The sequence below is a fragment of the Mycolicibacterium sp. CBM1 genome, from assembly GCF_054073305.1.
Genome location: NZ_JBSXPP010000001.1, coordinates 337,501 through 394,622 on the forward strand (window position 1 = coordinate 337,501; position 57,122 = coordinate 394,622).

Annotated in this window: 53 protein-coding genes and 2 pseudogenes (2 of these 55 only partly in view); 27 read left to right on the forward strand and 28 right to left on the reverse strand. The window is 69.2% G+C overall.

Annotated elements, in window-relative coordinates; genetic code table 11:
* Positions 1-122 (forward strand): annotated as a pseudogene (locus ACXDF8_RS01630) (JmjC domain-containing protein); its annotated part reaches 82 nt to the left of the window's first position; the annotation flags it as partial.
* A 201-nt stretch (positions 123-323) separates the two neighbouring features.
* On the opposite strand, the gene ACXDF8_RS01635 reads toward ACXDF8_RS01630, so the two are convergent.
* On the reverse strand, positions 324-779 hold the full coding sequence (locus ACXDF8_RS01635) for a PPOX class F420-dependent oxidoreductase (RefSeq protein WP_457221495.1): 456 nt from the start codon (positions 777-779) through the stop codon (positions 324-326).
* Between the two features lie 66 nt (positions 780-845).
* On the opposite strand from ACXDF8_RS01635, the gene ACXDF8_RS01640 reads away from it, so the two are divergent.
* The 5 genes from ACXDF8_RS01640 (at position 846) to ACXDF8_RS01660 (ending at position 7,123) form a co-directional block, all read left to right on the forward strand.
* Positions 846-1,889, forward strand: coding sequence for a zinc-binding dehydrogenase (locus ACXDF8_RS01640; protein WP_457221702.1), 1,044 nt, complete (start codon positions 846-848; stop codon positions 1,887-1,889).
* A gap of 110 nt (positions 1,890-1,999) precedes the next feature.
* Entirely contained in the window at positions 2,000-3,274 is a 1,275-nt protein-coding gene (locus ACXDF8_RS01645; RefSeq protein WP_457221496.1) for a GTP cyclohydrolase II, read from the forward strand.
* Complete coding sequence (locus ACXDF8_RS01650) at positions 3,271-4,518, forward strand: URC4/urg3 family protein (RefSeq protein WP_457221497.1); 1,248 nt, start codon at positions 3,271-3,273, stop codon at positions 4,516-4,518. The genes ACXDF8_RS01645 and ACXDF8_RS01650 overlap by 4 nt, the downstream gene beginning before the upstream one ends.
* Before the next feature lie 9 nt (positions 4,519-4,527).
* The gene (gene upp, locus ACXDF8_RS01655; protein ID WP_457221498.1) at positions 4,528-5,157 is read left to right on the forward strand and encodes a uracil phosphoribosyltransferase; all 630 of its coding nucleotides are present in this window, start codon (positions 4,528-4,530) and stop codon (positions 5,155-5,157) included.
* Between the two features lie 64 nt (positions 5,158-5,221).
* Positions 5,222-7,123, forward strand: coding sequence for an ArnT family glycosyltransferase (locus ACXDF8_RS01660; RefSeq protein ID WP_457221499.1), 1,902 nt, complete (start codon positions 5,222-5,224; stop codon positions 7,121-7,123).
* Here ACXDF8_RS01660 and ACXDF8_RS01665 read toward each other — a convergent pair whose 3' ends face one another.
* A complete protein-coding gene (locus ACXDF8_RS01665; protein WP_457221500.1) occupies positions 7,124-8,221 on the reverse strand; it encodes a fatty acid desaturase family protein in 1,098 nt (365 codons plus the stop codon).
* A 17-nt stretch (positions 8,222-8,238) separates the two neighbouring features.
* Positions 8,239-9,285, reverse strand: coding sequence for a ferredoxin reductase (locus ACXDF8_RS01670; RefSeq protein ID WP_457221501.1), 1,047 nt, complete (start codon positions 9,283-9,285; stop codon positions 8,239-8,241).
* A gap of 70 nt (positions 9,286-9,355) precedes the next feature.
* On the opposite strand from ACXDF8_RS01670, the gene ACXDF8_RS01675 reads away from it, so the two are divergent.
* From ACXDF8_RS01675 to glgX, 4 genes are all read left to right on the forward strand, one after another.
* A complete protein-coding gene (locus ACXDF8_RS01675; RefSeq protein WP_457221502.1) occupies positions 9,356-10,087 on the forward strand; it encodes a TetR family transcriptional regulator in 732 nt (243 codons plus the stop codon).
* A gap of 305 nt (positions 10,088-10,392) precedes the next feature.
* Entirely contained in the window at positions 10,393-10,554 is a 162-nt protein-coding gene (locus tag ACXDF8_RS01680; protein WP_457221503.1) for an HAD family hydrolase, read from the forward strand.
* A 203-nt stretch (positions 10,555-10,757) separates the two neighbouring features.
* On the forward strand, positions 10,758-11,105 hold the full coding sequence (locus tag ACXDF8_RS01685; protein WP_457221504.1) for a dihydrofolate reductase family protein: 348 nt from the start codon (positions 10,758-10,760) through the stop codon (positions 11,103-11,105).
* A gap of 98 nt (positions 11,106-11,203) precedes the next feature.
* On the forward strand, positions 11,204-13,336 hold the full coding sequence (gene glgX, locus ACXDF8_RS01690) for a glycogen debranching protein GlgX (RefSeq protein ID WP_457221505.1): 2,133 nt from the start codon (positions 11,204-11,206) through the stop codon (positions 13,334-13,336).
* A 211-nt stretch (positions 13,337-13,547) separates the two neighbouring features.
* Here the strand turns inward: glgX and ACXDF8_RS01695 are convergent, their stop codons facing one another.
* Genes ACXDF8_RS01695 through ACXDF8_RS01715 form a run of 5 tightly spaced genes read right to left on the reverse strand, consistent with a single transcriptional unit; the run spans position 13,548 to position 17,967 of the window.
* On the reverse strand, positions 13,548-14,153 hold the full coding sequence (locus ACXDF8_RS01695) for a GNAT family N-acetyltransferase (protein WP_457221506.1): 606 nt from the start codon (positions 14,151-14,153) through the stop codon (positions 13,548-13,550).
* 9 nt (positions 14,154-14,162) lie between these two features.
* Complete coding sequence (locus ACXDF8_RS01700; RefSeq protein ID WP_457221507.1) at positions 14,163-15,065, reverse strand: SDR family NAD(P)-dependent oxidoreductase; 903 nt, start codon at positions 15,063-15,065, stop codon at positions 14,163-14,165.
* A complete protein-coding gene (locus tag ACXDF8_RS01705; protein ID WP_457221508.1) occupies positions 15,062-15,868 on the reverse strand; it encodes an enoyl-CoA hydratase/isomerase family protein in 807 nt (268 codons plus the stop codon). The genes ACXDF8_RS01700 and ACXDF8_RS01705 overlap by 4 nt, the downstream gene beginning before the upstream one ends.
* 18 nt (positions 15,869-15,886) lie before the next feature.
* The gene (locus ACXDF8_RS01710; protein ID WP_457221509.1) at positions 15,887-17,125 is read right to left on the reverse strand and encodes an NRAMP family divalent metal transporter; all 1,239 of its coding nucleotides are present in this window, start codon (positions 17,123-17,125) and stop codon (positions 15,887-15,889) included.
* A complete protein-coding gene (locus ACXDF8_RS01715; protein WP_457221510.1) occupies positions 17,122-17,967 on the reverse strand; it encodes a magnesium transporter in 846 nt (281 codons plus the stop codon). Before ACXDF8_RS01715 ends, ACXDF8_RS01710 begins: the two co-directional genes overlap by 4 nt.
* 148 nt (positions 17,968-18,115) lie before the next feature.
* Here ACXDF8_RS01715 and ACXDF8_RS01720 point away from each other — a divergent pair, with 148 nt between their 5' ends.
* Positions 18,116-19,411, forward strand: a complete 1,296-nt coding sequence (locus tag ACXDF8_RS01720) for an acyl-CoA dehydrogenase family protein (protein ID WP_457221511.1) — start codon at positions 18,116-18,118, stop codon at positions 19,409-19,411.
* On the forward strand, positions 19,411-20,061 hold the full coding sequence (locus ACXDF8_RS01725; RefSeq protein WP_457221512.1) for a helix-turn-helix domain-containing protein: 651 nt from the start codon (positions 19,411-19,413) through the stop codon (positions 20,059-20,061). Before ACXDF8_RS01720 ends, ACXDF8_RS01725 begins: the two co-directional genes overlap by 1 nt.
* 29 nt (positions 20,062-20,090) lie before the next feature.
* On the opposite strand, the gene ACXDF8_RS01730 is transcribed toward ACXDF8_RS01725, so the two are convergent.
* The 3 genes from ACXDF8_RS01730 to ACXDF8_RS01740 are packed head-to-tail and all read right to left on the reverse strand — an operon-like array spanning position 20,091 to position 22,423.
* Positions 20,091-20,891 (reverse strand): acyl-CoA thioesterase, encoded by an 801-nt coding sequence (locus ACXDF8_RS01730; RefSeq protein ID WP_457221513.1) that lies wholly within the window; start codon positions 20,889-20,891, stop codon positions 20,091-20,093.
* Positions 20,888-22,102, reverse strand: coding sequence for a CoA transferase (locus tag ACXDF8_RS01735; protein ID WP_457221514.1), 1,215 nt, complete (start codon positions 22,100-22,102; stop codon positions 20,888-20,890). Before ACXDF8_RS01735 ends, ACXDF8_RS01730 begins: the two co-directional genes overlap by 4 nt.
* Positions 22,103-22,126: 24 nt before the next feature.
* Positions 22,127-22,423: a hypothetical protein gene (locus ACXDF8_RS01740; RefSeq protein WP_457221515.1), complete on the reverse strand. Its 297-nt coding sequence runs from the start codon at positions 22,421-22,423 to the stop codon at positions 22,127-22,129.
* 211 nt (positions 22,424-22,634) lie between these two features.
* On the opposite strand from ACXDF8_RS01740, the gene ACXDF8_RS01745 reads away from it, so the two are divergent.
* The 4 genes from ACXDF8_RS01745 to ACXDF8_RS01760 are packed head-to-tail and all read left to right on the forward strand — an operon-like array spanning position 22,635 to position 25,234.
* Positions 22,635-23,135, forward strand: a complete 501-nt coding sequence (locus tag ACXDF8_RS01745; protein WP_457221516.1) for a metallophosphoesterase family protein — start codon at positions 22,635-22,637, stop codon at positions 23,133-23,135.
* Between the two features lie 26 nt (positions 23,136-23,161).
* A complete protein-coding gene (locus ACXDF8_RS01750) occupies positions 23,162-23,614 on the forward strand; it encodes a MarR family winged helix-turn-helix transcriptional regulator (RefSeq protein WP_457221517.1) in 453 nt (150 codons plus the stop codon).
* Positions 23,611-24,420, forward strand: coding sequence for an ATP-binding cassette domain-containing protein (locus ACXDF8_RS01755; RefSeq protein ID WP_457221518.1), 810 nt, complete (start codon positions 23,611-23,613; stop codon positions 24,418-24,420). The genes ACXDF8_RS01750 and ACXDF8_RS01755 overlap by 4 nt, the downstream gene beginning before the upstream one ends.
* A complete protein-coding gene (locus ACXDF8_RS01760; RefSeq protein ID WP_457221519.1) occupies positions 24,410-25,234 on the forward strand; it encodes an ABC transporter permease in 825 nt (274 codons plus the stop codon). The genes ACXDF8_RS01755 and ACXDF8_RS01760 overlap by 11 nt, the downstream gene beginning before the upstream one ends.
* Positions 25,235-25,250: 16 nt before the next feature.
* Here the strand turns inward: ACXDF8_RS01760 and recD are convergent, their stop codons facing one another.
* From recD to ACXDF8_RS01785, 5 genes are read right to left on the reverse strand one after another with little or no spacing between them, the layout of a single operon-like run.
* Complete coding sequence (recD, locus tag ACXDF8_RS01765; RefSeq protein ID WP_457221520.1) at positions 25,251-27,029, reverse strand: exodeoxyribonuclease V subunit alpha; 1,779 nt, start codon at positions 27,027-27,029, stop codon at positions 25,251-25,253.
* Positions 27,026-30,334: an exodeoxyribonuclease V subunit beta gene (gene recB, locus ACXDF8_RS01770; RefSeq protein ID WP_457221521.1), complete on the reverse strand. Its 3,309-nt coding sequence runs from the start codon at positions 30,332-30,334 to the stop codon at positions 27,026-27,028. The genes recD and recB overlap by 4 nt, the downstream gene beginning before the upstream one ends.
* Complete coding sequence (recC, locus tag ACXDF8_RS01775; RefSeq protein WP_457221522.1) at positions 30,334-33,603, reverse strand: exodeoxyribonuclease V subunit gamma; 3,270 nt, start codon at positions 33,601-33,603, stop codon at positions 30,334-30,336. Before recC ends, recB begins: the two co-directional genes overlap by 1 nt.
* A 45-nt stretch (positions 33,604-33,648) precedes the next feature.
* Complete coding sequence (locus ACXDF8_RS01780; protein WP_457221523.1) at positions 33,649-34,857, reverse strand: sensor histidine kinase; 1,209 nt, start codon at positions 34,855-34,857, stop codon at positions 33,649-33,651.
* Positions 34,854-35,534 carry a response regulator transcription factor gene (locus tag ACXDF8_RS01785; RefSeq protein WP_457221524.1) on the reverse strand — a complete coding sequence of 227 codons (681 nt, stop codon included), beginning with the start codon at positions 35,532-35,534 and terminating at the stop codon, positions 34,854-34,856. Before ACXDF8_RS01785 ends, ACXDF8_RS01780 begins: the two co-directional genes overlap by 4 nt.
* An 87-nt stretch (positions 35,535-35,621) precedes the next feature.
* On the opposite strand from ACXDF8_RS01785, the gene ACXDF8_RS01790 reads away from it, so the two are divergent.
* Positions 35,622-36,542 (forward strand): FAD:protein FMN transferase, encoded by a 921-nt coding sequence (locus ACXDF8_RS01790; protein WP_457221525.1) that lies wholly within the window; start codon positions 35,622-35,624, stop codon positions 36,540-36,542.
* Positions 36,527-36,754 (forward strand): ferredoxin, encoded by a 228-nt coding sequence (locus ACXDF8_RS01795; RefSeq protein ID WP_457221526.1) that lies wholly within the window; start codon positions 36,527-36,529, stop codon positions 36,752-36,754. Before ACXDF8_RS01790 ends, ACXDF8_RS01795 begins: the two co-directional genes overlap by 16 nt.
* 46 nt (positions 36,755-36,800) lie before the next feature.
* Here the strand turns inward: ACXDF8_RS01795 and ACXDF8_RS01800 are convergent, their stop codons facing one another.
* The 7 genes from ACXDF8_RS01800 to ACXDF8_RS01830 all read right to left on the reverse strand — a co-directional run bounded on the left by ACXDF8_RS01800 (position 36,801) and on the right by ACXDF8_RS01830 (position 43,704).
* A complete protein-coding gene (locus tag ACXDF8_RS01800; RefSeq protein WP_457221527.1) occupies positions 36,801-38,138 on the reverse strand; it encodes a maltokinase N-terminal cap-like domain-containing protein in 1,338 nt (445 codons plus the stop codon).
* Between the two features lie 138 nt (positions 38,139-38,276).
* On the reverse strand, positions 38,277-39,251 hold the full coding sequence (locus ACXDF8_RS01805; RefSeq protein WP_457221528.1) for an NADPH:quinone oxidoreductase family protein: 975 nt from the start codon (positions 39,249-39,251) through the stop codon (positions 38,277-38,279).
* Positions 39,252-39,311: 60 nt separating this feature from the next.
* Complete coding sequence (locus ACXDF8_RS01810) at positions 39,312-39,785, reverse strand: GreA/GreB family elongation factor (protein WP_457221529.1); 474 nt, start codon at positions 39,783-39,785, stop codon at positions 39,312-39,314.
* Positions 39,786-39,852: 67 nt separating this feature from the next.
* Complete coding sequence (locus ACXDF8_RS01815; protein WP_457221530.1) at positions 39,853-40,899, reverse strand: ABC transporter ATP-binding protein; 1,047 nt, start codon at positions 40,897-40,899, stop codon at positions 39,853-39,855.
* Complete coding sequence (locus ACXDF8_RS01820) at positions 40,896-41,633, reverse strand: ABC transporter permease (RefSeq protein WP_457221703.1); 738 nt, start codon at positions 41,631-41,633, stop codon at positions 40,896-40,898. The genes ACXDF8_RS01815 and ACXDF8_RS01820 overlap by 4 nt, the downstream gene beginning before the upstream one ends.
* 71 nt (positions 41,634-41,704) lie before the next feature.
* Positions 41,705-42,550 (reverse strand): ABC transporter permease, encoded by an 846-nt coding sequence (locus tag ACXDF8_RS01825; RefSeq protein ID WP_457221704.1) that lies wholly within the window; start codon positions 42,548-42,550, stop codon positions 41,705-41,707.
* Positions 42,551-42,570: 20 nt separating this feature from the next.
* Entirely contained in the window at positions 42,571-43,704 is a 1,134-nt protein-coding gene (locus ACXDF8_RS01830) for an ABC transporter substrate-binding protein (RefSeq protein WP_457221531.1), read from the reverse strand.
* Positions 43,705-43,853: 149 nt separating this feature from the next.
* Here ACXDF8_RS01830 and ACXDF8_RS01835 point away from each other — a divergent pair, with 149 nt between their 5' ends.
* Positions 43,854-44,669, forward strand: a complete 816-nt coding sequence (locus ACXDF8_RS01835; protein ID WP_457221532.1) for a HugZ family pyridoxamine 5'-phosphate oxidase — start codon at positions 43,854-43,856, stop codon at positions 44,667-44,669.
* A 58-nt stretch (positions 44,670-44,727) separates the two neighbouring features.
* Here the strand turns inward: ACXDF8_RS01835 and ACXDF8_RS01840 are convergent, their stop codons facing one another.
* Positions 44,728-45,738 (reverse strand): VWA domain-containing protein, encoded by a 1,011-nt coding sequence (locus tag ACXDF8_RS01840; protein WP_457221533.1) that lies wholly within the window; start codon positions 45,736-45,738, stop codon positions 44,728-44,730.
* A gap of 197 nt (positions 45,739-45,935) precedes the next feature.
* On the opposite strand from ACXDF8_RS01840, the gene ACXDF8_RS01845 reads away from it, so the two are divergent.
* From ACXDF8_RS01845 to ACXDF8_RS01860, 4 genes are all read left to right on the forward strand, one after another.
* Positions 45,936-46,931, forward strand: a complete 996-nt coding sequence (locus ACXDF8_RS01845; RefSeq protein WP_457221534.1) for a VWA domain-containing protein — start codon at positions 45,936-45,938, stop codon at positions 46,929-46,931.
* Positions 46,932-47,007: 76 nt separating this feature from the next.
* A complete protein-coding gene (locus ACXDF8_RS01850) occupies positions 47,008-47,232 on the forward strand; it encodes a hypothetical protein (protein ID WP_457221535.1) in 225 nt (74 codons plus the stop codon).
* Positions 47,233-47,332: 100 nt separating this feature from the next.
* Positions 47,333-48,136 carry an SGNH/GDSL hydrolase family protein gene (locus ACXDF8_RS01855; RefSeq protein ID WP_457221536.1) on the forward strand — a complete coding sequence of 268 codons (804 nt, stop codon included), beginning with the start codon at positions 47,333-47,335 and terminating at the stop codon, positions 48,134-48,136.
* A 194-nt stretch (positions 48,137-48,330) separates the two neighbouring features.
* Positions 48,331-49,572, forward strand: a complete 1,242-nt coding sequence (locus tag ACXDF8_RS01860) for an MCE family protein (RefSeq protein WP_457221537.1) — start codon at positions 48,331-48,333, stop codon at positions 49,570-49,572.
* A 2-nt stretch (positions 49,573-49,574) separates the two neighbouring features.
* On the opposite strand, the gene ACXDF8_RS01865 is transcribed toward ACXDF8_RS01860, so the two are convergent.
* Complete coding sequence (locus ACXDF8_RS01865) at positions 49,575-50,489, reverse strand: LLM class F420-dependent oxidoreductase (RefSeq protein WP_457221538.1); 915 nt, start codon at positions 50,487-50,489, stop codon at positions 49,575-49,577.
* Positions 50,479-51,201 carry a TetR/AcrR family transcriptional regulator gene (locus tag ACXDF8_RS01870; RefSeq protein WP_457221539.1) on the reverse strand — a complete coding sequence of 241 codons (723 nt, stop codon included), beginning with the start codon at positions 51,199-51,201 and terminating at the stop codon, positions 50,479-50,481. Before ACXDF8_RS01870 ends, ACXDF8_RS01865 begins: the two co-directional genes overlap by 11 nt.
* A 101-nt stretch (positions 51,202-51,302) precedes the next feature.
* Between ACXDF8_RS01870 and ACXDF8_RS01875 the strand changes: the two genes are divergently transcribed.
* Positions 51,303-52,865, forward strand: coding sequence for an MFS transporter (locus ACXDF8_RS01875; RefSeq protein WP_457221540.1), 1,563 nt, complete (start codon positions 51,303-51,305; stop codon positions 52,863-52,865).
* Positions 52,866-52,933: 68 nt separating this feature from the next.
* Complete coding sequence (locus tag ACXDF8_RS01880; protein ID WP_457221541.1) at positions 52,934-54,598, forward strand: acyl-CoA synthetase; 1,665 nt, start codon at positions 52,934-52,936, stop codon at positions 54,596-54,598.
* Here ACXDF8_RS01880 and ACXDF8_RS01885 read toward each other — a convergent pair.
* The gene (locus ACXDF8_RS01885; protein WP_457221705.1) at positions 54,595-55,416 is read right to left on the reverse strand and encodes a mycofactocin-coupled SDR family oxidoreductase; all 822 of its coding nucleotides are present in this window, start codon (positions 55,414-55,416) and stop codon (positions 54,595-54,597) included. The genes ACXDF8_RS01880 and ACXDF8_RS01885 overlap by 4 nt on opposite strands.
* A 159-nt stretch (positions 55,417-55,575) precedes the next feature.
* On the opposite strand from ACXDF8_RS01885, the pseudogene ACXDF8_RS01890 reads away from it, so the two are divergent.
* Both ACXDF8_RS01890 and ACXDF8_RS01895 read left to right on the forward strand, forming a co-directional pair.
* Positions 55,576-55,773, forward strand: a pseudogene (locus ACXDF8_RS01890) (oxidoreductase); the annotation flags it as partial.
* A complete protein-coding gene (locus ACXDF8_RS01895; protein ID WP_457221542.1) occupies positions 55,770-56,447 on the forward strand; it encodes a YoaK family protein in 678 nt (225 codons plus the stop codon). The pseudogene ACXDF8_RS01890 and the gene ACXDF8_RS01895, both read left to right, overlap by 4 nt.
* On the opposite strand, the gene ACXDF8_RS01900 is transcribed toward ACXDF8_RS01895, so the two are convergent.
* Positions 56,448-57,122 carry the 3' portion of an SDR family NAD(P)-dependent oxidoreductase gene (locus ACXDF8_RS01900; RefSeq protein ID WP_457221543.1) on the reverse strand. 132 nt of this gene lie beyond the right edge of the window, so only the last 675 of its 807 coding nucleotides appear in the window; its start codon lies off the right edge, out of view; it ends in the stop codon at positions 56,448-56,450.

Genomic DNA, 57,122 nt, shown 5'->3' on the forward strand with positions numbered 1-57,122 from the left:
CCGAACGGGCGGCCGACGAACCGGTTCTCGACATCGTGCTCGATCCCGGCGACGCGCTCTATCTGCCCCGCGACTGGGTCCACGCCGCACAGGCGCAGGACACCACGTCGATCCACCTGACGATCGGGGTCTTGCCGAACCCGAACTGCTGCGGGCCCCCCGATCCGCGCCGATCCGACCGCGCTGGTCGGCTGCCACCTCGACGGCCGCGTCGTCCTCACCGGCGAGCGGGGACCGGTGGAGGTCGTCCTCGGCGAGGAGCTGTCCGAGCCGCTCCTGTCGCAGTGGCGGGCCACGGTCACCGGCCCGGTGCGGGGGCTCGATCAGGACGGTGGGAAGCCACCCGTTGCCACCGGACCCCACGTCGCCGGAGTGACCCGAATCAGGCTCTTGCCCTGGCGGACCATCGCCTCGCGGTACTCCACCCAGTCCGGGTGCTCGCCGGCCACCGCACGGAAGTACTCGACCAGCGGCTCAACGGAATCCGGCAGGTCGATCACCTCCGCCGGACCGTCGATCTGCACGTAGGGGCCGTCGAAGTCGTCGGAGAGCACCACCACGCTGGCCCGCCCGGTGCGCCGGATGTTGACCGACTTGGCCCGGCGCGGGTAGCTGGCGATCACCAGCCGGCCCGCCTCGTCGACACCGCCGGTGACCGGCGAGCTCTGCAGCGAGCCGTCGGCGCGGAAGGTGGTCAGCACCATCCGGTGCCGCGGTCGCACGAAGTCCAACAGTTCACTGAGACCCACAGCGTCGGCTTTGGCGATCCTGGGCGACATGGCGCCACTCTAACCACACCGGGTCGGGTCGGGCGTAAGTTGGTCGCTGACGTCGAGGAGGATGACATGGTCGCGACGATGCGCGCCGAGCGGTTCTACGCTGACACCAAAACCGTTGCACTGGAGGATGTTCCGGTCCCAGAGCCGGGACCCGGCGAGGTCCTGGTCAAGGTGGCTTTCTGCGGTATCTGCCATTCGGATCTCAGCCTGATCAATGGCACGTTCCCCGCGCAGCGGCCGGTGGTGACACAAGGTCACGAAGCCTCGGGCACGATCGCCAAGCTCGGACCCGGCGTGACGGGCTGGTCCGAGGGTGACCGGGTGGTCGTCGCCGCGGGGCGCCCCTGCGAGAAGTGCGCCAACTGCCGGCGCGGTGATCTGGCCAATTGCCTGGCGATCCGGCTGATGGCGTTCGCCTACGACGGCGCCTGGGCCGAATACACCGTCGCCCAAGCCGCCGGCCTGACCCGCATTCCCGACAACGTCCCGCTGGAGCAGGCCGCAATTCTGGCCGACGCGGTCTCCACGCCCTACGGCGCAGTGGTGCGCACCGGCAAGGTCGGCGTCGGCGAATCGGTCGGGGTGTGGGGCGTCGGCGGTGTCGGCACCCACATCGTGCAGCTGGCCCGGCTGGTCGGCGCTGTTCCGGTGATCGCCGTCGACATCAACCCGGTGGTGCGCGACCGCGCCCTCGAACTCGGCGCCGACCATGCCTTCGACTCCCGCGACCCGGAGCTGAAGGACAAGATCGCCGCGGTCACCGGCGGGCGCAAGCTCGACGTGGCCTTCGACGCGGTCGGGCTCAAGGTCACCTTCGAGCAGGCGCTCGACAACCTGACGGTGGGGGGCCGCCTGGTCGGGGTCGGCATGAGCGCCGAATCCCCCACCGTAGGCCCGACCTCGATGTTCGGCCTCACCCATCGGCAGGTGCTGGGGCACCTGGGTTATCAGAACGTCGACATCGAAACCCTCGCCACGTTGGTCTCCCTCGGGCGCCTGGACCTGTCCCGCTCGATCAGCCAGATCATCGCGCTCGAGGACATCGCCGAGGGCATCCGAATGCTCGAGCACGCCGAGGGCAACCCGATCAGGATTCTGGTCAAGCCCTGAGCGGTCGTGTCCGCCGGACAGCGCGCACCGCGCGTGGTGACTAAGCTGGCGCCTTTCCGGTGGCCGACGTCCAGCCGGCCGACGGTGATCTCCTGCCCCGAGGAGCGAACATGTCCGCCGACGCGCCCACGCCCGCCGCGCCCCAGGGGTCGGCCGGCCATATCCGGCTGACCTCGCACCACGGCGCCGACGACGCCCCGCCGATCCGCTGGGGTGCGCCGAGCGCCGCCGAACGCGGGCCGCTGATCGGGACCACCACCACCCGCAGCCACCGCAACGTCGTCGGCACCCACAGCGGCTCGTACAGCGTGTACCGGGCGCTGGCGGTCGCCGCCGGGGCGCTGTCCCGCGAGCACCGCGCGGACCTGACCAACACCGCCCCCACCCACACCATCGGTCCGTACCCGCAGTGGGGACAGCCGGAGGCGATCGTCAGTCTCGACCCATGGGGCGCCATGGTGGCCGAGGTCTTCGCCGACCACCTGGCTGCCGGCCACGACATCCGGCCGACCATCGCGGTCACCCAGGCGCACGTGATCCTGCCCGAGATCGCCGACGCCATCGACAAGGGCCGGCTGCGGCCAGACGGGCGGGTGCTGCTGCCCGGCGGCGCCGCGCTGGTCACCAAGGCCGCGATCGAGCCGGTCTGGTACCTGCCGGGGGTCGCGCAGCGATTCGGCTGCAGCGAAGCACATCTGCGCCGGGTGATGTTCGAGGAGACCGGCGGCATGTATCCGGAGCTGGTCACCCGCTCGGACCTGGAGGTGTTCCTCCCTCCGATCGGCGGGCAGACCCTCTACATCTTCGGTGACGCACGGGATCTGGCCGATCCGTCCGTGGAACTGACCGCCCGCGTCCACGACGAGTGCAACGGCTCGGACGTGTTCGGTTCCGACATCTGTACGTGCCGGCCGTATCTGACGCATGCGATCGAGGAGTGCATCCTCGGCGCGCAGCGCGGCGGGGTGGGCCTGGTCTCCTACTCCCGCAAGGAGGGCCGCGCGCTCGGCGAGGTGACCAAGTTCCTGGTCTACAACGCCCGCAAGCGCCAGGAAGGTGGGGACACCGCCGAGGCGTACTTCGCCCGCACCGAATGCGTTGCCGGCGTCCAGGACATGCGCTTCCAGGAATTGATGCCCGACGTTTTGCACTGGCTCGGGATCCGCAAGATCCACCGCCTGGTGTCGATGAGCAACATGAAGTACGACGCGATCGTCGGTTCCGGGATCGAGGTCGGCGAACGGGTCAACATCCCCGACGAGCTGATCCCGGCCGACGCCCGCGTGGAGATCGACGCCAAGATGGCCGCCGGCTACTTCACCCCCGGCCCGGTGCCCGACGCCGAGGAGCTGAAAAAGCCCAAGGGCCGGGGACTGCACGGGTGAGTTCGGCCACCGAGGTCGACCTCGACACCCCCGCCGGGGCGGCGGCTGCGCTGCGCACCACCGCGGCGATTCGCGGGCGCGCCGGGCAGCTGACCGCACGGGCCCGCGCTGGCGAGTCGCGCTGGTTCGTCGTCGACGACGCGGCGATGACCGCCGCCGCGACCGAGGTCGCCGCCGTCACCCGGGCCAACTACCCCGACCTACGGATCCCGTTCCACAGCCGCTGGCGCCACTTCGAGGCCGGCGGTGTAGCCCGCAAGACGGACCTCGACCGGCTGGTCGAACCGCTCGACGCCGCCGAGCGGGCTCGCGCGATGGTCGACCTGACGGTGGTCAGCGTGTTGCTCGACGCCGGCGCCGGAGCGGCCTGGTCCTACCTCGAGCCGGCCACCGGGATACGCTTCGCCCGGTCGGAAGGCCTGGGGGTGGCCAGCTTTCACGCCTTCACCGCCGGGCTGTTCTCCGCCGATCCCGCCGACCCGTTGCGGGTCGATGCGGCCGGTTTGACCGCGCTGACCCCCGCCCGACTCGCCGAGGCGTTTCAGGCCGACGCCGCCAATCCGCTGGTGGGCATCGAGGGCCGGGTGGCGCTCTTGCACCGACTGGGCCGGGTACTGGCCGGCACGCCGACGGTTTTCGGCGCGGACGGCAGGCCCGGTCGTCTCTTCGACGTCCTGTGCGGGCCGTCGCCGGGCACCGTCTCCGCCCATGACATCCTCGCCCTGATCCTGACCTCGCTGGGCGCAATCTGGCCCAGCGGCAGCATGATCGGCGACCATTCGCTCGGTGACTGTTGGCACCACGACGCAGTAGCGGGCCAGGGCCTGACCAACGGCTGGATGCCGTTTCACAAATTGTCGCAATGGCTCACCTACTCCTTGCTGGAGCCGTTCGGGTGGTCCGGGGTCACGGTCACCGGCCTCGACGACCTAACCGGACTGCCCGAATACCGCAACGGCGGGCTGTTCCTCGACTCCGGCGTCCTGCGCCTGCGCGATGCCGACGCATCTCGCGAAAAGTGGCTTCCCGCGGCTGACTTGGTGGTGGAGTGGCGCGCACTGACCGTGACGCTGCTCGACGAACTCGCCCCGCTTGTGCGCTCGGCACTAGGCGTGGACGCCGAGCGGATGCCGCTGGCATGTGTGCTCGAAGGCGGCAGCTGGGCCGCCGGACGCACGTTAGCGGGGCGATTGCGGGACGGTTCACCGCCGCTGACGGTGGTCAGCGACGGCACGGTGTTCTAGGGAGCAGGCATGCAGAACGTTCATCTGGTCGACCACCCGCTGGTGCAGCACAAACTCACACTGATGCGCCGGCAAGAGACTTCCACCAACACCTTTCGCCGCCTGGCTAACGAGATCTCCACCCTGATGGCCTATGAGGTGTTGCGCGACACCCCGACGCACGAGATCACGGTGCAGACCCCGCTGGAGACCACCACCGGCTCCGTGATCGACGGCAAGAAGTTGGTGTTCGTCTCGATCCTGCGTGCCGGCACCGGCGTCCTCGACGGGATGCTCACCGTCGTACCGGGAGCCCGGATCGGGCACATCGGCCTGTACCGCGACCCGAAAACCATGGTGGCTGTGGAGTATTACTTCAAGATGCCCGGCGACCTGAATGAGCGCGAGGTGGTGGTGGTCGACCCCATGCTGGCCACCGGGAACTCCGCCGTGGCCGCGGTCGACAGGCTCAAGGAGTTCGGCCCGCGCTCGATCAAGTTCGTCTGCTTGCTTACCTGCCCCGAGGGCATCTCCGCGCTGCACCACGCCCACCCCGACGTGCCCGTCTACACCGCCGCGGTGGACCGGGCGCTCGATGACCACGGTTACATCGTGCCCGGTCTCGGCGATGCGGGCGATCGCCTGTTCGGCACCAAGTAGCACCGAGCCGCTCACAGCGGCCACACACCGTCCTTTCAGTCAACGGTCGGCCGGAGATGGATCAATGGCTGCTGTGACAACGACGTATCTGGACCCGGCGCCGCCGGAGTCGGCCGACGCGGGCCCAACGCCGGCGCACCCGTCACGCCGGGACCGGATCGAGTTGATCGTCCTGCTCACCGGCACGGCCGTCATGTACCTGTGGAACATCACCGTCAACGGAATGGGCAACCAGTTCTATGCCGGAGCCGCGCAGGCCGGCTCGAAGAACTGGGAGGCGCTGTTGTTCGGCTCCCTGGATTCGGCGAACTTCATCACCGTCGACAAGCCCCCGGTGTCGCAGTGGATCATGAGCCTGTCCGGTCAGTTGTTCGGCTTCAGCAGTGCCAGCATGCTCGTGCCCGAGGCACTGATGGCGGTGGCCACCGTCTGGCTGCTCTACGCCGCGGTGGCACGCCTGTGTGACCCACGAGCAGGCCTGCTCGCGGGCGCGGCGATGGCGGTCACCCCGGTGGCCGCGCTGATGTTCCGGTTCAACAACCCCGACGCCGCGATGGTGCTGCTGATGACCGCGGCGGCGTACTGCACCGTGCGCGCGGTCGAGCGGGCCGGCGGGAGGTGGCTCGCATGGGCCGGGGTGGCCCTCGGCTTCGCGTTCCTGGCCAAGATGCTGGAGGGCCTGATGATCGGCCCCGCGATCGCGCTGGCCTACCTGGTGGCTGCCCCCACGACACTGCGGCGCCGGGTGCTGCACCTGCTTGGCGCGTTCGGTGCGTTCCTGGTCGCGGCCGGCTGGTTCGTGGTGTTGACGCTGCTGTGGCCGGCCTCCTCACGGCCCTACATCGCCGGGTCCACCGACAACAACTTCATGAACCTGGTTCTGGGCTACAACGGTTTCGCGCGGGTGCTCGGCCGCAATCACATGAGTTTCGGCTCGCACGACCCACTGGGTACCTCGGTCGGTGAGCAGCTCCGCCCCGCGCATCTAGGCGGGTTCGGCGGTCAGCAGGAAGGGCTGTCGCGGCTGTTCGCCGGCGAGTTCGGCTTCGAGATCGGCTGGCTGGTTCCCACGGCGCTGTTGGCTCTGGTGCTCGTCGTCGTCTCCAGAGGCCGGGCACCGCGCACCGATCGGGTCCGCGCCGGGGCGGTGCTGTTCGGTGGGTGGCTGCTGATCGACGGCGTGGTGCTCAGCTACATGAAAGGCATGGTGCACCCGTACTACTGCCTGTCACTGGCACCGGCGGTGGCCGCGACGGTCGCGATCGGCGCGCACGAGATGTGGACACGTAGGCAGACCAGGTTCGGCCGCGCCGGCCTGACGGCGCTGGTACTGGTCACCGGCTGCTGGAGTTGGTGGGTGCTGGGTCGCAACGGCGGCTGGCTACCCGCGTTGCGCTGGACGGTCCTGGCCGCCACCGCGCTGGCCGCGGCGGCGCTCTGGGCGCCATGGCGGCACCGGGTTGCCGCGCTGGTAGCGGTGTTGGGTGCGACTGCGGTGCTGGCCGGCCCGACGGCGTACGCGGTGGCCACCATCGGGACCGCACACCGCGGCGGTGGCCCGACCGTCGGCCCGGCGCGTCCCGACAGCGCGCTGGGCGCCAAGGCATTCGGTGCGGAAGCCGCCAACCCCGCACTGGCCGGGCTGTTGCGGACCACCCACACCACGTGGTCGGCGGCGACGGTCGGATCGTCGACGGCGGCGTCGCTCGAATTATCCAGCGGGACAGCGGTCATGGCGATCGGCGGATTCACCGGCCGTGACCCGGTACCCACGCTGGATCAGTTCAAGGCCGACGTGGCCGCCGGAGAGGTGGGCTACTACGTCGTCGAAACAGACTGGCGCGGTGAGCCCGGCGGCTGGCCGTTCGGCGGCAACCACACCGACATCACCGACTGGGTCACCGCCACATTCCCGGTGACCCAGGTCGGCAACACCGACGTCTACGACCTGTCCCGGCCCAAGTGATCATGCCGCGTGGGCGAGTTCCGTTGTGTCCTGGCGGGTTCGGGTGGGTAGCGCCAGCTTGACGATCTTGCGCACCACGCTGGCGAACTGCTTGGGCAGCGGGCCGGCGTTGTAGGGCACACCGTAGCGCTCGCACACCTCTCGCACCTGGGGGGCGATCTCGGCGTAGCGACGCGCGGGCAGGTCGGGGAACAGGTGGTGTTCGATCTGGTGGGACAGGTTCCCCGACAGGATGTGGAACAGCTTGCCGCCGGTGAGGTTCGCCGAGCCGAGCACCTGGCGGAAGTACCACTGGCCGCGGGATTCGTCGCGGGTTTCCTCGATGCTGAACTCCTGTGTGCCGTCCGGGAAGTGCCCGCAGAAGATGATGGCGTAGGACCACACGTTGCGGATCAGGTTGGCCGTCATGTTGCCGGTGAAGACGAACGGCGCGAACGGGCCGGCCAGCAACGGGAAGGCGAGGTAGTCCTTGGCGACCTGCCGACGCGTCTTGCGCCAGATCCCGCCTAGCACGTCGCGCTTGTCGGCCAGGGAGATCTCTCCCGCGCGGATGCGGTCGGTCTCCAGCTCGTGCAGGGCAACGCCGTACTGGAACAGCACCATGAGCAGGAAGGCGTACACCGGGTTGCCCAGGTAGTACGGCCGCCACCGCTGATCGGGGCTCATCCGCAGGATCCCGTAGCCGATGTCGCGGTCCATCCCGACGATGTTGGTGTAGGTGTGGTGCGAGAAGTTGTGCGAATGCCGCCACTGGTCGGCGGGGCAGGCGGTGTCCCACTCGAAGGTGCGGCCGCACAGCGCCGGGTCGCCGGTCCACTCGTACTGCCCGTGCATGACGTTGTGGCCGATCTCCATATTGTCCAGGATCTTGGAGACGGCCAGCAGCGCGGTGCCGGCCAGCCAGGCCGGCGGGAGGATCCCGGCCATGAGCAGCGCCCGGCCCGAGACCTCCATGGCGCGTTGCGCTTTGATGACACGGCGGATGTAGTCCACGTCGGTCTGGCCGAGTTCGGCGATCACCCGGTCGCGGATCGCGTCGAGTTCGCGGCCGAACGCGTCGGCCTGGTCTTTGGTGAGGGTCACATGCTGAGAGGTCATGGCTTGCCCTTTCTGGTTCACAGCGCGATCTCGACGTCGCCGACGGGGACTGACACGCAGATCTGCACGTCCTCCTCGTCGGCGGTCGAGACCGCTCCGGTGGTCAGGTTGCGCACGGCGCCGCGGTGTTTGCGCAGCGTGCAGGTGTGGCAGATGCCCATTCGGCAGCCGCTTTTCGGGGTGAGCCCCGCTTCCTCAGCCTGCTCGAGCAGCGGGCGTCCGTCATCGGTGGCGTTGATTCCGCTGTCCCGGAACGTGATCCGCCCAGCCGACGGGCTGTCGGGAACAACGAACAGGGTGGGGACGAAGCTCTCGGAGTTGACGTCGCCGTAGTGTTCGCGGACGGCGTCGACCAGTGCGGGCGGTCCGCACACGAAGACGGCGTCCGGCTCGGCCATCGCGGTTTGGCGGTGACCGGCGTCGAAGTGGCCAGTGAGCTGGCCGCCGGGGCCTCGGGTGAATCCGTGCAGCACGCGCACCGGCATGGCGGCGAGCTCGCCGCGATAGCAGGCTTCGTCGGCGCTGCGTGCGTAGTGGACGAAGACCGCCTCGCCGTCATAACCGCGGGCGGTCAGCGTCCGCAGCATCGACATCACCGGGGTGATGCCGCTGCCACCAGAAACGAACAGGATGCGCCGGGGCGGCTGTTCGGGAAGCACGAACTCACCGGCCGGCTCGGACAGTCCCACCACCATGCCGGGGCGGGCGTTGCGGTAGAGGTGCTCGGAGACCAGGCCGCCGTCGTGGCGCCCGATGGTCAACTCGATCAGCGGGGAGCCCTCGGCGTTGGCCGGTGAATAGCACCGGGTGTGCCGGCGACCGTCGATCTCGACGGTCAGGTTGACGTGCTGGCCGGCCCGGTGGCCGACAACGGCGGCGTTGGGCTCGAGCAGCAAGGTGACACTGCGCGGCGTGCGACGCTGCACGGCGACCACCTTGGCGCGCGCATCAGTGGTCCAGGTGGGGTCCACCAGCTCGGTGTAGCGGTCCACACCATGTGGCCCGGTGAGCAGATCGACCAGCGGTGAATGGAGCACCCTCTTGGTCAGTATTTCAGTGAACATATGTACACTCTTGGCTGTGAAAGTGCACGTCGTCAAGGAATCCGACCAGTCTGTGGTAGGGTTCACAACAGTGAACAGTCGTACGCCGAGCTCACGACGTGAGCGATCTGGTAAGTCGCGCTCACGAGAGGCGCCATCGCGGGAAGAGCGCAAAGAAGCTACCCGCAGGGCGATCATCGCCGCGGCGCTCAAGTTGCTCGACGAACGCAGTTTCAGCGGCCTGAGCCTGCGTGAGGTGACCCGCGAGGCGGGCATCGTTCCCGCGGCGTTCTATCGGCACTTCGAGTCGATGGACGCACTCGGGCTGGTGCTCATCGACGAGTCGTTCCGTTCGTTGCGGGACATGCTGCGAACCGCCCGCGCGGGCAAGCTCGACCCGACCCGGGTCATCGAGTCCACGGTGGAGATCCTGATCGCCGGTGTCAGCGAGCAGCGCGAGCACTGGCGGTTCATCGGCCGGGAGCGCTCCAGCGGGGTAACGGTGTTGCGGTACGCGATCCGCACCGAGATCCGGCTGATCACCTCCGAGCTGGCCACCGACCTGGCGCGATTCCCCGGCCTGAACGCCTGGAGCACAGAGGACCTCAACATCCTGGCGAGCCTGTTCGTGAACTCGATGATCATCATCGCGGAGGCGATCGAGGACGCGCACGATGCGGCCGCACTGGAGGAGATCCGGCGCACCGCGGTCAAGCAGCTGCGGATGATCACCGTCGGAGTCGACGACTGGCAGCCGGCTCCCGAGGGCGAGGCGGGTGCGCCGGATACCGGCGCCGACGGCGGGACCGAGCCCGAGTCCTGAGGGTCGCACCCGTCCGACCGATAGAAAAGTTGCCCGCCGTCGAGCGACAACGCGCCGTCCCCACCCACCGTCGCTCGAAGGGGGGCACACATCACCACACCACTCGGCGCAAACTCCCACAGCCCGTCGGCATAGTCAACACGAAATAACCAGTACGGCAACTATTTTCCGGTAGCTTGCGGGGTTGGACGCCGTCACACCGTCCACACTTCCAACACAGTCGGGCATGACGAACGAGACCGAAAGTCGGCGGCCTGCCGTGCTGTTCGACATCGACAGCACCCTGGTCGACGAGCTTTCCAACGGTGCCGACGACGATACGCAGAAGCGTCGACGGCGTTGTCACGGCGATCACCTCCTCCGAAGAAATCGAGCAGGCCAAGCCCCGGCCCGACATCGTCCTGGTCGCCCTGGACAAGGCCGGCGTGAGCGCGCAGCAAGCCGTCTTCGTCGGCGACACCGTCTGAGACGTCGAAGCAGCCGCGCGTGCCGGTGTGCCCTGCATCGGGGTGCTGTCCGGTGGTGTTTCCCGCGGCGAACTCGAGGGTGCCGGGGCCGCAGCTGTTTTCGACGATTCGCAGGACCTGTGCGATCACCTCGATGATTCGCCGGTCGCCGCTCTGACCTGAGCCGGAGTTTCACCGGCGGCGGCTTCGGGTAAGGACTGCCCATGACACGACCGGTGCAGCAGCTGCAAAGGGCGCCCGCACCGGAGGAATTAGTCGACCTCTACCGCGACCCGCCCGACCAGAACCTGCTGCTCGCCCTGCGCGGCTTCGCCGACGGCGTGCTGGTGGGTGCGGGCACCGTTCGCACCGAAGGCGACGGCCCAGTGCGGCTCACCGGCGACCAGGTCGCCGAACGGCGACAGCGCTGGGGCAGCGACACCGCACCTCCGATCGCGGTGGTCACCCTCACCGGGCTGCGGGCCGGTGGCATGCGGCGCATCCTGTTCGAAGCCGAGATGAAACAGCGCCGGCGCACCCCCGGCCGGCCGGGCCACGAAGCCGCGCCGTAAACCCAATTGTCACCCCCGTCACATCGTCGTCACGGGTGATTGGTGAGGCACCCTTATGGGGTACTCCGTGCAGCCAATCCGCGACCGAGGGAGACCACGTGACCGACGCAGCCGCCACCGAGGTATGGCCAGGCAAGGCCTATCCGCTCGGCGCCTCCTACGACGGATTCGGCACCAACTTTGCGCTGTTCTCCGAGGTCGCCGACCGCGTCGAGCTCTGTCTGTTCACCGAAGACGGCACCGAGACCCGCGTCGTGCTGCCCGAGGTCGACGGCTTCGTCTGGCACTGCTACCTGCCCGGGGTCGGACCCGGCCAACGGTACGGATATCGCGTGTACGGCCCGCACGACCCGGCGCAGGGCCACCGGTGCAATCCCAACAAGCTGCTGCTGGACCCGTACGCCAAGGCCATCGACGGCCAGTTCGACTGGGACCAGTCCCTCTTCGGCTACAACTTCGGCGACCCCGACAGCCGCAACGACGACGACTCGGCGGCCCACATGCCCAAGTCCGTCGTCATCAACCCGTACTTCGACTGGGGCATGGACCGCCCGCCGCAGCGCGAGTACGCCGACAGCATCATCTATGAGGCACATGTCAAGGGCTTGACGCAGACTCACCCCGACATCCCGGACGCCGTCCGCGGGACCTATTCAGCCATCTCGCATCCCGCGATCATCGAGCACCTCAAGCAGATCGGCGCCACCGCCATCGAGCTGATGCCGGTTCACCATTTCGCCAACGACTCGACCCTGATCGACAAGGGACTGTCCAACTATTGGGGCTACAACACCATCGGCTTCTTCGCCCCCGACAGCAAATACTCGGCCAGCAGCTCACCGGGCGGCCAGGTGCAGGAGTTCAAGGCGATGGTGCGCGCGCTGCACGAGGCCGGCATCGAGGTGATTCTCGACGTCGTCTACAACCACACCGCCGAGGGCAACCACATGGGCCCGACGCTGTCCTTCCGCGGGATCGACAACGCCGCGTACTACCGGTTGGTCGACGACGACAAGCAGTACTACATGGACTACACCGGCACCGGCAACAGCCTCAACGTCGGTCACCCGCACTCGTTGCAGCTCATCATGGATTCGTTGCGGTACTGGGTCACCGAGATGCACGTCGACGGCTTCCGGTTCGACCTGGCCGCCACCCTGGCCCGTGAGTTCTACGACGTCGACCGGCTGAGCGCGTTCTTCGAACTCGTGCAACAGGATCCGACGGTAAGCCAGGTCAAGCTAATCGCCGAGCCGTGGGACGTCGGCCCAGGCGGCTACCAGGTGGGCAACTTTCCGCCGCAGTGGACGGAATGGAACGGCAAGTTCCGCGACACCGTCCGCGACTTCTGGCGTGGCGAGGACGCCAGCCTCGGCGAGTTCGCCTCCCGGCTTACCGGGTCGGCCGACCTCTACGAGCACACCGCGCGCCGCCCGGTCGCCTCCATCAACTTCGTCACCGCGCACGACGGGTTCACGTTGCGAGACCTGGTGTCCTACAACGAGAAACACAACGAAGCCAACGGCGAGGACAACAACGACGGCGAGAGCTACAACAGTTCGTGGAACTGCGGAGTCGAGGGCCCCACCGACGACCCCGAGATCAACGCGTTGCGCGCACGCCAGCAACGCAATCTGATTGCCACCACGATCCTGTCCCAGGGTGTGCCGATGATCTGCCACGGTGACGAACTCGGTCGCACCCAGGGCGGCAACAACAACGGCTATTGCCAGGACAACGAGATCACCTGGATCGACTGGGGCGCCCCCAACACCGAGATGCTGGAGTTCACCGCCAAGGTCTCCGGGCTGCGCGCCAGTCATCCGGTGTTCCGTCGCCGCCGGTTCTTCAACGGCCTTCCGGTGCGCCGCCGCGGCAGCGAGGGCCTACCGGACATCTCCTGGTTCCGTCCCGACGGTTCGGAGATGAACGACGAGGACTGGGATTCCGGCTTCGGCAAGTCGGTGGCCGTCTATCTCAACGGGCAGGGCATCCCCGACCTCGATACGCGCGGTCAGCGGGTCACCGACGACTCGTTCGTGCTGTGCTTCAACGCCCATCACGAAGCCATCGAGTTCACCCTGCCGCCTCAGGAGTTCGGCAAGGCGTGGCAGCCGGTCATCGACACCGCGGCCGGACCGGGCGAGGTCGACGAAACGGCCGTGATCAAGGCCGCGACGCCGCTACGGGTCGAGTCGCGGTCGATGGTGGTGCTGCAGGTCTCGCAGTAGGCGGGCCGGGGCAGCGACCCAGGAAGGACCATGGCCGATCCCCTCCCCTCCGGGGGACCCGCCATGGTCCAAGCCTGGTGCCAAACAAGCTTGGGGCGATTATTGCCATCGGGAATTGGCGGTACGCAGTTTTCGCAAATTTGAATACAAGTTGGTTTTTGGTGCTCGCAACGCGTACACCTGCGACTCGCGGGTTGCACGAGCGGAGCGCTCAGCGCGGCGAACGCCACATCGGCCACAGCGACGGCCCGCCGTCGGGCAGCGCGATCTCGCCGGTGACCACGAATCCGAACCGTTCGTAATAGGGCACGTTGTCGGGGTTGCTCGACTCGAGGTAGGCCGGGGCGTACTCGGTGTCGCATCGGTCGAGCCGAGAGCGCATCAGCGCGTGGCCCAGTCCGCTTCCACGCACGGTCGGGTCGCTGCCGATGACGCCCAGGTACCAGTGCGGTTCCTCGGGATGGTTTTCCTTCATCAGCTCGGTCAGTACGCGACCGGCGGCAAGCCGACCGCGGAACGCGCGGATGACAGCGGGCAGCATGGCGAGCTGCTCTCGGGAGGACTGCTGTCGGCGGCCGGGCGGATCCCACAACGCTGCGGCGCCGACTCCGTCGTCGGACAGCGCCACTTCCAGACCGCGAGCGGCCAGGTAGTGGTGGCGGGCCAACGCACCGAACAGACCGGGCAGTGCGGCCGTGCGGCGCTCGGCGTCGGGCTGCACCCACGCCATCACCGGATCGTCGTGGAAAGCCCTCCCGAGAACCCGCGCCAGAGCGGGGATGTCCGACCTGCGGGCGGGACGGACGTCGATGGACACCACTGCAGATTAGTCATTCAAATTAAGGTCAACCTGTTGCTGCGACCAGTCCCACAGCCGGCGGGCCTGTTCGGAGTCGACGGCCCAGGCCGCATAGCCACCCTCGACGCCCTCGGCGAACGGATCGGCGATGCGGCAGTCCTCGAGATAGCGTCCGCCGCGCCCGTCGAGCTCGGGGCTGACGGCCGCCCACACCGTGGTCGCCGCACCGTGCTCGACGTCGGTCACGTCGAGGTTGGCCAGCCGCCCGCTGAAGTCGTCGCGGGTCATGTGCCGGGCCAGTTCGGTGACCACCACACCGGGATGCACCGCGAACGACTGCACGCCGCGCGGTCCCCAGCGCCGTTGCGCCTCGACGGTGAACAGCACGTTGGCGGTCTTGCTCTGGCCGTAGGCCTGCCACTTGTCGTAGGCCGACTCCCCACCGTCGTTCGAGTTGTCATAATTCGGGTCGTCCCAGCGGATGCCGCTGTAGAGGTGTCCGCGGCTGCTGAGGTTGACGATGCGGGTGCCCGCGCCGAACGTTTCGACGAGGCCGGTGGTGAACGCGAAGTGGCCGAGGTGATTGGTGCCGAGTTGCAGTTCGTAGCCCTGCGCGGTGCGTGACAGCGGCGGCGCCATCACGCCGGCGTTGTTGATCAGGATGTCGACGCGTTCCAGGCGTTCGACGAGCTCGGCGGCCGCGGCGCGCGCCGAGCGCAGGTCGGCGAGGTCGAGCGCGACGGTGTCGCACTCGATGGCCGCACGGGTCTTGTCGACGTCACGCACGGCGGCCACGATCCGCGCGCCGGCGGACTGCAGTGCCCGCGCGGTTTGCAGGCCCAGTCCCGAGGAGGCCCCGGTGATGACCGCCGTGTGGCCGGTAAGGTCGACGCCGTCGAGGATCTCGGCGGTGGTCGGGGTTCCGGTCATGCGGGGTCTCCCGTCTGGCTTGCGGTGGCGCGCCACACCGGCGGCCGGTTGTCCCGCCAGGCGGCCGGCCCCTCGACCGCGTCCGGGCCGCCCATGAGGTTCAGGTGCACCGTAGTCTCGGCGGCGGCCACGGCGTCGGCGTCGGTCTCACTCCCCGCACCGGCCCACAGCAGCCGCTTGCTGTAGGCCACCGACGCGGGGTTGGCGTACACGGCGACCTCGCGGGCCAGGTCGAGGGCGGCGGGCAGCACCTCGGCAGTCGGCAGCGCCCGATTGGCCAGGCCCATCGCGGCGGCCTCCGCGCCGGTGAAGGTGCGCCCGGTCAACAGGACGTCGGCGGCGACAGCCAGGCCCGCGCAGCGTTTGAGGGTGTAGTGCACCGCACAGTCGCCGACCATGCCGCGGCGCACCTGCGGGACGGCAAGCTTGGCGTCCTGCGCGACCAACCGCAGGTCACACTGCAGCGCCAGGGTCAACCCGATACCGATTGCGTGGCCGTTGATCGCGGCGATGACCAGCTTGCGCACCCGCCAGGCCGGCGGCTGGATCGGGGATGCGCTGAAGTCGGAGCCTGGGGTGGCGAATGCCGCCGCGTCGGCGGACATGTCGGCACCGGCGCAGAACGCCCGCCCCGCTCCGGTGACGACGACGGCACGGATCGCGTCGTCGGCGTCGCAGCGCCGGTAGGCCTGGCCGAGCCGGTCGGCGGTGTCGGCGCAGAACGCGTTGAGTCGGTCCGGTCCGTCCAGGGTGATCACGGCGACACCGCCCTCCCGCACGTCGAGGCGAACGCTCGTCGTCACCCGGTGTCCTCTCTCCACTCAGCCCAGCGCGGTGGTGATGCCCAGCGTGAGCACGCACACCACCACCACGGCGATGGTCACGCCGTAGCCGATCAGCGCTTTGGCACCAATCCTGAACCGGCCCATCAGGTCGCGGTCGCGGCCCAGGCCGATCATCGCCAGCAGCAGCGGCACCAGCAGCACCGCGTTGAGCACCTGGGTGCCGATCAGAATGGTCACCAGCGGTGCGTGCGGGATCAGGACGATCACCGCGCCGACGCCGGTGACAATGCCGTAGGTCAGGTAGAAGGTGCGCGCCTCACGGTAGGGGTCGTCGACCGCGGCCTCGACACCGGCGTATTCGCACACCGAGTACGCGGTGGACAGCGGCAGGATCGACGCGGCCAGGAAGGCGGCCCCGATCAGGCCGACACCGAAGAGCTTGGCGGCAGCCGGTCCGGCCAGGGGTTCCAGCGCGACCGCCGCGTCGGCGGCGTCGGTGATGGTGTGCCCGTCGCGGTGCAGCGTCGCGGCGCAGGCCACGACGACGAAGAACCCGATGACCCCGGTCAGGACAGCTCCGGTGATGACGTCCACCCGTTCGAGCACCAGGTCCTCGGTGCGCAGCTTCTTGTCGACGGCGTAGGACTGCATGAACGACAGGCCCCACGGCGCCAGTGTGGTGCCCAGGGTGGCGGTCACGATCGCGATTGCCTGCCCGGTCATCGGCATGGTCGGCACCACGGTGCCGCGCAGCGCCGCCCCCCAGTCCGGGCCGGCCAGGAAGCCCGAGATGACGTAGGCGAGGAACACCGTCGACAACAGCAGGAGCAGACGCTCGACGCGGTGGAAACTGCCCCGCAGCACCAGTAGGGACACCGCCACCGCGGCAGCCGGCACGCTGACATAGCGACTGATGCCAAACAGCTCGAATCCTGCTGCGATGCCAGCGAATTCGGCGCACGTGGTGCCGATGTTGGCGACCACGAGCGCGGCCAGCACGGCGCCGCCCACGCCGACGCCGTAGCGCTGCCGCACCAATCCGATCAGGCCCTGACCGGTCACCACACCCATTCGGGCGGCCAGGCTGTGGAAGACGATCAGGGCGACGGTGGACAACAGCAGCACCCACAGCAACTGATAGCCGTGGTCGGCGCCGAGCACCGAGTAGGTGGTGATGCCCGCGGGGTCGTCGTCGGACAGACCCGCCAGCAACCCGGGGCCGACGACAGCCAGCAGGGCGCCGACCCTCGTCGCGCTGCGACCGGGCGAGGTCATGCGGTGGGCGCGCCGGCGTGGCGGCGGCGCGGCCAGACCCGCGAACGCAGGAAGTGCCGGCTCGACGCGGACGGATGTGCCAGCCGGTGCCGCCACCGGCCGGCGTGCTCGGCGGGCATGGCGGCGACGATGCGCTCGGCGTCCGCACCGGACATCGCGCGCAGCACGCGCTCACCGACGTCGGGATGAGCTGCCCGAACGGCGTCGGCAGCGACCTCGGGCACGCTGGTGGCCAGGACCTCGGTCGCCGATTCGGTGTCGAGCCGGCTGACCAGCCCGGCGAGCCCGCGGGCGTCGAGGTGGTGCACGGCTGCGCGCGGGCTGGCCAGTTGGACGGCGTGACCGCGTTCGGAGGTCAGGTGCAGATCCGCCCAGGCGATCACGTCCTGGCCGGTGGGGCCGGCCAGTGCGGCGAGCTTCAGTCGCCGCAGCACGCCGCCGAAGCCGACCTCGACGCCGGCCAGTTCGAGGCGACCGGCAGGGGTTCGGGCCAGCACGACGTCGGCGACGCGGGCCAGGCGCTGGCCGACGACGTCGACGACCTGGGTGTCCAGCACGTCGCGCACCAGCAGGATCTCGCGCTCGCCGAGCGCCTGAGCCGGGTCTGTCGGCTCGGCTGGGTCGGTTGGGTCGGCGCGCAGCACCACCTGCCCGGGCCGGAAGTCGCCGACTTGGTCCCACCCGAACAGCAGTGCGCGGCCGCGCCGCGGGCGGACCAGCAGTCGCTCGACCAGATGCGGGGCGGCGTCGCCCAGTCCCGCGGTCAGATCCGCGAGCCGGCCGATCACCCGCCCGTCGGGGCCGAGTACTTGGTATCCGGTGACCCGGCTGAGCAGCAGCACGGTCGAAGCATGCCCGATCCGCCCTGACGTACCGGTGCGACCCGGCAAAATCGCGGGCGCTAAAGCCGGCGTTGATTAATGCAGCTGCACGAAGTTATGATCGTGCCGCCTTAATACTGCCGGGCCCGAGGCCCCAGAGGGAGTGGCCATGTGGGAGTTCGAGACCGACCCCGACTACCAGAAGAAGCTGGACTGGGTCGAAGAGTTCATGCGCGAGCAGCTCGAGCCGCTGGACTTCGCACCACTCGATCCGTATGAAAAGACCAACCCCGACGTGCTGCGCGTCCTGCGCCCGCTCCAGCAGCAGGTCAGGGAGCAGGGCCTGTGGGCGGCACATCTGGGCCCCGAGCTCGGCGGTCAGGGCTACGGTCAGGTCAAGCTGGCACTGCTCAACGAGATCGTTGGCCGGTCCCGTTGGGCGCCATCGGTATTCGGATCGCAGGCACCCGACTCCGGCAATGCCGAGATCCTGGCGATGTTCGGCACCGCCGAACAGAAGCGCCGGTACCTGCAACCGCTGCTCGACGGCGAGATCTCCTCGTGCTATTCGATGACCGAGCCGCAGGGCGGGTCGGATCCAGGCCTGTTCACCACCCGCGCCGAACGCGACGGGGATTCGTGGGTGATCAACGGCGAGAAGTGGTTCTCCTCCAATGCCCGAAACGCCGCATTCTTCATCGTCATGGCGGTCACCAATCCCGAAGCCCGCACCCATCAGAAGATGTCGCTGTTCATCGTGCCGGCCGAAACGCCGGGCATCGACATCATCCGCAACGTCGGGGTCGGCGGGGAATCCGACGACCGCGCCGGGCACGGCTACATCCGTTACCACGACGTGCGGGTGCCCGCCGACCACGTGCTCGGCGGCGAGGGCCAGGCGTTCGCCATTGCCCAGACCCGCCTCGGAGGCGGCCGGGTACACCACGCGATGCGCACGATCGCGCTGGCGCGCAAGGCTTTCGACATGATGTGCGAGCGGGCGGTATCCCGACAGACCCGCCGTGGGCCGTTGGCCGACTACCAGATGACGCAGGAGAAGATCGCCGACAGCTGGATCCAGATCGAGCAGTTCCGCCTGCTGGTGTTACGCACCGCCTGGAAGATCGACAAGTACCACGATTATCAGCTGGTGCGCCGGGACATCGCCGCGGTCAAGGTGGCAATGCCGCAGGTCTTGCACGACGTCGTGCAGCGGGCCATGCATCTGCACGGGGCCCTCGGGGTTTCCGACGAAATGCCCTTCGTGAAGATGATGGTCGCGGCGCAGTCGCTGGCCATCGCCGACGGCCCGACCGAAGTGCACAAGCTGACCGTGGCGCGGCGCACGCTCAAGGAATACGAGCCCGTCGACACCCTCTTCCCGTCCCAGCACATTCCGACCCGGCGCGCGGCCGCCCAGGCCAAGCTGGCCGAGCTTCTCGAACACGAGGTCGCCGAACTCTGATGGCGGCCGGCACCTCGGCCAACCTGGTGGCCACCGCCGAGCGGTTGTTCGCCGAGCGCGGGGTGGACGCGGTCAGCCTGCGCGAGATCGCCCGGGAGGCCGGGGCGCGCAACGTGATGGCGGTGCAGTACCACTTCTCCGACCGCGCCGGGGTGCTGGCTGCGATCGCCGACAAGCACCTGCCGATGGTCGACGCCCGCCGCGATGCGTTGCTGGACGCCGTCGAGGCCGAGGCGGCGCCCTCGATGCGGTCGATGGCCTCGGCGCTGGTCCGGCCGCTGGCGGCCAAGCTCGCCGATGCCGACGGCGGCCCGGCGTTCCTGCGCATCCACTCCGACCTGCTGAATCGCCCGGTGCCCACCTTCGATTTCACCGGGCACTCCGGTAGCCTGCAGCGCTGGCGCCGACTGCTCGAGCCGATGCTTGATCCGGTGGCCGTCACGTTGCATCCGCGGCTGGGGGCACTGGTGTACGCCGCGGTCGAGTTGGGCCGCCGCGCGGCCACCGCGCCACACGCCGACGACCGGTTGTTCATCTCTCACCTCGTCGACACCGTCACCGCGATGCTCGCCGCGCCGCTCTCCGAGGAGACCCGGTCACTGGCGCAGGAGCGGGCTACCCGCCGCTCGCGGCGTCCGTCCCGGGCGTGACGCTCGGCACGTCGCGCCTACCGACGCACCTAGTCCCGCACGACGGTCAGGCCCTCCTGGACCAGCGTCGCGGTCAGCAGGCGATCGCAGTCGTAGAGGTCCAGGGTGACCAGGCCCCGGCCGCGGGCTGCCGCCGGTGAGCGCGATTCCAGCAGGTTCCACTGATCGGCGCGGATCGGGCGGTGAAACCAGATCGACGAGTCGGTGGTGGCGGTGCGGTGGCTGCGATCGGTCATCGAGTGGCCGTGCACCCGCAACACCGGGTCGATGCCGTAGATATCGGTGACATAGATCGCCGCGCAGGCGTGCACCCGCGGATCCTCGTCCAGCGGGGCGGTGACCCGCCACCATAGCCGCCGAACGAATTCGCCTGCGCTGCAGTCATCGTCGGTGCGGATATCGAGCTCGTCGAGCGGCAACGACGGAGCCGGACCGACCGGGCCGTTGGCCGGGAGCTGCTCGGGATCGCCTGCCGCGTCGGCGTGCCGGGTGTGTTCCGGGCCGTCGGCCGCCGCGGCGAACGAGACGGTCGCGGTGATCAGCAGCCTGCCGTCCTGGCGGGCCAGTACCCGTCGGGAGGCCGTGGTGCGTCCGTCGTAGACGGGGTCGACGTCATACTGCACCGGCGCACCGGCGTCCCCGCCACGCAGGAACTGCACGTGCAGGTTGGTCGGCGCCTTGTCGGCGGCCACGGTGTGACAGGCCGCGGCCATGGCCTGCGCGGCGAGGTGACCACCGTAGGCGCGCTTGTCCGGCGGTCCGCTCGCCTCGCCGACGAGCGCGCCGGACGGATCGGGGCGCACGCTCAGCAGCCGGGACAGTTCGCTCATGCCGGATCGGTTCCCGTTGCGGCGGTGCCCGATTCGAGCAGGACGCGAATCTCGTCGGCACTCAACCCAAGTTCGGCGAGCACCGCGGCGGTGTCGTCGCCGAGCGCCGGTGCCGGGCGGGCGCGGGTGTGAGCGCCGTCGACCGACATCGGCAGCCCCGGTGCCAGATACCGTCCGATCCGGGGCTGCTCGAGCGGGCTGAACATCGGATTGGCCGTCACCCGGGGATGTTCGGCGACTTCGGTGAAGTCCAGGTAGCGATCCCACAGCACCGAGGTCGCGGCCAGCGCGGTGCCCACCTCGTCGGCAGTGCGACCGGCGAACCACGGCGCGAACAGGCCGGTCAGCAACTCCCGGTGAGCATAGCGCTGGCCTTCGTCGGAGAAGTCGACACCCAGCGCTTCGGCCACCGCGGCAACGGCTTTCGAGGTTCCGGTGAGTTCGGCGAGGTCCCTGAAGTGCCGGTTGGTCAGGGCCACCACCATGAACGAGGCGCCGTCGCTGCTGGTGAAGTTTTGGCCGTACTGGCCGTAGATCGCGTTGCCCAGCCGGGGCCGCTGGGAACCGGTGATCATGGGTTCGGTGAGGAAGCCGAGATTGCCCGCCGTCGCCAGCGCGACATCGTCGAGCGGCAGGCGGATGCTGCTGCCCAGGCCGGTGGCATCGCGCCGGCGCAACGCCACCAGGATCGCCAGTGCGGCATACAGTCCGCAGCTGACGTCCCACGCGGGCAGCACGTGGTTGACCGGGCCGCTGTGCGACGGCGGGCCGGTGAGCAATGGGAACCCGGTGGCCGCATTGACCGTGTAGTCGACTCCGGTGGCTCCGTCGCCGCGGCCGACCACCTCCAGATGGATCATGTCGGGCCGTTCGGCGCTCAACGTCTCATAGCAGTGCCATTGCCGCCCAGCGACGTTGGTGATGAGCACACCGGCGTCGACGATCAGCCGGCCCACCAGCCGCTGACCGTCGGCGGTACGCATATCGGCGGCCACCGATCGTTTGCCCTTGTTCAGCCCGGCCCAGTAGATGCTGTCGCCCGCATCGGTCAGCGGCCAGCGGCGGTAGTCGGCCGCACCGCCGACGGGATCCACCCGGATCACCTCGGCGCCCAACTCGGCCAACGTCATCCCGGCCAAGGGCACGGCGACGAAGCTAGAGATCTCGACAATGCGCACGCCGGCCAGCGGCAGGCCAGATTGAGCACTCACCCGACGAGTATGGCGGGCGGTGCGTCAAGCCACCGCGACCGGTACTCCCAGGCAGACCAGCATCAGCATCAGCAGGAACCAGCCGGCGCCCTGCCAGATCGGCCACACACCTTCGACCCGCCAGACCCGGTAGGCCTGCACGAGCGCACCCACACCCCCGGCGAACAGGATCACCGGGACCAGGATTCCGGCGATCAGCGAATGCCAGAACACGGCCGCCGCGAAGGCCACCCCGGCCACCGCGACCACGGCGACCACATAGGTCACCGCGGCCCGGAACATCGCCGGGTCGTGCCAGCGCTTCTCGACGTCGTTCGTCATCTCACTCACCTCTCTTCCCAGCGTAGGCGCCGATAGACCTCGGGGGGCACGGTTGCCGGTGGCGGCGGCGGGGTAGTCCCGCGCCATGACCCACCCCACGGATGAGAACAGCGAGGACCTCGGCTCCGACGAGCACGTGGCGTCCTCACGAGCCGGCCAGACCGGCGCCGAGGCCAGGAGCCAGCAAGGTGGTCGGTGAGAGGATCGGGCAATGCGTCTGCTGCTGCTCGCCGACACCCATGTACCGAAGCGGGCACGCGATCTTCCCGAGCAGGTGTGGCGTGCGGTCGAGTCTTGCGACGTCGTCATCCACGCCGGCGACTGGGTGGAACCCGAGCTACTCGACCAGCTGACCGATCGAGCCGAGCGGGTGATCGCGTGTTGGGGCAACAACGACGGCCCGCAGTTGCGGGCGCGGCTGCCCGAGTGCGCCGACGTCACACTGGACGGGCTGAGGTTCACCGTCGTGCACGAGACCGGCGCCGCATCAGGCCGCGAGGCCCGGATGGCGCAGCTCTATCCCCACACCGACGTGCTGGTTTTCGGACACAGCCACATCCCGTGGGACACCACCGCACGCACTGGTCTGCGCCTGCTCAATCCGGGCTCGCCGACCGACCGCCGGCGTCAGCCGTTCTGCACCTACATGACGGCGGTCACCAACGGTGGCGTGCTGGGTGACGTGCGCTTGCACCAGATCGACAAGCATTAGCTCTGCAACAGAGCTAATCTGGGGTGGTGGATACCCGCACCGATCTGATCAGCGAGCTGTTCAGCACCGTCGGCCGGTTTCGTCGCACCGTGCGGCGGGCCGGTGGACGGGCTTTCGGGAGCTCCGGGCTGACCGAGTCGCAGGCCGAACTGCTGCGCCTCGTGGGCCGCCAACCCGGCATCTCGGTCAGCGCCGCCGCAGCCGAACTCGGCCTGGCCGCCAACACAGCATCCACCCTGGTCTCGCGGTTATCCGCCGAGGGGCTGCTGGTGCGCACCCCGGACCCGGACGACCGCCGGGTGGGCCGGCTCGCACTCACCGCGCCCGCCCAGCGGCTGGCCGACGCCTCCCGCGCCGCCCGCCGCGCAGCGCTGGCCGACGCACTCGACCGCCTCGAGGCCGACGACGTCGAGGCGCTCACCGCCGGGCTGCGCGTCCTCGCCCGGATCACCACCACGCTGCAGGAGAACCGCCCATGACCGCCCCCGCCATCGACTGCCGCAATCTGACCCATCGCTACGGCGACTTCACCGCCGTCGACGAGCTGACACTGCAGGTGCAGATCGGTGAAACCCTCGGCTTGCTGGGCCCGAACGGAGCCGGCAAGACCACCGTCGTGCGGCTGCTGACCACGCTGGCGCCGATCCAGCAGGGGCAGGTGCGGATCTTCGGGCTCGACGCTAGCCGCGACACCATGGACATCCGGTACAACCTCGGCTATGTGCCGCAACAACTTTCGATCGAGCCGGCATTGACCGGCCGGCAGAACGTGGAATGGTTCGCCCGGCTCTACGACGTGCCCCGCGCCCAACGCCGGCAGCGGGTGGCGGAGGCGCTGGAGTCGATGCAGCTGCTCGAGGTCGCCGACCGGCTCGCCGGCACCTACTCCGGCGGCATGGTTCGCCGCCTCGAGCTGGCCCAGGCGCTGGTCAACAAGCCCTCGTTGCTGATCCTCGACGAGCCGACGGTCGGGCTGGATCCCATTGCCCGCGATGGGGTCTGGTCGCAGGTGCAGAGCATGCAACGCGCCTTCGGTATGACCGTGCTGCTCACCACCCACTACATGGAGGAGGCCGACGTGCTGTGTGACCGCGTCGCGCTGATGCATCACGGCCGGCTGCAGGCGGTCGGCACCCCAGCCGACCTCAAGACTCAGGTCGGACCCGGCGCGAGCCTGGAGGACGTGTTCCGCCACTATGCGGGATCCGGGCTGGCGGAGGCCGCCGACCATACCGGCCTCGGCGCCGTGCGGGCCGGCCGGAAGGCGGCGCGCGATGCCGGTTGAGTCCACCGCCGTACCCGGGTTGCTGCGGGCGCCACACGGCTGGCGACGCCTGCTGAGCCTGGCCTCCCGGATACAGACCTTTGCCTGGGTCGAGCTGCAGAAGCTACGCCACGACCGCACCGAGCTGGTCACCCGCATGGTGCAGCCGGCCCTGTGGCTGTTGATCTTCGGCACGACGTTCAATCGATTGCACGTGATCGACACCGGCTCGGTGCCCTACCTCGCCTTCCTGGCGCCCGGGATCATCGCGCAGTCGGCGTTGTTCATCTCGATCTTCTACGGCATCCAGATCGTCTGGGATCGCGACGCCGGCATTCTGGCCAAGCTGATGGTGACACCGGCGCCCGCGTCGGCCCTGGTGACCGGCAAGGCGTTTGCCGCCGGGGTGCGCTCGATCGCCCAGGTGGTCGGCGTGCTGGTGCTGGCCTACTTCATGGGCATCCACATGACACACAACCCGTTTCGGATCCTGGCCGCGATGGGTGTGGTGATGCTCGGGTCGGCGTTCTTCGCCTGCCTGTCGATGACGCTGGCCGGGCTGGTCCGCAACCGCGACCGGTTGATGGGCATCGGGCAGGCCATCACGATGCCGTTGTTCTTCGCCTCCAACGCGCTGTATCCGGTTGCCGTGATGCCCGATTGGCTGCGCTGGCTGTCGCGGGTCAATCCGCTGAGCTACGAGGTGGACTCGCTGCGGTTGCTGTTGGTGGGCATTCCGTCGGTGCATCCCTGGCTCGACCTGGGTGTCCTGGTGCTGGCCGCGGTGGCGGGCGTCGCCGCGGCGTCGGTGTTGTTGCCCCGGCTGGTGCGCTAGCTGGGCCACCCGAGCCTCAGTCCTCGCGCAGCCGGCGGCTCAGGCCGCTGGCCCGCACCGCCCGGCGGCCGACCGCGGCGCGCAGCTGCGCAGCCGTCCCCACCACCCGCACCCTGCGCTGGGCCCGGGTGACGGCGGTATAGAGCAGCTCACGGGTAAGCAGCCGCGAATCATCCGGCGGTAGCAGCACGGTGACCTCGGTGGCCTGGCTGCCCTGGCTCTTGTGAATGGTCATGGCGTGCATGGTCTCGACGTCGGCCAGCCGGCTGATCGCGAACTCGGTAGGGCCGCCGGTGCCCGCCATGACCGCGCGCAGCACCCCGTCGCGTAGCACCGCCACCCCGGTGTCGCCGTTGTAGAGCCGCAGCCCGTAGTCGTTGGCGGTCACCAGCACCGGCCGACCGGCGTACCACGACGCCCACTGCGGCACATCGGTCTCCTCCGACAGCCAGCGTTCGACCTGATGGTTCCAATAGGCCACGCCGTGTGTTCCGTGCCGGTGCGCGCACAGCAGCCGGTGTTCGGCCAGGGTGGCCAGCGCGGCGGGCCCGTCGCCGAGCACCGCCGCCTCCCGCAGCCGCAGGGCGTGCGGCACCAGCACTCGGCGCAGAATCCCACTCGGGTCCTCTGTGTCGACCCATTCGATGTGCTCGCCACCGGCGCAGAGCACGTCGAGGGCCCGGTCGGCGTCACCCTTGCGAATGGCCAGTGCCAGTTCGCCGATCGATGCCCCGAACCGGTGGGAGGTGACCAGCTTGGCCACCGGGGCGTTGGCGCGGGCACTGAGCCCGTCGACCAGGTCTGCCAGAACGGCACCGGCTTCCACCGAGGCAAGCTGGTCGGGATCGCCGACGAGCAGCAGCCGCGCATCCGGGCGCACCGCCTCGACCACCCGGGCCATCATGGTCAGCGACACCATGGACGTCTCGTCGACCACGATCACGTCGTGCGGCAGCCGGTTCTCCCGGTGGTGACGAAACCGCGACGACGTGTCGGGCCGCGGGCCGAGCAGCCGGTGCAGGGTGGTTGCGCGCAACCCGGCAAGCCGACCCCGGTCAGCGGGTGCGAGCCCGTCGACCTCGAATTGGACCGCCTCCTGCAGCCGCGCCGCGGCCTTACCGGTGGGCGCGGCCAGCGCTATCCGCAGCGGCGGCCTGCCCTCGAGGTCAGCGTGTTCGGCCAGTAGCGCCAGCAGGCGAGCGATGGTGGTGGTCTTGCCGGTGCCAGGGCCACCGGTCAGCACCGTGAGCCCCTGTGAGAGCGCCACCTCGGCGACTCGGCGCTGTTCTTCGTAACCGGACGGGAAAAGCCGGGTGATGTCGGGCATCCGGCGGTCCGGTCGAAGCGCGGCAAGGGCCAGCACATCCGCGGCGACCTGGCGTTCCTCCCGCCAGTACCGGTCGAAATACAGCAGCCCGGCGTCCAGATGTAGCACCGTCGGCGAGGCCAGCAACGGACTGGCCGCGACCGCGGCCAGCCACTCCCCCGCCGCGGGCCACGGCAGCTCCGGCAGGTCGATGTGGGCCTGCACCGCAGGCAGCTCCACACACACCGATCCGCCGCGCACCGCGCGAACCACGAATGCGACGGCCAGCGCGACCCGTTCGTCGGGCTCCTTGCCCAGGGCGGTGAGCCGCTGGGCGACAAGCACATCGGCGGTCTCGATGACGCCGGCGTCGTTGAAGGCGCGCAGCACCCCGGTAGCACCGGCACTGCGCCGCCAGTCGGCCACATCGGTGATGGCCGTGACGTCGGTGATGTCTGTGCGGGCGGTGCCGCTCGTGTCGGCGGTCATGGCGCCACCTGTCCATCGAGCAGATCCGAGACCGAGGCCACCAGGGCGGTCGGCGGCCGCCAGCTGAACACCCCGGCCGGGTGGCCGTCAGTGACCGGCGTCTGCGGGCCGCACATGCCGCGCACGAACAGGTACAGCACCCCACCCAGGTGCCGGACCGGGTCGTAGCCGGGCACCCGCCAGCGCAGGAACCGATGCAGGACAACGCTGTACAGCAGCGCTTGCAGCGGATAGTCCGAATGCAGCATGGCCTCGGCCATCCTGGCGTGGTCGTAGTCGGCGGCGCCGAGGGCGCGGCCCTGCTCGCCCAGCCAGTTGGTCTTGTAGTCGGCCACCAGGTAGCGGTGCCCGGCCCCGTCGGGCACCCGCAGCACCACGTCGAGGGAGCCGGACAGATATCCCCGCAGCGACTGCCCACCGAGCGCGCCGTCGGTCAGCCGGTCGGCGTAGGAGGCCAGCGGATCGGTGGCGGGCAGGTGCTCGCCGAGGAGGCGGCCCACGTCGGCCAGTCGGGTCTGCGGCGCTGTCCGGCGCGAATCGCCGCCATCGAGCGGGAATTCGAAGTCCATCTCACGCAACCGATCCCGCAACCCGATCTGCCGCAGCGTCAGCCCGCCGGCCAGGGGCCCCAACGGCGTGTCGTGCATCGGAACCAGAGCTTCCGCCAGATCGGTGGCCGCGACGTCGACGGGCCACCACACCGCATGCCGCTCGATCTGGGTGCGCAGTTCGGCAGCCAGGTCGGGCGCCGCCGGGTCGGCCGTCTCCAGCACCGCGTGCACCAACGAGCCGAACGTGGCGCCGGTCGGCAGCTCGCCCAGCGGGGACGGTACGTCGGAACCGGCTGCGGGCGTGGTGACCGCGATGTCCGCGGCCTCGTCGTCGAGCCCGGCCACTTCGGGTTCACTGCTGACGCCGACCGAATCGGCGGCGCGGATCAGGCCCGAGTAGGAGGTGCGCCGCCACGTTGTGTCAATCCCGCGGTGAAAGTGCCTGACACCCAAGTCTTTCCGCACCGCTGGTGCCGTGACGGGAACCGGCGCGGCGATCACCGACTCCTCCAAGACCGGACCGCCAACCGTCTCCCACGCCCGAAGCAGCGCCATCGCCTCGGGGTCGTCGACGCGTTCGGGATCACACCGGTCCGGGACTGTCGTCTCACCCGGGCGCCGGCCACGCAACAGTCGAGACAGGCCGCCGTTGGGTTCGTCCCAGGACGGCGCCCACCACGCCACCACCTGGGACTGGGCGCGGGTCATCGCGACGTAGGTCAGCCGGGTCTCCTCACCGGCGGCCTCCCGCCTGCCGAGGGCCTGCGCGGTGGCCAGTTCGAGGCTCTGCTCACCGCCGACGTGCAGGCAGCGCCGGTCCTGGTCGTGAAAGCGGACCAGATCCTCACTTCGGACATAGCGATTGAACGTGAAGGGAAGGTAGACGATCGGGAACTGCAGGCCCTTACTGACCCACACCGTCATGATCTGGACTGCCGCGGCGTCGCTGTCCAGTCGCCGGTTGCGCTCCGGTGCGCCGCTGCGTTCGTCGCGCTGGGTGCGCAGCCAGTCCCGAAGCGCGGTCAGGCTCAGACGTTCCCGGTGGGCCACATCGTGCAGCAGCTGGGTGACGTGCGCGAGGTCGGTCATGGTGCGCTCACCGCCGGCCCAGGACAGCACCCGCTTGCCCATCCCGGCCAGTTGGGCGGCTTCGAACACGGCCGCGACGCCCGCCTCCCGCGCGTGATCGGCCCACTGCCGCAACGTCTCCGCAACCTCGTCGGTCAGCTCGTCGCCACCGGCGGCGAGATCTTCGGCCGTCTTGCCAAAGAACACCGTGGTCGCCGCGGCACGCACCAGCCCGGGGCGGTGCAGCTGGTCGAATGCCTCCAGCAGGCTCAGCCAGTCGTCGGCGGCCTGCGATCTGAGCACGTCGGTGTCCCCGGTGTAGACCGCGGGGACGCCGGCCCGCGTCAGTGCGTCGAAGCAGGCGCGCGCATCGGCATGGCTTTCGGTGATGACGGCGATCTGGTGGGCCTGCAGCGGCTCACCGGCGAAGGTGGCGCCGCTGCTCAACAGCGCGGCGATGTCGGCGGCCAGATCGGCGGCAATGTGCGAGCGCAACTGGTCCATCTTGATGGTACGAGTGCCGCGCTGGCCGAATGTTTCACGGGAAACGACCCGCAGCCGGAACGGATCGTTGTGCGGTGCGCCGGCAAGGCGGTGACCGGGGTGTCGGGCCTCGACGTCGAGCACCTTGATGTCCGGGTGGCCGAGTTCGGCGCCGCGCAGCACATTCTGCAGACGCTCGACCAGGGCGGCGTCACTGCGCCAGTTGACGGCGAGCGTATGCCGGCGCCCGGCGGTGCGGGCAGCATGCAGGTAGGTGACGATGTCGCCGCCGCGGAACGCGTAGATCGCCTGCTTGGGGTCGCCGATCAGGATCAGGGTCGACTGCCCGCTGAAGGCCCGCTCGATGACCTGCCACTGCACCGGGTCGGTGTCCTGGAACTCGTCGACCATCACTACTGACCATCGGCGGTGCATGCGGGCCGCGGCCGGGGATTCGGCCGCCGGGTCCGGGCCCCGCAGCGCGTCGGCAAGCCGGCTGAGCAGGTCGTCGTAGCTGAGGATGCCGCGCCGGCGCTTGCGCCGTTCGAGTTCGCAGAGCACGTCATTGGCAAACCCGACCCGGACCGCGGGCTGCGAGCCGGCGGGCGCGTCGAGCGGACGAAGTTGGGTGCCCGGGTTGGCGACGACTTCCCTGGCGAGTTTGAGCGCCTCGGCGCGGGTGATCGGGGGGGGCTCGCGCTCCTGCCCGAACTGGCGCAGATACAGGTCGTCGACAATCTCGCTAACCAGGTCGTCGAGGCTTTCGGCCAGCGTGACCCCGCTGTCGGTATCCCCAGCAACGCCAAGCGATTTCAGCACCAGGTTGCAGAACTGATGGGTGGTGGCGATGGTCGCCGCGTCGAAGCCCGCCAGGGCGTCGCGCAGCCGGTGCCGGCGTTCGTCGCGTTCAGCGGCGTCCCCACGGGTCAGCGCGGCGAGCACCCGATTGGATTCGGCCAGGGCCGGTTCGTCGAATGCCCGCAGTGCGTCCTGCAGGGCAGTGCGCACCCGCTCACGCAGCTCCTGGGTGGCCGCCCTGCTGAAGGTGATCAGCAGCATCTGATCCAGGCTGGCCCGTCCTTCGGCAACGTAGCGGGTCACCAGCCCGGCCAGGGTGAAGGTCTTCCCGGTCCCGGCGCTGGCTTCCAGCACCGTGGTCGAGCCGTCGGTGGGAAGCGGTCCGAGCAGATCGAATTCGTCCATCAGGCGCCGTCCTCGGCCGCCAGCACCGGCGACCACAGCCGCATCGCGTACGCACCGAGGCGGGTCGACTCGCCCTCGGCTTCCTCACCGGGCCGAAGTGGAGTCAGCAACGCCTCCAGGCCCGGCTCGCGGCCCCAGACGCGCTCGATGGCGCGGTCGTCGCGCTCGTAGCGCCACTTCGACCACGCCTCGCCACGCGGGTCCTGCCGACTGTGCCGGGCGACCGCCCAGGCGTGGGAGGTCTTGATCGGCAACGGAATCGGCTCTCGTCGGCCGGCATCGTAGATCGCCACGAGCTCGCGCAGGACCGCGACCGGATCTGTCAACGGTGGGCCCAGCGCACGTTCGGCCACCCCTGTACGCCTGCGCTGCCGGCCGATGCACACCCCCGTCCACTGGCCGGGGTGTGCGGCGGCCAGGGCGACCATCGGGATCCAGGCCCGCAGCAGATGCGGGGCGTCCAGCTTGGAGTAGGTCACCTCGACCAGCCGAGACCCGAACACCCCTGACACGGTTCCGGTGAGCCGCCGCCCGTCGGCCAGCTCGACGTCGATATCGTAGGCGCGCGGCGTGCCCGACCGGTACACCGAGGCCGCACGAGCCAATTCGGTTGCCTGCTGGCGGATCTCGCCGGCCTTGCGCCAGCCCAGCCGCCCCGGCGGGAGCGTGCCGCGACGCCATTCCGCCTGACTTGCCCGGTCGGGATCCACACCGGCCAGCATGTCGGTGAGGAGCCGCTGGCCGACGGTCCACTCTTGGAGGCTGTCGATCTCCACCGGCATCGCGTCCTCGACGCCGTCGACCTCCCACGGCAGGGTCAGGTCGAGGGCTGTGAAGAAGCCTTTCACCGGATTGGCGAAGAACTTCAGCAGATCGCTCAGCGTCACATCGATCAAGGGGGGCGGCGGCAGGGGCCGGGCCAGCAGATCGGGTTGCCCGTGGCGCGGTGCGCCGGTGGCCGATGCGGCGGCCAGGACGCCGGCGTCGAAGGTGAAGGGCTGGCCAGCGACACCGAGCGCGCCGGGGACGAGATTACGAATATCGAAGGGCTGCAGGGGGTGTCGGACGAGGATGTGGTCGCGCACCGGTGCGTCGGTGGTGCGGTCGAGGGTATCGAGAAGCTCGGCGAGCGGAACGGCGGGCGGGCGGTGGTGCCCGGAGTACTCGTTGGCCCCGGTGTAGGTGATGACGAGTTTGTCGGTGGCCGCGCAGATCGCGTCGAGCAGCAGCTGGCGGTCTTCGGACCGGATGTCGCGCTCGCCGGTCATCGGGTCGCGGGCCAACGCGTCGTCACCGTCGACCACGCCGATGCGGGGGAACACGGTGTCGTCCAGGCCGACCAGGCACACCACCCGATGCGGCACCGAGCGCATCGGCACCATCGTGCACACCGTGAGTGTGCCGGTGCGGAAGTTGGCCCTGGTCGGCCGGCCGGCCAGGTGCCGTGACAGCAGCGCGGCGATGTCGGGCAGCCGTAGCGCGGTGTCGGCGCGGGTACCGGCGGCGGCCTGCACGTCGCCGAATTCCCGGTGCAGTTGGCTGGTCTGCCAGGCATCGTCACCAGAGGTCACCGTGAGCATCGTGACGGCGTCCCGCAGTGCGTCCAGCCACTGCGCCAATGACCTTACGCCGCTGAGTGATTCGACGACGCACCGCAGACGCTCGACGTACTCGCCGAGGCGTCCCGCCAGCTCCACACTGTTGCTGCCCACGTCGTCGAGCGGCAGCGTGACGTCGAGCCAATCCGCGGAGTCGTCGGACATCGCGACGCCGGCCAGCACCCGGTCGATGCCGAATCGCCACGTGTTCTGGATGAACGGGATGCCGAACGGGGCGCGGTGCTGCTGATCGAAACCCCACCGGATGTTGGACTGCTGCACCCAGCGGGTGATGGTCTCCAGATCGTCGTCGGTGAACGCGAAGCGGGCGCGTACCGGTGGCAGGTGGGCGAAGTCGAGGACCTCGGTGGCGGTGACCCGGCTGCCGGCCAGAACCAGCAGTTTGGCCGCCACCGCCAGCAGCGCGTTGGTCTGGACCAGCGCCCGGTCGGCGAGCCGCACCCGCAATTGGTGGGCGGGATGGGCACCGGGAACGACGTCACCGAGGCCGAAGTCGGCGGCGATCAGCGGCGCATACGTTTCGATGTCGGGGCACATCACCAGGATGTCGCGCGGCTCGAGGGTGTCGTCGTCGGCCAGCAGGCCGAGCAGGACCTCACGCAGGACGTCGACCTGCCTGGCTGGGCCGTGGCAGCTGTGTACCTGAACCGAACGGTCGGTGGCCTGGTGTGAACGGTCCTGCGGGCGCAGCAGGTTCGCCGCGATGTCGGACTGCAGCCAGCCCAGCAGGGTGTCCGACGGTGCTCGGCCGCCGAGATAGTCGTCGGTGGCCACCGTGGCGGGCAGGCTGCGTTGCAGTTCGCGCACGTCGCGCCCGAGGGTGGCCAGCAGCGGATGAGCGGCCAGCCGATGGCTGGTGTCCTGCCGGCGGTGGATCGGGCCGCGCAGCGGCGCGAGGGCGCTCCAGAGTGCGGCACTGGGGTGCGGAAGCCACAGATGCACCTCGTGGTGCTCGGAGAGCGCGTCGAGGAGTTCGATGTCGGTGCTGGGCAGCCGGGTGTGGCCGAACAGGGAGATCCGGGCCGGTAGGTCGGCTCCCGATTGCCGCAGTCGCGCAACGGTTTCCAGATGCCGTTGGTGTGGCGGGTCCAGCCCGATCGTGCTCACCAGGGCACGCCACAGATACGGCTGCCAACGCAGGTCGGTGTCGAGCACGTCGACCTCGGGGGTGTCGAGCCAGCCCGCGAGCAGCGCTGGACGCTGGCGGGTATAGGAGGCGAACAGCCCGGCGAGCCGCCGGGCCACCGCGTAGCGCCGTGCCTGGCGCAGCTCTTTCTCCTCCCCGGTCGCGAAGTGCCCGAGATGTACCGCCAGCGTCCGGCACCACGGCTCGTCGAGGCTGGCGTCGATGACCTCGAGCAGCGGCCAGGCCATGGCGTCCGCCGACCAGGGATCGTCCTGTCCGGTTCCGGCGAGTTCGCTGATCAACGATGCCGGCGAGCGGAACGACACCCCGGCGCACACCCCGGATCGCTCACCATCGCCACCCAGCACGTGGGACAGCCGCTGGCTGAGCCAGCGTTCGACACCGCGGGCGGGAACCACCACGAGTTCCTCGGCGAACGGGTCGGGCTGCGGGACGGCCAGCAGGGCGCCGAGACCGTCGGCGAGCATGTCGGTTCGCTCGGCGCGGTGTACGTGCAGAGACATCGGCATAACCGTAGACCGCGCCGACGACATCACACGACGGGTGGCTCAGGACTGACGCGCGGCAGGAAGACGCATCGTGAAGGTGGCACCGGCCCCCGGGGTCGACGCCACCGCGACGTCGCCACCGTGCGCGTGGGCTATCTCGCGCACCAGCGCCAGGCCGATCCCGTAGGACTCGCGGCCCCGCCGCGTGGTGTGTTCGGCGCCGTGGGAGAACCGGGTGAACAGTGTCGCCATGACACCCGGGTCGATACCCACACCGTCGTCGGCGACCGCCACACTGACCGTCTTCGCGTCGCGCCAGACCTTCAAAAGGACTGTGCCGCCGTCATGTTCGTGCCCGAGTGCGTTATCCACCAGCGCCGTCAGCGCCCTGCGCAGCGCGGCCTGAGAACCCACCACGTAGAACGCATCCCTACCGGGCTCGCACTCGAGATGCAAGGTCACGCCCAGTGAATCCGCGTACCCGGCCATGCTGTCGTGCACGGACTGGGCCACCTCCGCCAGGTCGACCCGATCCGACGGGCGCCTGCCCGCAGTCATGGTTGCCGAAGCCAGGAGATCGTCGACGATGTCAGTCAAGGTCCTGGTCTCTGCCACCAACGCGTGGGCGTCCTCCTGCACGGTCGCGGTGTCGGCCGTACCCGCACGACGGGCCAACATCTGTGCCCTGGTGTGCAGTACGGTCAGCGGCGCGCGCAATTCGTGGGAGGCATCGGCGACGAACCGCCGCTGCAGCGCCAGCGCCTGGGCCAGCGGGCGGGCCGATCGGCGGGTGAACAGCACGACCACTGCGATCGAGGCGAGCATGCCGGCCAGTTCGGCGAACGCCAGCGCCATCAGCAACCGGTTTCGACCAGCACGGTAGGGCGCCAGATCGGTCATGGCCACCACCCGGCCTTCCGGCCTGTCGACGGTGACGGCGCGGAAATGCCTACCCGCGGAATGGATGTCGGAGTAGCCGAGTGGACCGGACAGCAGGGGGACGCCGAGTTCTCCGCCGTCGCTGGTGGAGGTCTTCCCGTCGTTCTCACGCAGCGCCAACTCCATGTCCGGGGGCGGATCGTTGGCATCGTCGGCGGTCATGGCCAGCGTGTGGAGTTCGGCGTCGATCTGACGGTTCTGCGCGCGGACGTAGACGGTGAAAACCACGCCACCGACCACCAGCAGCACCACCGCCAGAGCCGTGGAGGCCTGGATGGCGGCGACTCGGCCGGCCCGCTTGAGCAGGACGAGGTCGCTGGGCGGTGTCATACCAGTCCGAATCGGTAGCCGGTCCCGTGCACGGTGCGGATCACCTGCTTACCGAGTTTGCGCCGCAGGTAGTGGACGTAGAGGTCTACCGCACCACCGGACTCGGCGCCGTCGAACACCGAATCCAGCAACTGGGCGCGGCTGAATACCCGCTTGGGTGCGCCCATCAGCGTCCCCAGCAGCGCGGCCTCGCGTTCGGACAGCTCGACGTCGGCGCCGTCGGGCGTGGCGCCCGAGACCCGCCGGGTCATCCGGTCCAGCCGCAGCGGCCCGGCGCTGACCACGGTGGCCGCGCTGTCGATGCGGCGCAGCAGCGCGCGCACCCGGGCCAACAACTCGGGCACCTCGAACGGCTTGACCAGATAGTCCTGAGCTCCGGCGTCGAGGCCCTCCACCCGGTCCTCGACCGCGCCGCGCGCGGTAAGGATCAGGGCGGGACTGCTGATACCCCGTGACCGCAACAGCGCCACCAGGTCGGAGCCGTCCATCACGGGCAGCCCCCGGTCGACAACGAGCGCGTCGTAGTCACCGCTGAGCCCGCGGTGCATCCCCTGTTGCCCGTCGTGGGCGACGTCAACCCGATAGCCCGCCTCGGTGAACAGCTCGGCGAGCATCGCGCTGAGCGCGCGGTCGTCCTCGACGACCAGGATCGCGGGGGCGATGTCGGGCACGGACACGTGACGAGGGTGTCACGACACCGGCATCTAATGCCCGCAAAAGCGTTTCTTACAGGGTTCAAAGAACGCCGGTGCAGCCTGGTTGCCATGCCGTCGTCCCTGGTCAACCCCGGCCAATCGCAGTGGAGCCGATGGAGCACGGACATGCACCTGCTGGTCACGTCACCCGCGGTGCTGGCGCGGGCCCGGGCTGTGGTCGACGCCGAGTTGGAGCGCATCGAGCGGGCAGCATCCCGGTTTCGGCCGGACACGGAGATCTGTGCGCTCGCCGCCGCCGATGGCGCGCGCACCGCCGTGAGCCCAGTCCTGGCCGATCTGATCGAGGCCGCCGTGGCGGTCGCGAGCCTCACCGAGGGTGACGTGGACCCGACAGTCGGCTCGGCCCTGATCGCACTGGGCTATGACCGTGACATCGCTGACATTGCCGACGTCGCCGTAGGTTTACCGATCGCGGCGTCGCTGACGGTGCCGGCGGACTGGTCGATGATCGAGTTCGACGGCCGCAGTGTCCGGCTGCCCGCCGGGGTGGTGCTCGACCTCGGTGCCACCGCCAAGGCGGTCGCCGCCGACCGGTGTGCGCGACGAGTGCTCGACGAGACGGGCAGCGGGGTGTTGGTCAACCTGGGTGGAGACATCGCCACCGCAGGTCCGCCGCCGCCAGGTGACTGGCCGATCCTGGTCCAAGACACCCCCGACGATCCCGGCGGGCGGGTGACGCTCGGCGCTGATGCCGGCCTGGCGACGTCGAGCACTCGGCGGCGGCGGTGGTGGCACGGCAACGAGCTGGTGCACCACATCCTCGACCCGCGCACCGGCCGCTGCGCCGAACCGGTGTGGCGCAGCGTCAGTGTCGCGGCCGGCAACTGCCTGGCCGCCAACGCGATCAGCACCGCGTGCGTGGTGCGCGGTCACCGCGCCCCGGATTGGGTTGTGGAACTCGATGTTCCGGCCCGGTTCGTCGGTGCGGACGGCACGGTACGCATGGTGGGAGGGTGGCCGGAATCGTGAGCGAATCGCTTCGCCTGCACATCGACTGGACGCGCTGCGACGGGCGTGGGCTGTGCACGGAATTGCTACCCGATGTGTTGATCCGGGACGACTGGGGTTATCCGCTGGCGCGGAAGTCCTCACGCGAGCCGGCGATACCGCCCTCGTCGGCGAAATATGCGAAGGCCGCCGTGAAGCGGTGCCCGCGCATGGCGCTGCGCCTGGTCGAGTAGCCGGCGCGGTCGGCCGGTCCCGAACCACGGGCCCGACCACAGGCAGCTAGCCGGCCAGGCGGGCGATGGAGCGCATCGGGATGTTCAGCCAGCTGGGCCGGAAGCGGGCCTCGTAGGCCGCCTCATAGACGGCCTTGTCCAACTCATAGGCGGCCAGCACAGCGGAGTGGTCACGGGGATCGACCCCGGACTCCGCCGCATAGCCGTCGCAGAACGCCGCGCAGTTGCGGTCTATCCACTGCTCGGCCCGTGCGGCCAGCTGTCGATTCGAGGTCTGGTCCACCAGCTGCTGGTAAGCCGCGTACTCGAACGACCGCAGCATCCCGGCCACGTCGCGCAGCGGTGAATCCGGCTTGCGCCGTTCCTCGATGGGCTGGCCCGGCTCGCCCTCGAAGTCGATCAGCAGCCAGCTCTCCGGTGTGCGCAGCACCTGTCCCAGGTGCAGATCACCGTGCACCCGCTGGACGCTGACCGGTTCGTTGGCCAGCTTGGTGTAGCGCTGCTCGATGGCCGCCCGATAGTCGGCCAGCTCCGGCACCGCCGCGGCGGCGGCGTCCAGCCGCTGGCGCATCACCTCCACCGACAGCATGTTCGTCGACGTCCCCAGTTCCGCCGCCAGGGTGGCGTGCACCGACGCCACCGCCTCCCCGAGTCGATAGGACTCACCGGCGAAACCGCCTCCCCGTTCGTCGCCACCCCATTCGTAGGCCGACGGGTCACCCTCCGCATACAGGTCGCGGGTGCTCGCGGTGGCCATGTCCCAGCCCTCCACGGAATTCGCCGCGAACGCGGTCACCATGCCCAGTGGACAGGGTTGCCCATCAGCTGTCGTCTCGAACGACCCCAAAAGCTTTGCCACATGCGGGTTCTGTGCGCGTCCCAGCACTCGCCCGAGTTCGATGTCGGGATTCACCCCGACAGCGAGCCGGCGAAACAGCTTCATGATCGCCCGGCTCTCGAAGACCACGCTGGTGTTGCTCTGCTCAGCGCTGGACACCCGGGGCGCGGCAGTCAGCGGGAGTTCGACGCCGGGCTCCCGGGTGAACGTCACCCCACCGACAGTGGCGCCCTCGTCGATCAGCGACAGCAGGAACTGCGCGGACGACGGGTCGTACAACCCGTCGTAGGCGGTGCGGTCACCGGCCACGCCGATGGTGGCGACGGTGCCGTACTGCGGTATCGGTGCCGAATCCCATTGGACCAGAACCTGATATCGCTCAGCAGAACCGTCGGTGTAGGAGACGTCGACGAACATGAGGTCGAGTTGCGCGCGCAGCGGCACCACCTGCGCGGTCCGCGCCGACGCCAGGGTCCGGCTGCGGCCCGCGTACCAGCGCTGGGTCGGCAACCACTCGGACCACGGAAGACTCACCGGTGAAATCATTGTCTCTCCTGCGACGGGTTGGAGCAGCCGAGGTCGGATCGGCGGGGCGCTGGTCAATTCCATCCAAGTTCCACTACCCCGCAGCGGCCGAGCCGAATCGTCGGCCGGTTCCACCAACCCTGACTGGCCGGAGAGAGCCTAGTCGCGCACGCGGACGACGACCTTGCCCTTGGCGGTGCGGCTCTCCAGTGCCGCGACCGCTTCGGCCGCCCGCTCGAGCGGGTACACGTCCGGCTGCGGGGGCGCCAGCGCGCCAGAGGTCAGCAGCGCTGCCAGGCCCTCCCACTGCTCGCTCAGTGCCCCCGGATGTGTCATCGTCCACGCGCCCCAGCCGACACCGACAACGTCGATGTTGTTGAGCAGCAACCGATTCACCTTCACTGTGGGGATCTCACCACCGGTGAACCCCACCACCAGCAGGCGGCCGGCCGGGGCGAGTGACCGCAGCGAGTCGGTGAACCGGTCGCCGCCGACCGGGTCCATGACGATGTCGACGCCCGCCCCGCCGGTGAGTTCGGCGACCGCATCCTTGAAACCGTCGGCCAGCACGACATCGGTGGCGCCGGCCGCCTTGGCTACCTCGGCCTTGTCCGCCGAGCTGACGACGGCGATCACCCGGCTCGCGCCGAGCGCGGGAGCGAGCCGCAGCGTCGAGGTGCCGATGCCGCCGGCCGCGCCATGCACCAGAACGGTCTCGCCCTTGGCCAGCCGACCGCGCACGGTCAGCGCGAAGTAGACGGTCAGGTCGTTGAACAGCAGTCCGGCGCCCGCCTCGAAGCTGACGTTGTCCGGCAGCGGGAACACCCGCTCGGGGGTCAGCACGACGGTCTCGGCCATCGCCCCGGTGATCATCGTCAGGCCCGCGACCCGGTCGCCTGCTTTCACCGGCGCGTCGGCGGGCGCCGATCGGACCACGCCGGCGACCTCGGCGCCCAACGTGAACGGCAGCTCCGGCTTGTACTGATAGAGCCCCCGCGTCAGCAGGGCGTCGGGGAACGCCACACCGGCGGCGTGCACGTCGACGACGATGCCGCCGTCATCATCGGGCTCGTCGACCTCGACGAGTCGCACCGACTCCGGACCGCCCAGCTCGGTCACCCTGATCGCGCGCATCGCACCCTCCACACTGACTCGGCCGCGTGGCCAGTGTTACACGCCGTCCTGCGGGCCGATCTAGCCGGGGAAGTCGATGGCGAGCAGATCGACCTGCAACTCGCCGCGCGGCGTCGAGTAGGTCACGGTCTCGCCGGCCTTCCGGCCGACCAGCGCCAGGCCGAGCGGGCTGTCGGAGGTCAGCGTGGTGTCCTCTGCCCCGGGCGGTGTCTCCTCCAGGAAGTGGATCACTCGCATGCGGATCGGCTCGTCACCGGGGAAGCGCAACGTCACCTCGGTGCCGCTGGGGAGCTGCCCGGCCACGTCGGCGTTGCCACCGGCCAACAGCCAGGTCAGCCGGTTGATCTGCTCCTCGACGCCGGCGAGGTCCTCGGAGCGCTGCAGGGCATCGGCGGCGTCACCGCGGTCACCGACGGTGTCCGCGTCGCCCTGGGCGTCGGCGCGCATCTGGTCGCGACGCCGGCGCAACTCGGCGAGCTCCTCATCGATGCGGTTGCGATCCTGCGCGGCGTTCGATCCGGTGTCCTGACCCATGCCCGTCAAACTACCTGCGTCTCGGCCGCGCGCGGTCGAGTTGGGCACACTGCCGTTCGGCGCGGACCTAGGCGGCGGGCACCACCAACGCCGCGGCCTGCTCGACACGCACTGTGACCCGTGCGCCGGGGGACAGCTCGGCGGCCTGGGCGCTGGGCGTCTGCGCCACCACCCGGGTGCCGTCGTCGAGGGTGCAGTGCACCAGCGAGATAGGGCCCAGGAACGACACCGACGCCACCGTCGCGGTTCCCGTCGCATCGACGGTGATCCGCAGCGCCTCCGGACGGACCAGCGCGGCGCCTGACCCGGCCGGGATCGAGCCTGCGGCGACCGCCAGCTCGGTGCCCAGCACATGTGCCCGACCGTCGGTCACCTGGGCAGCCACCTTGTTGTTGAGCCCGACGAACTCTGCGACGAACGGGGTCGCCGGACGGGCGTAGATATCGGCCGGCATCGAGATCTGTTCCAGGCGGCCCTGATTCATCACTCCAACCCGGTCGGCGACCGCCAGCGCCTCCTCCTGGTCGTGGGTGACGAACAACGTCGTCGTCCCGACTTCGAGCTGAATGCGGCGGATTTCGTCGCGAAGCTGGGCGCGCACCTTCGCGTCCAGCGCCGACAGCGGTTCGTCGAGGAGTAGCACCCGGGGCCGGATCGCCAGCGCGCGCGCCAGCGCCACCCGTTGTTGCTGACCGCCGGAAAGCTGGCTGGCGTACTTCTGGGCATGCGCAGAGAGCCCGACGAGATCCAGCATCTCGGTGGCCAGCGCGGTGCGCTCGGGCTTGCTCTTGCCGCGCAGCTTGAGGCCGAACGCGACGTTGTCGAGCACGGTCAGGTGCGGGAACAGGCTGTAGGCCTGGAAGACCATGCCCATGTCACGCTTGTTGGGCGCGACGGCGGTGATGTCACGCCCGTCCACCGCGACCCCGCCCGACGTCGGATCGTCCAGGCCCGCAAGAATGCGCAGCGCGGTGGTCTTGCCACACCCTGACGGCCCGAGCAGCGCCACCATCTCACCGGGCTCCATCCGCAACGTCAACCCGTCGAGGGCACGCACCGATCCGTAAACCTTTGTCACGTCGGTGAACTCGACAGCCACTCCGCTAGTGGTCATGGCAGTCCCTTTCCAGTGCTCACCGGCGCCGTCGCCGCAATCACCACGGCCTGCCTGCGCCGGCGGGTCGCCAGCGACAGGATCAGCAGCAGAGCGAAGCCGAACACCAGCGTGGCCAACGATGCGGCCACCGAGGTAGGCCCGTCGCTCTTGCCGATCGCGACGATCACCACCTGAAGGTTCTGGTATCCGCTCAACGAGGCGATGGTGTACTCGCCCAGCACCACCGCCGTCGAGATGAACGCCGCCGACAGCACACCCGACCAGATGTTGGGTACCACCACCCGCAGGATCGTCGTCGTCCACCCGGCCCCGAGTGAGCGGGCGGCCTCGGCAAGGGTTTTCAGGTCGATCGAGGACAGCGCGCCGTCGATGGAGCGGTAGGCGAACGGCAGCACCAACACGACGTAGACGAACGTCAGGGTCAACGCCGACTCGCCCAGCAGGTACACCACCCACAGGTAGACGTTGCGCAATCCGACGACGATCACCAGCGCCGGGATGGTCAGCGGCAGCAGACACAGGAACTCGACGGCACGCCTGCCCCACGGGGCGCGCAACCGAACCCAGATCATCGTCGGCACCAGGATGGCCAGCATGAGCACCACGGTGAAGACAGCCAGCAGCAGCGAAACGATGATGGCCCGGTACAGCATCTCGTTGTCGACCAGGTTCTTCCACGCCGCCATGGTGCGGCCGCCGCTGATCAGGTTGCGGGTGCTGAAGTCGGCCATGGCGTAGAGCGGGAACAGGAAGAACACCCCGAACAGGGTCAGCAGCAGTGCCCGGCCGATCCGCCCGCCGGTCACTGCAACCACCTCGAGGTCCGTCGCACCAACACGTTGTAGGCGATCATCACCACGCCGACCACGACCACCATCTCCAGCGCCAGCGCGTAGGCGAAGCCCGACTGGCCGAGCACCACCTCCGAGGTGAGCGCGGTCCGAATGAGCAGCGGCACAATGGGACTACCCTGGCTGACCAGTGCCGCCGCGGTGGCGTAGGCGGCGAAAGCGTTGGCGAACAGCAGCAGCGCCGATCCGAGGAACGCCGGTGTCAGCAACGGGAAGCCCACCTCGCGCCAGTAGGCCCAGCGCGATGCCCCCAGGCTGACCGCGGCTTCCCGCCATTCGGCGCGCAGCCCCTCCAGCGCCGGGGTGAAAACGATGACCATCAGCGGGATCTGGAAGTAGGTGTACACCAGGATCAGTCCGCGCAGCGAGTAGAGCCAGCCGTCTCCGGCCAGGTTGAAGCCGAAGCGGTCGAACACCCACACCGTCAGCACACCGTTGAGGCCGATAGTCGCCAAGAAACCGAATGCCAGAGCCACACCACCGAATTGGGCCAGCACGCTGCACAGCGAGAGCACCACCCGGCGCAGGGCCGAGGCGGGCGGACTGCTGACCACCAGCCAGGCGAGCACCGCACCGAATACCGCGCCGATCGCGGCGGTACTAGCCGAGAGCAGCACGCTCTTGCCCAGCGCGGACAACGCGGTAGGCGAGAACAACAGACCGATGCGCTGCAGCGAGAACACGCCGTCGAGGTAGAACGCGGCCACGATCACCGTGACGGTCGGGACGATCAGGAAGATCGTGACGAACGCTGCGAACGGCAACAAGGGCAGGGCTTCTCGCACACGCCGGCCCACCGCGCCCGCTGCCACGGCGGTCAGCCGATCGCCTTGGCCCAGTTGTCGGCCAGATACTTGGTGGCGGCGTCGGTCTGCGCCTGGGTCAGGATCACCGGGGTTCCGCTGACGGGCGGCAGCTTGTCGTAGGCCGCGGTGTCGATGGTGCCGGCCTTGACCATCGCGTCGGCCCGCACCGGACGGGCACCGCCGGCCAGGAAGAGGTTCTGACCTTCATCGCTGTAGAGGAATTCCTGCCACAACCGGGCTGCCGCCGGATGCGGTGCGTCTTTGTTGATGGCTTGGAAGTAGTACCCGCCCAGCACCGCGTTCTGGGGCACAAAGACCTTCCAGCTCGGCAGCTTCTTGGTCTCGACAGCATTGAGGTAGTCCCAGTCGATAACCACGGGTGTCTGGCCGGACTCGATGGTCGCCGGGGTGGGATCCAGCGGCAGGAAGTTGCCCGCCTGCTTCAATTTGGCGAAGAAGGCGACACCCGGGGCGACGTCGTCGGCCGAGCCGCCGTGGGACAGGGCCACCATGGCCACCCCCGAGAACGCCGCACCGGCCTGGGTGGGATCACCGTTGAGTGCGACCTTGCCCTTGTACTCCGGCTTCAGCAGGTCGTCGACGGACCGCAGGTCGGGAACCTTCGCCGAGTCGTATCCGATCGACATGTAACCGCCGTAGTCGTTGACCCAGGTGCCCTTCGGGTCCTTCATCGTCGCCGGGATGCTGTCGAAGGTCGCCACTCGGTAGGGGGCGAACAACGCGGTGTTGGCCAATGCCACCGACTGCCCGAGGTCGAAGACGTCCGGGGCGGTGCTGCGCCCCTTCTGCTGGTTGGCGGCGTTGATCTCGTCCTGGCTGGCGGCGTCGGGCTGAGCGGAGTTCACCTTGATGCCGTACTTGTCGCCGAAAGCTTTGATGATGGCGGCATAGTTGGCCCAGTCCGGCGGCAGTGCAATGACGTTGAGCTCGCCCTCCTTCTTGGCGGCCGCGACCAGCGCGTCCATCCCGCCGAAGTCGGCCGCCGACGCCGCCTGGGCAGCGGCCACCCCCGAGTTGGTCTGCTCGTCACCGCTTTTCTTCTCCGGCGGTGCGCACCCCACGGCGGCAAGCACGACGGTGGTGGCGGTGGCCGCCAGGACAGCGAACAGACGTGCGTTCCTCATGACAGAACCTTCTTGTGCGCAGGAGGCGAGTCGGTGTCGCCGCGACGGCGACACAGTGTCGCGAAGGTGAACGGGATCGTCCCAGCGTCGCACGGCTGGGGCGCCGAGTCCGGATTTCGGTGCATCGCGGTCCGCGGTAGGGTGCGGACGTGGCGTCCCGCGATCACGGCGACCCGGGCGATGCCCCGTCGGTGCCGCCCCCGCTGACCGAAATCAGCGACACCACCCGGCCGTCGGCCGCCGAAGAGGCGCGCACAATCGCCGCCTCGACCAATACCGCGACCTTGGCGACGCTGACCGCCGACGGTGACCCGTGGGCCTCGTTCGTCACCTACGGACTGCTCGGCGGGGCGCCGGTGTTGTGCGTCTCCAACATGGCCGAGCACGGCCGCAACCTGGCCGGCGATCCGCGCGCCAGCCTTGCCGTGGTCGCGCCGGGCACCGAGGCCGACCCGCTGGCCAGCGGCCGGATCACGCTGGCTGGCGTCGCCGAGCGCCCCGGCAGAGAAGAACTTGCCGCGGCCCGCGCCGCCCACCTCGCCGCCGTCGACGCGGCGAAGTACTACATCGACTACTCCGACTTCACGGTGTGGGTGCTGCGGGTGGACCGGGTTCGCTGGGTGGGTGGCTACGGCCGGATGGATTCCGCGACGGGCACCGCCTACGCGACGGCAATGCCGGATCCGGTGCGCCCGCACGCTGCCGGCGCCGTGGCCCACCTCAACGCCGACCACCCCTCGTCGCTGGTCGAGATGGCCCGAGCGCTGGGCGGCTACCCCGACACCACCGCGGCGGCGTGCACGGGTGTCGACCGCTACGGGATGGATCTGCGCGTCGACACCCCGCGCGGGGTTGCCTACACCCGCGTCGGCTTCCGCAGCCCACTGTCATCGGCTGACGAATTACGTTCGGCTGCAGTCGAACTGGTCGAACGCTCGCGGCAAGCTCGCACCAGCCAGCACTAGCCCGGGACTAACCGCCGAGCCCTAGCTATGCCCACCGGTGGGGCGCGCTACGCATGCCTCACATGGGCAGCCGTCGATTGACGGCCAGCGCCAGGAAGACCGCCACGGTGGCCACGATGACCGCCAGCCGCAGCCAGCCACCCGTGGCCGGCGCACTGATCGTCTGGTAGCCCACCTGTTGTAGGACCGATCCGTAGCTGCGGTCCAGATCGTCGACGGTGGTTGCGGTGAAGCTCTGTCCCCCGGACAGGTCGGCGATCCGCTTCATCTGGGCATCATCCGACGGCACGGGGACGATCTCGTCCTTGAGCGTCACCGCACCGGCGCGGGTGCCAAAGGTGATGGTTGAGATCGGCACGCCCTGTTCCTTGGCGGCGCGGGCCGCGGTGAAGGCCCCGCGGGGATTGTCCGGATTCGCCGGCCGGTTCTCGCCACCGTCGGAGAGCAGCACGATGCGCGCCGGTGGCGCGGTGGCGTCGCCGGCGCTCAGTACCGCGCTGACGGTTTGGATCGACTCCAGCGCGGTCAGGACGGCTTCGCCGGTCGCGGTGGCATTGTCCAGTTGGAGCTTGTCCAACGCGTCCACGGTGGCGCCGTGGTCGGGTGTCGGCGACACCAGCAGGTTCACGTTGCCCGCGAAGGACACCAGTCCCAGGTTGACCCCGGGGGTCAACTGCTGCGCGAACCGTTTGGCGGCGTCCTGCGCGGCGCGCAGCCGGGTGGGCGGTTCGTCCTTGGCCGCCATCGATTGCGACACGTCGATGACGAGCATCACGACGGCGCGATTGCGGGGGATGCGGGCCTGATGGGTGGGGCCGGCCAACGCGACGGCGAGCAGCGCAAGCGCGACGGCGGTCAACGCGATCGGCACGTGCCGCAGCGGATGCGCTCGCCCGGACGAGACCCGGGACAGCGCCGCCGCGCTGCTGAAGCGCCGCAACCGGCGCACGCGCTGGATCTGAACCACCCCATAGAGCACCAGGAGCGCGACGGGCACACCGATCAGCGCCAGCGCCCAGGGATGGGCAAGACCGACCACTGACAGGGCACCGACGCCGGGCAGCGTCATCGGTGCGGACCCACCGGGCGTCGCCGAAGCGTCGATGTGGTCACGTCAGACCCACTCCTGTCGTTGCTCGCAGCGTTCTCCACGCAAACGCGGTTACCGTGTCCTTTGTACCGGTGTTGGTTGAGAGAGGCGGTCAGGATGCACCACAGTGCGGCAGCGGCCGTCGCCCGTTGCTCCCGAAACCCTCGGGACGCCCTGTGAATTCGCTGTCATTGTCCGGTTTCACCGCGCCATGGTTGTTCTTGTACCTCGCCGTCGTCGCAGTGGCCGTGGCCGTCTACGTCCTCCTGCAGCGAACCCGTTCACGGCGGGTGTTGCGGTTTGCCAACACCGCGTTGCTGGAACAGGTTGCGGCCGGCCGCAAGCCACGCCGCTGGCGGCACCTGCCGGCCGCGCTGCTAGTGGCGGCACTGGCATTCCTGACCACAGCGATGGCCGGCCCCACTCACGATGTGCGGATTCCGCGCAACCGGGCAGTGGTCATGTTGGTGATCGACGTCTCCGAGTCGATGGCGGCCACCGACGTCGCCCCGAGCCGCATCCAGGCCGCGCGGGCGGCCGGCCGGCATTTCGCCGACATGCTCACTTCCGGCATCAACCTCGGTTTGGTCAAGTTCTCCTCCGGGGCGACACTCCTGGTCGCCCCGACGGCCGACCACGAGCAGGTCAAGCAGGCCATCGACAAGCTGGTCCCGGAGCCGCGGACCGCGACCGGCGAGGGAATCTTCACGGCGCTGCAGGCGATCGCGACGACGGGTGCGGTGATGGGCGGTGGTGACGGACCCCCACCGGCACGGATCGTGCTCGAATCCGATGGCAAGGAGACGGTGCCTCCCGACCTCGATGCGCCGCGAGGGGCGTTCACCGCCGCACGGGCGGCCAAAGAGCAGGGGGTGCCGATAGCGACGATCTCGTTCGGCACCAAGGACGGTGTGGTCCCGGTCGACGGCGAGCCGATCCCGGTGCCCACCGACGACGAGTCGCTGGCCCAGATCGCCGAACTCAGTGGCGGACAAGCGTTCCGCGCCGGCAGCCTCGACGAATTGAACAAGGTGTACTCGACGCTGGATCAACAGATCGGCTACCAGGTGGTGCGCGGGGATGCCAGCGCAGGCTGGATCGCCCTCGGGGCGTTGGCGTTGGCGCTGTCCGTCGGGGCGGGCATCGTGCTGAATCGCCGGTTGCCCGGCTGAGCGTGCGCCTGCCCGGACCGATCGGCAGTAGTGTCGGGGGCGGGCGCTACACCGATGCAATGAGGAGCTACCACTGATGTCCGAGACTGACGAGCGCCAGGCACTGTCGCAGGCCGGCGAGGAGCGGGGCTGGCAGCGGCGCGAACTCGGCAGCGCCGACGTTTACACCCGCGACCGCTACCGCATCCGGGTGATCTGGCAGGGCAGGCGCGCCATCAGCGGCGCCTCCTACTTCAGCGACGAGATATACGAGACCTACACCCGCGACCTGGCCAAGGTGCGGGCCTGGCTGGCCAAGTAGCCCCGGGGCGAGCTGGCGGCCCGACTTCATCGTTTGTACACGCCGCCTTCCCCATGGCGTGCCACTCGTACTGCGCTGTGCGGCATTACAGTCGGAGTTCATGTCGGATATCGGCTTCTCCCGCTATGTCGCGATCGGCGACAGCCAAACCGAAGGCCTGTGGGACGGCGACGACACCGTCGGGGTGATCGGATTCGCCGACCGACTAGCGGCCAGTCTGGACTCGCTGTATCCCGGCCTGTTGTACGCCAATCTGGCCATCCGGGGTAAGCGGGTCGTCGACGTACTCGAGGTTCAACTGCCCGCGGCGCTGGCCATGGAACCCGACCTGATCACGGTGTGCATCGGGATGAACGACGTGACACGGCCGGGCCGGGCGTTCCGGAACGCACTCGGCGACCTCGACGAGGTCTACCGGCGGCTCGCCGATTCCGGGGCGACCGTCGTGACCACGCTGTTTCCCGACATCGCCACGATGCTGCCGGTGGGCCGGCTGATCGGCTCGCGGATCGAGCAGGTCAACGCCGTCACCGAGACCGCGGCCCGCCGGCACGGCTTCGGGCTGGTCGACCTCTACACCGCACCGTCGATGAGCGAGGCGCCGACCTGGAGCCACGACCGCATGCACGCCTCCACCAAGGGCCACATCCTCTTCGCCGAGGCCGCCGCCGAAGCGCTCAAACTTCCTGGCAGCAACCATGACTGGGCGCTGCCGAGCGCCGAGTTGGCCCAGCCGAGGTCCTGGGAGCGCACCTATGCGCTGGCCCAGTGGACCCGCGGTCTGCTGATCCCGTGGGTGTGGCGGCACATGCGCGGACGGTCCTCTGGCGACGGCAGGGAACCGAAGTATTCGCGGCTCCAACCGGTCTCCGAGCGCGTTCGCGAGGCCGCCAACCCCGGCTGACCGATCCGGCGACGTGGGCTCAGTGATCCAGATCGCGTCTGGATTCGAGTCCCAGGCTACTCACGCGCACCGATTGGTCTGAAAAGCCCGACGCCCTCGGCCTGCATGCGATAGTGGCAGGAGTAACGACCAGCGTTCGATAGCGGGATTGCTCTAGGTGGAGGGACCCCCCGTGCCGTGCAGGTGTGTGCCTGATGAGTAACCCAAAGGGCGCTGCCCCCGGGTGGCTTCGGGCCAGGTCCCGGCATTGGCAGTACTCGCCGCCACTCAAGACCGCGTTCGCGATCACGGCGATCCTGCTCACTATCCTGGTGGTGCTGGTCTACATGCAGTTTCGCGGCGAATTCACCCCGAAGACGCGGCTGACCCTGATCTCGCAGCGGTCCGGCCTGGTGATGGATCCGGGTTCGAAAGTCACCTACAACGGGGTGCAGATCGGCCGGGTCACCGGTGTCGACACCGTCGAACGCGACGGGACCACCAAGGCGAAGCTGTCGCTGGACGTCAACCCCAAGTACGTCGCACTGATCCCCGCCAACGCCATCGCCGAGGTCAAAGCCAGCACCGTGTTCGGCAACAAGTACGTGTCGTTCCGCAGCCCGCCCGACCCGACCAAGAAGCGCATCTCCAGCGCCGACGTCATCGACGTGTCACACGTGACGACCGAGTTCAACACGTTGTTCGAGACGCTGACCTCGATCTCGGAGAAGGTCGATCCCGTCAAGCTCAACCTCACGCTGTCCGCTGCCGCGCAGGCACTCGACGGACTGGGCACCAAGTTCGGCCAGTCGGTGGTCAACGCCAACGCCGTCCTCGACGACGTCAATCCGCAGATGCCCCAGATCCGCAGCAACATCCAGCAGCTGTCCAACCTCGCTGACGTCTACATCAAGGCCAGCCCCGACTTCTGGGCCGCCCTCGATCACGCGCTGACCACTGCGCGCACGCTCAACGAGCAGCAGAAGGATCTCGACGCCGCACTGCTAGCCTCGACCGGGTTCGGCAACACCGGGGCCGACGTCCTCGAGCGCGGCAGCGCCTACTTCATCCGCGGCCAGGCCGACCTGCTGCCCACCAGCCGGCTGCTAGACACCTACAGCCCCGAATTCCTCTGCACGATCCGCAACTACGCGACGTCCAATGCCAAGGACAGCGCCGGCGGCAACGGCTACTCGATCGACTTCCACATCGGCCTGACCGGTGCGCCCAATCCGTACGTGTACCCCGACAACCTGCCACGGGTCAACGCCAAGGGCGGCCCGGGCGGCGCGCCCGGCTGCTGGCAGCCGATCACCCACGATTTCTGGCCAGCGCCCTACCTGGTGGCCGACTACGGCGCCTCGCTGGCCCCGTACAACCACTTCGAACTGGGCCAGCCGATCCTCACCGAGTACGTGTGGGGCCGTCAGGTCGGCGAGAACACCATCAACCCGTAAAGCTAGGCTCCGCCGAGCTCCAGCGCCGCGGCCAGTTCGCGCAGCGACGGACGCGGGTCCCACGTCGGGCTGCCGTCACCGAGGACCTGGACCACCACGTGGTCGGCCCCCGCGTCGAGGTGGGCGGTCACCGAGGCGGCGGCCATATCCAGCGAGCCCAGCCCGACGATGCGCCGCGCGAGCCGGTCCGAGCCGCCCCGGACCAGATCCGACTCGTCGAAACCCTGGCGCAGCCAGGAGTTCCGGTAGTTCGGCAGGCCCGAATAGATCTCCAGGTGCAGGTGCGCCCGGCGCAGTTGCTCGTCGTCGTCCTCGCCGATGACGACGGCCTGCTCGGAGACCACCCACTTGTCTTGTCCCAGAATCTGTCTCGTGACCGCGGTCTGCTCGGGCAGCACCAGGTAGGGGTGTGCGCCGTCGGCCAACGTGCCGGACAGCTCGATCATCTTCGGACCGAGCGCGGCGAGCAGGCGGGTCGGCCGCCCCGAACCCGGCTCGATAAAGTCCGGCAGTCCGGCCATCCGCTCCAGATACCCGCGCATGGTGGCCAGCGGCTTGTCGTAGGACAGCCCGAACATGTTGGCCACCAACGGGCCGTGGCTCACGCCCAGGCCCAGCACGAAGCGGCCGGGGTGCAGCGCGGTCAGGGTGCGGCCCGCCCCCTCGGCCACCATCGGAAGCCGCGCGTGGATGTTGGCGATGCCGGTGCCGACCACCAGCCGGTCGGTGGCGTCGAGGAACGCCGCCGATTCGACCAGGCAGTCCTTGAGCCCGACCTCCGGGATGAACAGGGAGCCGTAGCCAAGCGACTCGATCTCGCGGGCCACCTCCTGCGCGGCGGGCATGGCCCAGGTATCACTGGCCCACCACACCCCGACACGGGACGGGAAGTCGATGCGAGCACGGTCATTGGTCACGGGCTGCTCCTGGCGTTTCTGGGTCTGCGTCGTCGGCGGGAATCCGCACTGTGTCACCTGTCAGCATGGCGATCGAGCTTCGGAGCTCTTGCGCGGGGGTCGGTGGCGGCAGTGGCTGGCTCGGCCCGACCCGCACGGAGTCGACCATCAGCGCGGCGAAGCGTCGCCACGCCCCGGGTGCGTGTTCGCGGGTTGCCTCGAGCACCCCGGCGTTGGCCAGCAGCATCACCACCACATCACCGACCCCGATGTCGGGACGCAGCGCACCGTCCCGCTGCGCGCGCGCGATTACCTCGCCGACCTTGTCGACGGTCTCGGCCACCTGTTGTTCGATTACCGAGCTGGGCGGGAAGGCGGTGGTGAGCAGCGCGCGCAGCCCGGGGTCGGAGGCCTGCAGGGCGCACAGGTCGAAGATCAGTTCGCGGAAGCCGTCCCAGGGCTGTGGGTTGTTGAGGGCCTTCTCCACCACACCGACGTAGGACGCCATATTGCGCTCGAATGCCGCGGTAGCGAGGTCGGTGCGGGTCGGAAAGCGCCGGTAGAGGGTCGCCACTCCGACACCGGCACTGCGGGCAACCTCTTCGAGGGGTACGGACAGCCCCTGCTCAGCAAACAGCCGGGCGGCGGCGGTCACGATCCGCTCCCGGTTGCGTTCGGCATCCGACCGCAGTGGTCTGGGTCGCTCCGCACCCCGTTCTGCGCCAGGAATCACCACGTCAGGCTACCGGGAGAAGTGGAGGGCCACCACCAGTTGCGGTTAGCGTCGGTGTGGCAAGTGGTTGACGTCCTCCACTTCCGCCCAAGGAGCTAACCGTGTTCAGCACCACAGTCCAAGACCGCCCGCACCGGCGCCACCCCCAACCGGAGCGGGGTCTGCGCGGTAACCCCTGGTGGATCCTCGCGGCGGTGTCGGTCGGCGTCATCATGGTGGGACTCGACGCCTCGGTCGTCGCGCTGGCCAATCCACGGATCGCCACCGACCTCAATGCCTCGCTGTCCGACCTGCAGTGGATCACCGACGCCTACCTGCTGAGCCTGGCGTCGCTGCTGATCTTCGGCGGCAAACTCGGCGACATGTTCGGCCGGCGGTTGGTGTTCCTGATCGGCGTCGTCGGGTTCGCCGCCACCTCGGTGGGGATCGGCGTGATCGGCAGCGTCGGCGGTGTGATCACCATGCGAGCACTCCAGGGCGTCTTCGGCGCGCTGCTGATGCCCAGCACGCTGGCGATCATCCGCAATGCCTTCCCGGCCCACAAACTCAATACCGCCATCGGCATCTGGGGTGCCGCCACCGGGGTGTCGGTGGCGGCCGGGCCCGTCCTCGGTGGTGTCCTCGTCGAACGCCTCAACTGGGAGTCGGTCTTCTACATCAACGTGCCGATCGCCGCCGTCGCCGTGCTCATCGGCGCGGTGGCCGTCGTCGAGAGCCGCAGCGACCAGCCCAGCCGGCTGGACGTGGCGGGCATCCTGACCCTGTCCGGCGGCCTGTTCCTGCTGGTGTACGGGCTGATCAAGGCGCCGGAATGGGGCTGGCTGGACCCGCGGACCGTCGCGTTCCTGATCGGCGGTGCGGTGCTAATGGGAGCCTTCGTCATCGTCGAGCGGAACACCGCCGACCCGATGCTGCCGCTTCGGCTGTTCGCCGACCGATCCCTGTCGATCGGGGCCGCCGTCGTCACCATCAACTTCTTCGCCTTGTTCGGCGCGTTGTTCTTCATGACGCTCTACCTGCAGAACCTGCAGGGCTGGAGCCCGATCGAAACGGGTGTGCGCACCCTGCCACTCAGCGCGGCGATGATGGTGATGGCCCCGCTCTCGGGCGCCCTCACCCAACGGTTCGGACCGCGCCCGTCGATGGTCGCCGGCCTGCTCGGCGTGACCGGCGGGCTCGCGTTGCTGAGCCGGCTTGCCGCCGACTCCGGCTACGGCGCGATCTGGCCGGCGTTCGCCCTCCTCGGTGCAGGGGTCGGGCTGGTGCTGACGGCCAGTTCGGAGGCCATCGTCGGCAACGCCCCGGTCGACGACGCCGGCGTGGCCGGCGGCCTGCAGAGCACCTCGGTGCAACTCGGCGCGGTACTGGGCACCACGATCCTGGGTTCGGTGCTCGCGAGCAAGGTCGGCTCGACCCTGACCGACAAGTTGACCGCCGCCGGGACGCCGGCACCGATCGCTGAAAAACTCGCCCCGGCAAAGGAGTTGGTGACCAAGGGGCTGGCGCCATCGGTTCCCGGCGCGCCACCGCAGCTGACCGCGGCGATCGCCGGCGGCAGCCACGAGGCCTTCATGGCCGGCCTACAGCTGTCGATGACGGTCGGGGCGCTCGCGGCCGCGGTGGGCGCTGCACTGGCCCTGTTCGTTCGGCGTGGCCAAGGCTGACCCTCTCCGCACACCGGCGTGGCAGACTAGAACGCGTTCTAGTCTGGCCGCACAGTGCAGGAGAGTCCATGGGCAGCAGCGCCGTCAGCTTCAACCTCTCGTCGGTGTTTCGGACCGTGGCCACCACCCTGCCCGATCACCGGGTGCTGATCTGGCGGGACCGGGAACTGTCCTACGCCCAGATGGATGCTCGGATCGACGGGATCGCCCACTACTTGGCCGCGCACGGGCTGGGCTGCCACACCGAGCGCGACCAGCTGCAGCCGCACCAGTCCGGTCAGGACCACCTCGGGCTGTACCTGCGCAACGGCAACGAATACCTCGAGGCAATGGTCGCCGGCTACCGGGCCCGCGTTGCGCCGTTCAACGTCAACTACCGCTATGTCGCCGAGGAGCTGCTGTACCTGCTCACCGACTCGGGCGCCAAGTCGCTGGTGTACGGCGCGGAGTTCGCCCCGCACGTCGCGGCCATCCGGGACCGGCTTCCCGACCTGCGGGTGCTCATCCAGGTTGCCGACGCTAGCGGCAACGAACTGTTGCCCGGCGCGGTCGACTACGAATCGATCGTCACCACCGCCGAGCCGGCCGACGGCATGCCTACGCCCACCGGTGACGACCTGTACATCCTCTACACCGGCGGCACCACCGGCATGCCCAAGGGCGTGCTGTGGCGCCAGCACGACATCTTCATGTCGGCGATGGGCGGACGCCCGTTCGGCTCCGACACGGTGTTGCAGTCCTACGAAGAGCTCGCCGAGCAGGCCCGCACCAACGCCGGTCTGCGGACGATCCTGATGATCCCGCCGCTGATGCACGGCGCGGCGCAGTGGGCGGCGTTCAACATGATCAGCACCGGCGGCTGGGTGGCGATCCCCGACGACGTCGACCACATGAACGCCCCTGCGGTGATGCGGCTGGCCGAACGCGAACGGGTACTGAGCATCCCGGTGGTGGGCGACGCGATCGCCCGTCCCCTGCTCGACGAGATCGAGACGGGCAAATACGACCTGTCCGGATTGGTGACGATCACCAATGGCGGTGCCCCGCTGTCACCGACCGTGCGTGAGCGCCTGCTCGCCGCGCTGCCCAATTTGATGGTGCTCGACGCGGTCGGCGCCTCGGAGACCGGCATGCAGATGACCACGATGGCCGCCAAGGGTGTGGAGTCGAAAGCTGCGACGTTCACCCCGCAGCACGACACCGCCGTCATCGCAACGGATCTCAGCCACGTGCTAACGGAGGGCGAGGGCTGGCTGGCGCGGCGCGCCTACGTGCCACTCGGATACCTCGGTGACGCCGAGAAGTCGGCGCGAACCTTCCCCACGATCGACGGCGTGCGCTGGTCGGTGCCGGGCGACCGGGCTCGCCTGCTGCCCGACGGTCAAATAGAGCTGCTCGGCCGCGACTCGGTGACCATCAACTCCGGCGGGGAGAAGATCTTCGCCGAGGAGGTCGAACGCGCCGTCGCCAGTCATCCCGCGGTGTACGACGTGGTGGTCGCCGGGCGGCCGTCCGAACGCTGGGGCAGCGAGGTGGTGGCCATCGTGCAGTTCGCCGAGGGCAAGTCGGCCACCGACGACGAACTCACCGAGGCCTGCCGCGCGCACATCGCCCACTACAAGCTGCCCAAGGCCTTCGTCCGCACCGAGAAGGTGCTGCGGTCGCCGGCGGGCAAGGCCGACTACCGCTGGGCCAAGGCCCTGGCAGCGGAAAGCCTTGGCGCTCAGGGCTAGATCTTCAGGTAGCCCTTGTCGGCGGGAATCTGCGCGGCGGTCACCAGCGAGGAGGCGTCGCTGGCCAGGAACAGCACTACTTCGCTGACCTGGTGCGGGGGGACCAGCGAGTCAGTGGGCAGCGCGCCCGGTGAGAAGCTGTGGATGTACTGCGGATGCTGCTGGAACAGTTCGTACATCGACAGGTCGTTGCCCAGCGCGGTGTCCACGCCGTAGGTGTGGATCGAGTTCACCCGAATCCCGTACTCGCCCAACTCGATCGCCAGTGAGTTCGTCAACCCGACCACGCCGAATTTACTCGCGCAGTAGTGTCCCGCACCGGGCACCGCCTTGAGCCCGGCGGCCGAACTGGTCACGACGATCGACCCGCCGTTGCCTGCCTCGATCATTGCCGGCACCGCGGCTTTGACGGTGTTCCACACCCCCGTGAGGTTGGTGTCGATGGTCTCCTGCCATTGCTCGGCCGGGATCTCCCAGGCCCGGCCCCAACTCATCACCCCGGCGTTGGCGACGACGACGTCCAGGCGCCCGAATTGTTCGACGGCAGAAGCGATCACCTGCTGCTGGCCGGCGAGGTCACGGACGTCGACCCGCTCTGCGCTGACCTTGACACCCTGGTCCTCGACGAGGCGGACGGTCTCGGCGAGGTCTTCGGGTTGCGCCGGTGCATACCCGATGTGCTCACCCACCGGCCCGCAGGCGTCGATGGTGACTATGTCGGCGCCGGCCCGCGCCAGCCGGACGCAGTGTGCGCGGCCCTGTCCCCTGGCTCCGCCGGTGACGTAGGCGACCTTGCCCTCGAGTGGGCGCTCGGTGATCACGGCCCCACCATACGATCGGTGCGCTCGTGGGTGGCCGGAATGCGGCAATGAGTGCCGCGGGGCCTCGCCGCGGAGGGAACAAATCGAAGCGCGACCGCGCTTGTGGACACTGTGCACATCGATGTCAGCGGTAACACGGCACTGGTGACCGGATCCACCCAGGATGTCGAGGAGTTCGTCCACCAACTCGTCGACCGGCCGCTGCCGTGGGAGGATGCCCAGCGGCAGTTCAGGATCCAGTATCGGCCGCAGTCGCTTCTGCAGCGGTTGATCGCACCGGAAGAGGTCGCGCACATGGTGGTGTGTCTCAGCTCGCCGCCGGCCGCCGCCACGACCGGCGGCGCGTTGCCGTGACCGCCAGCGCTGCACGCACCTCGCGCGCCGCCATCGCCGGGTTGCTCGCCCTGACCGCCGGGACCGGTGTCGTCGACGCCGTGTCCTACCTGGGCCTGGGTCATGTGTTCGTCGCGAACATGACCGGCAACATCGTCTTCCTCGGATTCGCCGCCAACCCGCATTCCGGGTTGTCGGCGGCGCTGGCCCTGATCGCACTCGGCGGCTTCCTGCTCGGCGCGCTCGCCGGTGGTGCCGCCGGTCACCGGTTCGCCGGATCACACGCGTGGCCCACCTCGGTGTTGCTTGCCCAGGCCGCGTTGCTCGGTGCCGTGGCGGTCGCGACGGGAACCGCGGGCATCGCCGCCCTCGGCCGCCCGATTGTGGTGGCGGCGTTGGCATTCGCGTTCGGCCTGCAGAACAGTACCGCGCGCCGGCTGGCGGTGCCCGACCTGACCACCACCGTCCTGACGCTGACGGTGACCGGGCTGGCCGCCGACAGCCGGATCGCGGGCGGACCCGGCGCCAAGCCGGTGCGCCGGTTCGCCTCGATCACGACGATGCTGGCCGGCGCCGCCGGAGGCGCGCTACTGGTCCAGGTTTCGGTCCCGATGACCATCGCGGCCGTCGCCATCTGCGTCGCCGTCGCCGCCGGCCTGTTGCACGCCGATCGGTTGGTACGACAGCCTCACTGATCAGGCCGGCCCGAATCGCGCCGTGCCAGAGTCGGTGTCGTGGTACCACCCGCCGGCGGCCTGAGTACCCCCGTCGACGTGCAGCGTCTGCCCGGTGATGTAGCGGGCCATGTCGGAGGCCAGAAACACTGCTGTGGAGGCGATGTCGTCGACATCGCCCAGCCGCCCCAACGGGACCGCACGGCTCAGTTCCGGGCGGATTCCGGCGGGTGAGAGGTTGCGCAGTCCCTCGGTGACGGTGATGTCCGGCGCGATCGCGTTGACCCTGATCCCGTGCGCCGCCAGTTCGAAGGCCGCAGTCCTGGTGTAGTTGATCACCCCGGCCTTGGCCGCCGCATAGGCCGCGTAGCCGGGAGCGGCGCGCACCCCCTCGATCGAGGTCAAGGAGATCACGCTGCCGCCGCGGCCCTCGGCGACGAGCTGGCGGGCGACCCGCTGGGTGCACAGCAGCACATGGCGAAGGTTGGCCCGGTACAGCGCATCCCAGCCGTTTTCCGTGGTGTCCAGCAGCGACGAGGGGAACACCCCGCCGGCATTGTTGACCAGGATGTCCAGCGGGCCCAGTTCGTCGCGGGTGCGGCGAAGCGCGGCCTCCACCTGATCGGAATCCCGAACGTCGGTGCGGACACCGAGCGCGCCGAGTTCGCTAGCCGTCGCGGCACAACTGTCCGGATC

Coding starts and splice junctions, on each gene's coding strand:
- ACXDF8_RS01800 (WP_457221527.1), bottom strand. CDS start 38,138: ATGATTTCACCGGTGAGTCTTCCGTGGTCCGAGTGGTTGCCGACCCAG.
- ACXDF8_RS01710 (WP_457221509.1), bottom strand. CDS start 17,125: ATGACCTCGCCCGGTCGCAGCGCGACGAGGGTCGGCGCCCTGCTGGCT.
- ACXDF8_RS01645 (WP_457221496.1), top strand. CDS start 2,000: ATGTCCGCCGACGCGCCCACGCCCGCCGCGCCCCAGGGGTCGGCCGGC.
- ACXDF8_RS01850 (WP_457221535.1), top strand. CDS start 47,008: ATGTCCGAGACTGACGAGCGCCAGGCACTGTCGCAGGCCGGCGAGGAG.
- ACXDF8_RS01840 (WP_457221533.1), bottom strand. CDS start 45,738: ATGACGCTGCCCGGCGTCGGTGCCCTGTCAGTGGTCGGTCTTGCCCAT.
- ACXDF8_RS01640 (WP_457221702.1), top strand. CDS start 846: ATGGTCGCGACGATGCGCGCCGAGCGGTTCTACGCTGACACCAAAACC.
- ACXDF8_RS01780 (WP_457221523.1), bottom strand. CDS start 34,857: ATGACACCGCCCAGCGACCTCGTCCTGCTCAAGCGGGCCGGCCGAGTC.
- ACXDF8_RS01815 (WP_457221530.1), bottom strand. CDS start 40,899: ATGACCACTAGCGGAGTGGCTGTCGAGTTCACCGACGTGACAAAGGTT.
- ACXDF8_RS01880 (WP_457221541.1), top strand. CDS start 52,934: ATGGGCAGCAGCGCCGTCAGCTTCAACCTCTCGTCGGTGTTTCGGACC.
- upp (WP_457221498.1), top strand. CDS start 4,528: ATGCAGAACGTTCATCTGGTCGACCACCCGCTGGTGCAGCACAAACTC.
- ACXDF8_RS01755 (WP_457221518.1), top strand. CDS start 23,611: ATGACCGCCCCCGCCATCGACTGCCGCAATCTGACCCATCGCTACGGC.
- ACXDF8_RS01665 (WP_457221500.1), bottom strand. CDS start 8,221: ATGACCTCTCAGCATGTGACCCTCACCAAAGACCAGGCCGACGCGTTC.
- ACXDF8_RS01740 (WP_457221515.1), bottom strand. CDS start 22,423: ATGACGAACGACGTCGAGAAGCGCTGGCACGACCCGGCGATGTTCCGG.
- ACXDF8_RS01700 (WP_457221507.1), bottom strand. CDS start 15,065: ATGACCGGAACCCCGACCACCGCCGAGATCCTCGACGGCGTCGACCTT.
- ACXDF8_RS01820 (WP_457221703.1), bottom strand. CDS start 41,633: ATGGCCGACTTCAGCACCCGCAACCTGATCAGCGGCGGCCGCACCATG.
- ACXDF8_RS01685 (WP_457221504.1), top strand. CDS start 10,758: ATGACACGACCGGTGCAGCAGCTGCAAAGGGCGCCCGCACCGGAGGAA.
- recB (WP_457221521.1), bottom strand. CDS start 30,334: ATGGACGAATTCGATCTGCTCGGACCGCTTCCCACCGACGGCTCGACC.
- ACXDF8_RS01635 (WP_457221495.1), bottom strand. CDS start 779: ATGTCGCCCAGGATCGCCAAAGCCGACGCTGTGGGTCTCAGTGAACTG.
- ACXDF8_RS01745 (WP_457221516.1), top strand. CDS start 22,635: ATGCGTCTGCTGCTGCTCGCCGACACCCATGTACCGAAGCGGGCACGC.
- ACXDF8_RS01830 (WP_457221531.1), bottom strand. CDS start 43,704: ATGAGGAACGCACGTCTGTTCGCTGTCCTGGCGGCCACCGCCACCACC.
- ACXDF8_RS01760 (WP_457221519.1), top strand. CDS start 24,410: ATGCCGGTTGAGTCCACCGCCGTACCCGGGTTGCTGCGGGCGCCACAC.
- ACXDF8_RS01860 (WP_457221537.1), top strand. CDS start 48,331: ATGAGTAACCCAAAGGGCGCTGCCCCCGGGTGGCTTCGGGCCAGGTCC.
- ACXDF8_RS01855 (WP_457221536.1), top strand. CDS start 47,333: ATGTCGGATATCGGCTTCTCCCGCTATGTCGCGATCGGCGACAGCCAA.
- recC (WP_457221522.1), bottom strand. CDS start 33,603: ATGTCTCTGCACGTACACCGCGCCGAGCGAACCGACATGCTCGCCGAC.
- ACXDF8_RS01810 (WP_457221529.1), bottom strand. CDS start 39,785: ATGGGTCAGGACACCGGATCGAACGCCGCGCAGGATCGCAACCGCATC.
- ACXDF8_RS01730 (WP_457221513.1), bottom strand. CDS start 20,891: ATGAGCGAACTGTCCCGGCTGCTGAGCGTGCGCCCCGATCCGTCCGGC.
- recD (WP_457221520.1), bottom strand. CDS start 27,029: ATGACCGCCGACACGAGCGGCACCGCCCGCACAGACATCACCGACGTC.
- ACXDF8_RS01790 (WP_457221525.1), top strand. CDS start 35,622: ATGCCGTCGTCCCTGGTCAACCCCGGCCAATCGCAGTGGAGCCGATGG.
- ACXDF8_RS01725 (WP_457221512.1), top strand. CDS start 19,411: ATGGCGGCCGGCACCTCGGCCAACCTGGTGGCCACCGCCGAGCGGTTG.
- ACXDF8_RS01660 (WP_457221499.1), top strand. CDS start 5,222: ATGGCTGCTGTGACAACGACGTATCTGGACCCGGCGCCGCCGGAGTCG.
- ACXDF8_RS01720 (WP_457221511.1), top strand. CDS start 18,116: ATGTGGGAGTTCGAGACCGACCCCGACTACCAGAAGAAGCTGGACTGG.
- ACXDF8_RS01805 (WP_457221528.1), bottom strand. CDS start 39,251: ATGCGCGCGATCAGGGTGACCGAGCTGGGCGGTCCGGAGTCGGTGCGA.
- ACXDF8_RS01670 (WP_457221501.1), bottom strand. CDS start 9,285: ATGTTCACTGAAATACTGACCAAGAGGGTGCTCCATTCACCGCTGGTC.